The organism is Kitasatospora sp. NPDC028055, assembly GCF_040637885.1.
Classification (GTDB): domain Bacteria; phylum Actinomycetota; class Actinomycetes; order Streptomycetales; family Streptomycetaceae; genus Kitasatospora.
In genome coordinates this window covers 1-54420 of sequence record NZ_JBEZXE010000038.1, presented here as the reverse complement: position 1 = coordinate 54420, position 54420 = coordinate 1, and the positions used below count along the sequence as shown (strand labels likewise).

Below are 54420 nucleotides of genomic sequence, written 5' to 3'. Positions count from 1 at the left end.
CCTGCGCGGCCGTCCTGCTCGCGCTCACCGGCGGCCCCGAGCCGGGCGGCCAGAGCGGCCAGGTCGAGCCGGGCGCCCACCGGGCCGCGCCGCTGCCCGGGGCGATCCCGCCCGGCTCCGACGTCCCGGTCGCCTACCGGGGCATGGTCGAGGACGCCGCCCGGCGCTGCCCGGAGCCGGAGGTCACCCCCGTCCTGCTGGCCGCCATGCTCAAGGCGGAGAGCGGCTTCGACCCGAACGCGGCCCGCCCGGAGACCGGCGAGTACGGCATCGCGATGTGGACGCCCGCGGTCTTCGAGGCCTGGGCCAAGGCCGCCAGCCACCCCGGGCCGAAGTCCTACCTGGACCCGGGCGACGCGATCGCCGCGATGGGCAACTACGTCTGCTGGCTCGACCAGCAGCTCAAGCGGCAGGGCTTCACCCGCGAGCTGCCCGCGCTGGTCGCCGCCGCGTACCGGACCAGCGACAAGACCGTGACGGCCGCCGGGGGCGTCCCGGAGCGGGTCCGGCCGCACGTCGACAAGGTGCTCCGGTACCTCGCCGACTACGGCGGGTGAGCGCGCAGTTCGGGACAAGTCGGGCCACATCCACCCACATCCCGGCGCGGGCACCCGGGCGACCGGCCTCCGGTCTGGGATCCTCGGGCGCATGATCACGAAGCTCCGCGCGGCCTCCGCGCAATGGACCGTCGTCGTCCCGGTGGCGGCGTTCGTCGTCCTCGCCCTCACCTGGCACGAGGACCTGCCCGGCTGGGTGGTCGGCGTCGTCGCCGTGTTCCTGGTGGGGGCGGTGCTGGCCGCCGTGCACCACGCCGAGGTGATCGCGCACTGGACCGGGGAGCCGTTCGGATCGCTGGTGCTCGCGGTCGCCGTCACGGTGATCGAGGTCGCGCTGATCGTGACGCTGATGGCCGACGGCGGGGACAAGTCCTCGACCCTCGCCCGGGACACCGTGTTCGCCGCCGTGATGATCACCTGCAACGGGATCATGGGCCTGTCCATCATCGTGGCCGCGGTCAGGTACCGCACCGCCGTCTTCAACCCCGAGGGCACCGGCACGGCGCTCGCCTGCATCGCCACCCTGGCCACGCTCAGCATGGTGCTGCCGACCTTCACCACCAGCACCCCGGGCCCGCGGTTCTCCACCACCCAGCTGACCTACGCGGCCATCGCCTCGCTGGTGGTGTACGGGCTGTTCGTGACCACCCAGACCCTGCGGCACCGGGACTACTTCCTGCCCGTCACCGCCGAGGGCGAGGTCCGCCGGGAGGAGGACGAGGACGACCACGCGGCGCCGCCCACCGTCCGCGCCGCCGGGACGAGCCTGCTGCTGCTCGCCGTGGCGCTGGTCTCGGTGGTCGGCCTGGCCAAGGGCGTCTCGCCGACCATCGAGTCCGCGGTGGACAGCGCCGGACTGCCGCACGCCGTGGTCGGCGTGGTGATCGCCATGATGGTGCTGCTGCCGGAGACCATCGCGGCACTGCGCTCGGCCGTGCGCAACCGCTTGCAGACCAGCCTCAACCTGGCCCTCGGCTCGGCGCTCGCCAGCATCGGCCTGACCATCCCGGCGGTCGCGATCGCCTCGGTCTGGCTCTCCGGCCCGCTGGTGCTCGGCCTCGAACCCTCGCACCTGGTGCTGCTGACCCTGACGGTCGTGCTCGGCACCCTGACCGTCATCCCGCGCCGGGCGACGCTGCTCCAGGGGGCGCTGCACCTGGGGGTGCTGGCGGAGTTCGTGGTGCTGGCGGTGAATCCGTGACAGGAGTGAACCACTGAGGCCCCGGTGGCCGTGGAGATGAACGGAAGCCCCTGGCACGTCCCCCCGTGCGGTCAGGGGCTTCCGTCGTCCCCGCCCCTGATCTGACGGGATCAGGGACGAACCCGGCCCGCCGACGGACGTCGACGGGCCGGGCGCTTCGGCGCCGCGGCTCAGACGCGGCACCGCGGCCCCCGGAGGGCTCAGACCCCCGGGGACCGGCGTACCGGGGTGCCTCAGGCGGAGGTGCGGCGACGGCGGGTGTAGACCACCGCGCCCGCACCGGCGACCAGCAGGGCGGTACCGGCGCCCGCGTACAGCAGGGTGCCGTCGCTACCGGTGGTGGCCAGCTTCTTGCCGTCGGAGGCCGCGCCCGGGATCGGGGTCGGGACGCTGACCTTGGCCGGCACGACCAGCGGCTGGCTCGGGCTGACCTTGGTGCCGTTCCCGGGGTGCACCGGGACGGTGGCGGTCGGCTGGGTGGACGGGCCGGTGCTCGGCACGGTGCTCGGGGCGCCGGTCGGGACCTCGGCGGCCGGGGTGGTGGGCGCGGCGGTGGCCGGGGCGGTGGGCGCGGGGGTCTTCGCGGGCTCGGTGGCCGGGGCGGTCGGCGCGGGGGTGGTCGGCACCGGCGGCAGCGGGGTGGTGGACGGCGTGGCCGAGTGCGAGGGCGCGGGGGTGTGGGTGGGGGCCGGGGTCTGCGACGGAGTGGGGGTGTGCGACGGCGCCGGGGTGTGCGACGGGCTGGTGCTCGGCACCGCGGTCGGCTTGCCGGTCGGGGCCGGGGTGCGCCCGCCGCAGTCGACCTTGAAGACCTTCTGCTTGGGGTTGCTGACGTCCGGGTTCTCCGGCAGCTCGCCGTCGACCAGCGGAACGGTCGCCCAGAACAGCTTGTAGTGGCCGTCCGGGAGGTCGATGTCCTCGGTACGGACGTGGCCCTGGCCGTCGACCGGGAGGTCGCCGTACACGAGCGGCTCGGTCATGTCGCCGTTCATGTCGAAGATCGCCCAGAGCACGTCCTGGTTCGGGTCGAAGCCGAAGGAGTCCAGGTAGAAGGTGCAGACCTTGGGCTCGTTGCGCACGTCCTCCTGGCCGGTGGTGGCGTCGTGGATCTTCACGGTGCCGTTGTTGCCGGGGGCGCCCTTGCCGTTGCCACCGGCGGCGGCGTGCGCGGCGGGGGAGAGCAGCAGCAGGGCGGCGGCGGTGGGGACGGCCACCAGGGAGCGGGCGGCGGTGGAGCGGAGGTGCATGGCGTTCCATCGGGTACGGCGGGCCGGGACGAGTCCGCGCGGTGGGTGGGGGCCTTCGGTCGCCCGCCGGACGGGGGCCGGCCGGGTACGACGTGAGGGGCACAAAAGTTCCCGCAGTACGAAAGGTGGCGCAAGGGGGATTTGGCCGGAATGCAGCGCTGAGAGCGATTGGTCCGACTAGTTCCCCGCAACGATCCGATCACCCGATTGTGGTGAATTCATGTGCACCACAGGCTTCTGACGTGGCGATTCGCCGATCGGGGCCTGGCTCGGCGGGCCGCGACGGCGACGGGCGGGGTGGCGGCGGGGTGATCGGCGGGTGGCCGGAAATGGCCGGTCTGCGACCCGGGTCCGCGTGTCATGGCGGCGGGGGGTGGGCCTGGTTCTCTATCGTCCGTCTGGAACCGCCCAGCCCGCCGATTCCGTTGTGCGTGCGGCCGATCGCGTCAGCCACCGGTCGAGCAAGCAGCCGATCCGACCCCAGGGGGAGTGCTCGATGCCCGGCCCAGAGCAGCAGCTGCGAGCGGAGCGGCAGCGGCCCGCCCCGACCGAGGACAGTGCCGACGTCATCGTGGTCGGCGCCGGACCGGCCGGCTCCACCGCCGCCTACCACCTCGCCCGCACCGGCCTGGACGTCCTGCTGCTGGAGAAGTCCGCCTTCCCGCGCGAGAAGGTCTGCGGCGACGGCCTCACTCCGCGCGCCGTCAAACAGCTGGTCGACATGGGCATCGACGTCTCCGAGGAGGCCGGCTGGCTGCACAACAAGGGCCTGCGGCTGATCTCCGGGCACCGCGCGCTGGAGTTCGACTGGCCCGAGCTCTCCGCCTTCCCCTCCCACGGACTCGTGCGCCGCCGCGCCGACTTCGACGAACTGCTCGCCCGCCGGGCCGCCGCGGCCGGCGCCCGGCTGGTAGAACGGGCCAATGTGGCGGGGCCGTTGACGGACGAGCGGTCCGGCCGGATCACCGGTGTCACCGCCAAGCTCGGCGAGGAGCGCAAGCCCGTCGAGTACCGCGCCCCGCTCGTGATCGCCGCCGACGGAAACTCCACCCGGCTGTCCGTCGCGATGAAGCGCTACCGGCGCACCGACCGCGCGATGGGCGTCGCCTACCGCACCTACTTCACCACCCCGCGCCACCAGGACCGTTACCTGGAGGCCTGGCTCGACCTGCGCCACCCCGACGACCCGGCCCGCCGACTGCTGCCCGGCTACGCCTGGGTGTTCGGCATGGGCGACGGCACCGCCAACGTCGGCCTCGGCGTCCTCGACACCGCGAAGACCGACCTGGACTGGCGCGAGCTGCTGCGGCGCTGGTGCGCCGACCTGCCGCCTGGCTACGGCTACCACCCCGAGGCCGTCACCGAGCCGATCCGCGGCTCCGCCCTGCCGATGGGCCTCAACCGCCAACCCCACTACGCCGACGGCCTGTTGCTGATCGGCGACGCCGGCGGCACGGTCAGCCCCGGCACCGGGGAGGGCATCGCCTACGCGATGGAGTCCGGCCGCTACGCCGCCGAGACCGTGGTCCAGGCGCACGCCCGCCGTACCGACCGCGGCCGCGAACTCGCCCTGCGCGCCTACCCGCAGAAGCTCCGCTCCGCCTACGCGGGCTACTTCGCAGTCGGCCGCCTGGCCGCCGACCTGCTCGGGCGGCCCCGGCTGCTCGGCGCGGCCGGGGCCGCCGGGCTGGGCCACCCCGCGCTGTTGAAGGTGGCGTTCCGGCTGATGGTCAACCTGACCGAGCCGGACTCCAAGGACGCCCTGGACCGGCTGCTCCACCTGATCGGGCGGGTCGCCCCTGGGCGGTGAGGCCGGCGACCGGGCCGCTCATCCTTCCGGGTGAGCGGCCCGGTGTCCCGGGCTTGGCCGAAACCGGGGAAACAGGTCGGCCTTCGGCCAAGTCGTGTTGACGAATGATCAGTGAATCCGCTTGCCTGGTGCCGAACCGGCCACGGAGGGTGAGCAGAACGCCCTCCGCGGCCCCTCTGCCACCGATCCTCGTTCGACGGAGACACCGTGCGCCTTCGCCTGTTCGTCGCGCCCCTCGCCGCGGCCGCCGCCCTGACCGCCGTGAGCATTCCCGCCGCCGCCGACAGCAGGGCGGCCACCCCGTCCGACCAGTGCTCCGCGGCGTTCTTCGACGGCGACCCGCGCCTCGGCCCCGAGGACCTCCCGACCACCGGCCCGGTCGGCCGCCAACTCCTCGGCTACCAGCGCACCGGCGGCGCCGCCGAGCAGGACTTCCTGGCCAAGTACTACGACCCGACCGCCAACGGCGGCAAGGGCGGCTGGATCTACCCGCCGTCCGACGGTTACGTCACCCTCCCCGACGGCAGCCCGGTCGAGTTCGACCTCACCCTCTACCCGAACCAGAACATCGACCGCTACGGCAGCGAGTACGGCTCCTTCCTCGCCCCCGAGGGCCTGCCCTACGCCAACCGCGCGATCCCCCCGCAGAGCCTCGACGGCACCCCGGCGGCCGGCTGCAACTACCACGACTACAAGGTGGTCAAGCCGTTCAAGGTGCACGCCGGCCCGATCGCCCCGTGGTTCAACCAGCCCGGCTGGGGCCTCCAGTACCAGCTCGACGCGACCCTCGTCCCGAGCGGCCCGGCGAAGCTGAACGTGCTCTGGCTCGTGGAGAACGGCTACCTCGCCCGGATCTGACCCCACGACCGTGCACCCGGCCCGGGCCAGGCCGGGTGCACGGTCGTCCGCTTGCCCGGGCTGGACCGGTCACCGCCGGATTAATCACTGGCGGGCGCGGCGCGGCCGGGGATAGGAAGACGGGATGACCACCAGCGACGCGGCGACCGACCGGCGCCCCTTCCGACCCGAGGTCCTCGACGTGGGAACCTTCCTGCTGCGCCCCTGGGGCCGCGCCCTCGACCTGCCCGGCGGCACCGTCGCCGCCGTGACGGCGGCCGCCGTCGACGCGGAGATCGTCCGCTGGAACCCGCTGCACGACGCCACCCACCCGGCCGGCGCCGAGGCCTTCCTCGACCGCGCCGACCAGCGCTGGGCCGACGGCAGCACCGCCTGCTTCGCCGTCACCGACCGCGCCGACGGCCGGCTGTGCGGCAACGTCGCGCTGCGCTGGACGGACCGGGGCGAGGGCGTCGCCATGGTCGGTTACTGGCTGCTCGCCGCCGCCCGCGGCCGCGGCTTGGCCACCCTCGCCACTGTCGCCGTCACCGACTGGGGCGTGCGCACGGCCGGAGTGCGCCGCATCGAGCTCTACCACGCCGTCGGCAACGAGTCCTCCTGCCGGGTCGCCGCCCGCGCCGGCTTCCCGTACGAGGGCACCCTGCGGGGCTCCTACCGCTACGGCGACGGCCCGTACAACGACGAGCACCTGCACGCCCGGCTGGCGACGGACCCGGCGGTCGCCCTCGGCCGCTGAGGGCTGCTGTGCGGTGGGTGTCCAGAAACGGTGGGTGTCCGGAAAACCGGGTGACGGCCCCGGCCGGCCCGGCGATCCTGGGCCGATGAACGGCACCGACCGTCCCGGACGGGACTTCCACGAATCCGTCGCCCGCTGGGGCGCTGGCCTGGAGGAGGCCTGGCGGCTCGGCGCCCACCCGGAGCTCGGCCCCCGGCGGCGCCGGGTGACCACGGCCGCCGAGCTGGTGGCGGACTATCTGGCCGAACTCACCGCGATCCTGCACGAGTTGACCCGGCACGACCCGCCCGCCGAGGACCTGGTCGAGTGGCTGGCCCTCGCCCGGCTGGTTCGTGCTGGCCCGCACGTCACGTCCTAGCCGTGGAACTGGGCGAGCTGGATGAGGTTGCCGCAGGTGTCGTCCAGAACTGCGACGGTGACCGGGCCCATCGCCGTGGGCTCCTGGGTGAACCGCACCCCGAGCCGGTGCAGGCGGTCGTACTCGGCGTGCACGTTGTCCACCGCGAACTGGGCGGCCGGGATGCCGTCCTCGACCAGCGCGGTCTTGTACGGCCCGACGGCGCGGTGGCTGTCGGGCTCCAGCAGCAGCTGGGTGCCGTCCGGCTGCTCGGGGGAGACCACGGTGAGCCAGCGGTAGGCGCCGAGCGGGACCTCCGCCTTCTTCACGAAGCCCAGCACCTGGGTGTAGAAGCGCAGCGCCTTGTCCTGGTCGTCGACGAACACGGTGGTCAGGTTGATCCTCATGGGGTGTGGCCTCCTATGCGCCCGGGTGGTGGCGGCGGTCGCCGAGCTGATCGTAGATCGCCCGCAGCCAGGGCTCGCGGACTGAGGGCAACCGGGCGAGGCGGTGGCGCAGCAGGTCGCGGTCGGGTTCGAACAGGCGGATGGGGCGCAGCGGCAGCGGATCGTCGCGCTCCTCCCCGGCGGGCAGCCTGGTGGCGAGGCGGGGCGGTGGGAACGCCAGGTACGTCCACACCCCGGCGTCCAGCGGGACGGCCACGGTGCCGGGCGGCGTCGGCCAGGCGGCGCCGGTCCACGGGTGGCGGGGGACGAGGGCGATGTCCGGTGCCGGGACGGCGGCGAGGCCGGGCCCGGCCGGGCGCAGGGCGCGGGCCGGGGGAGCACCGGGGAGCAGCCGGTGCAGGGTGCGGCCGAAGGTCTCGGTCAGCAGGCCGGGGGCCGTGGCCACCGGCTCGCCGCCGGAGGCCGCCAGCACCTCGGCCAGGGCCGTCCCCACGGCGGCGCTCCAGCGGTCGCTCCACCAGCCGCCCGGCTCGACCGGGGGCGCCGGTGGGACCGTCCAGCCGTCCCCGGCCGGCCGGGCCGGGCCCTCGATCGGGAGGCGCCGGACGGCCCGGGGGTGGAGCCACACCGCCTGCCAGCGGTAGCAGTCGTCGATCCGGGCGCCCACCGTGCGCCCGCACCCCGCGCACGCCAGGTTTGGTTCGCCGCCCGCCCCACAGCACCCGTCGCACGTCTCCGGCACCAGCACGGTCCGGAGGCTGTCGCCCGGGGCCAGCAGCACCGCGCCGCCGGGGCCGCTCCACAGGCCGTCGACCGGTGCGTACAGGCCGCGTTCGGCGGCCTCCGCCGCCGTGATCGCGGACCAAGGTCGCCAGGGCTGTTCGCTCGGCTCCGGGTCGACGGCGAAGGTGCCCGGCTCCAGCAGCGGCGGCAGGTACCGGTCCCCGCCCTCCCGGTGGGCGTGCGGCGGCAGCGCCACTTCCGTCACCGGCACCGTCAGCTCGGTACCGCACCCGGCGCACGCGAACACCGCCACCCGCTCTCCTCCCCGTCGACGGACCTCCGGAGTATTCCGGCCCGCGCGGTGCCCGCCAAGCGGTTTTCCGGTGCCCGGGACGGCCGTTCCAGGCAGGCTGCGCGCCGGGCCGGGGAGCGTCCTAACCTGGAAGGGCGCGCGGTGCGTGACCTGCGCGGGGCACGCCCCGACGCAGGGCCCGGAGCACGGGAGAGGTGGCCATGACGGTGATCTCGGCGGCCCTGATCGGCACCGACTGGCGGCCCCGGCTGCCCGGCGGCGCCGAGCTGTTGCACGAGTGCGCCGCGCGGGGCTGGACGGTGGTGCTGACCGGCCCCGGTCCGGCCGGGGTGCGGGCGCTGACCGTGACCGCCCCCGGTGGCGATGCCGTGCGGGCCGCGCTGGCGCTGGTGGGCGGCGCGCCCTCGCACGCGGTGGCCGTCGCCGGGAGCGTACGCGAGGTGTTGGCGGCGCGGCGGGCCGGGGTGCCCTGCGTCGCCCTGGAGACCGGCGGGGACGCCGGTCCGGAGCTGCGGGCGGCCGGCGCGGTCGAGGTCCACCGCGACGCCACCGCCCTGCTGCGCGTCCTGGACGACAGCCTGCTCGCCCGTCCCCGGGCCTTCGGGCGTGTGGCCGCCGGAACCGGCGGTCCCCGGAACGGTTAACGCCGGCCCGTACCGGGCAACCGCCGGGTGCGAGCACGTCACCGGAAGTGTCGGAGGTGACCGAGATGGACGGACCCGCGTTGAGCGGATGGGAGCGGCGGCTCCTCGAGGAGATCGAGTCCGATCTGCGCCAGGACACGCGCCTCGACCGGAAGTTGAGCACGATGGGGGCCAAGCGCCCGAACCGGGTCCTGGACGCCCTGCGCGGCGTCGGGCGCCGGATCTCGGTCGGGGTGCTGCTGACCGTACTGGTGATGACGTCGATCTGCGTGGGCATCGGCGTGCGCACCCCGACCACCGCCGTGCTGACCGCGCTCGGGGTGGTCTGGGCCGCCTCGGTGGCGGCCTCGATGGCCGCCACGGCGCTGCTGCGACGGCGAAGGGCGCCGGACCGGGGCGACGACGTCGTCGGCGGTACCGGCCCGGACCGGGAGGACGGGCGGGAGCGCCGGGAGCGCGGGGAGGGCCGGGACGGACGTGAACGAAGGCCCTGGGACCGCCCGGAGGCGTGACGCGGCGGGGGCCGAACCATCGGGAAGAGGTGCGCATGAGTACCGACCTGTGGGAGTACCGCCCGGGCTCCCACCCCGCCGCCGACCTCAGCCTGGTCGGGTACGAGGTGCAGGCCACCGACGGAGCGGTCGGCCGGGTCGACCAGGACGCCGGCGACCACCTGGCCGTCGACGCCGGGCCCTGGGTGCCGGGTGCCAGGGTGCTCGTCCCGGTCGGCCTGGTCGCCCGGATCGACCACCTGGACCGCGCCGTCCACCTGGACTGCCCGCGCGCCCGGCTGGGCACCGTCCCGTCGCCCGAAGAGCACCTCACCACCGCCCGCCGGCGCTGACCCATGGGCTGGCCCGCCACCACCCTGACCGGCCGGACGGTCGCCTTCCTGGTCGCCCCGTACGGCGCCGAGCAGGACGGACTGACCTCGCCCTGGCAGGCGGTGCTCGAGGCCGGCGGCCGTCCGCGCCTGCTCTCCACCGCGCCCGGCCGGGTCCAGGCCGTGCGGCACCGCGCGCCCGGGGACACCTTCGCGGTGGACGCCCTGGTGGCGGAGGCGGACCCGGCCGACTACGCCGGGCTGGTGCTGCCCGGCGGCGTCGCCAACCCGGACGCGCTGCGGCTCGACCCGGCGGCGGTCGCCTTCGTCCGGGGCTGCTGCGCGGCCGGCCGCCCGGTCGCGGCGATCTGCCACGCCGCCTGGACCCTGATCGAGGCCGACGCCGTCCGTGGCCGCACCCTCACCTCCTGGCCCAGCCTGCGGACGGACCTGGTCAACGCGGGTGCCCACTGGGTCGACCAGGAGGTGCAGGTCTGCCGGGAGGGCCCGGGCCCGCTGGTGACCAGCCGGGCGCCGGGCGACCTGCCGGTGTTCGAGGACACCTTCGTCACCGAGTTCGCCCACGCGGCGGCCGGGCAGCGGAAGTGACGCGGGTTCAGGGGCGTATCGGCGTTCAGACGCGGGCGTTCAGGGGCGTACGGGCGTTCAGGGGCGGACGAGCGAACTCGTAGCGTCCGTGGCGCCCGGGCCGGGGGTCAGTCCCCGCGGAGGCGGACGAAGGTCGCGGTGGGTGGGCGGCCGGTGAGGGTGACCTCGGCGCGCAGCGGGGCGGTGAGCGGGTGCACCCGGCCGTGGTCGGGGTCGGCGGCGGGCGGGCCGAGCAGCGGCCCGGCCGCCCGGGCGACCTCCCGGGCCTGCACGGGGGTGAGCCGTGGGGTGGTCAACAGCACGCGGCCGTCGTCGAGTTCGAGCACCAGGGCGTGCGGCCGGTCGGCCGGGCCGGTCAGGGCACGGACGGTGGCGTCCTCGGTGTCGCTGCGCCGGTACTTGACCCAGGCCCGGCCCGCGCCGCGCGCCCGGTACGGGGAGGCGGCGGCCTTGCACACCAGGCCCTCCACGCCGGTGTCCGCCAGCTGGGTCATCCACGCCACGGCCTCCGTCCGGTCGGTGGTGGCCAGCACCGGCTGGATCGGCGGCGGGACGTCGGCCAGCGCGGCCAGCAGCAGTCGGCGCCGGTCGGTGAGCGGCAGTCGCCGGACGTCCCGGCCGGGCAGGGCGAGCAGGTCGAAGGCGATCAGCCCGAGCGCGACGTCCGGGGCGGCGGCCCGGGCCTGCCGGGTGTGCAGCAGCTCCTCGAAGGCGAACCGCCCGGCCCGCCAGGCGACCAGTTCGGCGTCCAGCACCAGCCCCTCGGGCAGCCGGGCGACGGCGGCGGCGATCGGCGGGAACTCGGGGGCCAGGTCGCGGCCGCTGCGGGACTGCAGGAAGGCCGGCCGCTCGCCACGCGCGAAGGCGACGCAGCGGAAGCCGTCCAGTTTCAGCTCGTACTGCACGCCGCCCCCGCCCAGCCCGTCGGCGGGCGGCACGGCGGTGACGGCGGCGGGGCGCATCACCTCGACGGGCGGGTGCAGCACCTGCCGGGGCTGGGAGGGCTGCGCGGCCCGCGCGGGTGCCTGGGGCGTGGCACGGCCGGTGGGTGCCTGGGGCGTGGCACGGCCGGTGGGCGCCTGGGGCGCGGCACGGCCGGTGGGCGCCTGGGGCGTGGCACGGGCGGTGGGTGCCTGGGGCAGTGGCCGGGCCTGCTCCGGGTCCAGCAGCGGCGCGAACAGGTCGCCGTGCGTCGCCAGCCGGTCCGGCAGCTCGGCGAGGGTGAACACCAGCTCCGCCTCCCCGCGGGCCCGCTCCAGCTCGTCCCAGGCCAGCGGCGCGGAGACGGTCGGCAGCGGCCGGGCGCGCAGGGTGTACGGGGCGGCGGTGGTCTTCTTCGCGTTGTTCTGCGACCAGTCGACCAGCACCCGGCCGCGCCGTCGGGCCTTGGCCATGGTGTGCACCACCAGCTCCGGGTGCTCCGCCTCCAGGGCGGCGGCCAGCGCCTTGGCGTACCCGGAGACCTCGGCGCTGGGCGTGGGCTCGATCGGCACCAGCAGGTGCAGGCCCTTGGAACCGGAGGTCTTCACCCAGGCCGACAGGCCGTCCGCGGCGAGCCGCTCGCGCAGCAGCAGCGCGACCGCCCGGCAGGTGAGCACGTCGGCGCCCTCGCCCGGGTCGAGGTCCAGCACCAGCCGGTCGGCCAGCCCGGGCGCGGCGGCGTGCCACTGCGGGACGTGCAGTTCCAGGCAGCCCAGGTTGGCGACCGCCAGCAGCGCCGCGCCGTTCTCCAGCACCACCTGGCGCAGCTCGCCGCCGGTGCTCGGCACGTCCACCGTGCGCACCCAGTCGGGGGTGCCCGGCGGCGGGTTCTTGGCGACGAACACCTCCGCCTCGACACCGTCCGGGCAGCGCAGGAAGGAGACCGGGCGGTCCCGCAGGTGGGGCAGCAGGGCGGTGTGCACCGCGGCGTAGTAGCGCAGCACCTCGCCCTTGGGGGTCCCGATGCTCGGGTAGTACACCTTGTCGAGGTGGGACAGGGCGAGGGTGTGCCCGTCGACCGTCATCTGCGGCATCGGCGCTCTCCGGGGAGTGCTGCGGTGGCCCCCCAGCCAGTCTGCCCCGCCCCCGCCGCCACCGCCCCCGCCCGGGACGGTGGCCGCTGTTCCTAGCCGCCGGGGCCGACCAGGGCGTGGGCGTCCGCGACCAGGTCCTCGATCCGCGGCCAGTCCGGGGCCGGAACGTCCAGGTAGACGCCCAGCCACCCCCGGTGCCCCACGTACGGCGGCCGGAAGTAGCGGGCCGGGTCCTGCCCGACCAGCCGCTCCTGGGCGCCGCCGGGGGCCGCGCACCAGAAGGCGAGCCGGTCGTCGTGGTGGTGGTCGGCGAGCATCACGAACATCCGGGCCCGGCGGCCGGAACCCGCGAACCAGGTCGGCTCCCCGTGGCTGACCCGCTCCTCCGTGTCCGGCAGCGCCAGGCACAGCGCCCGCAGCCGCTCCACCGGGGCGGAGCCCACGGAGGCCGCTTCACGCACCGCACGCGCGGCACGCACGGCACGCACGGAGCTCACGGCGCTCACGCCGCCGGGACGGGCCGGGGCGCGCCCGGGTAGGTGCCGAAGTACCAGTGGTTGCCCTCCGGGTCGGCGGCGGCGAAGTCGCGCGAGCCGTAGTCGGTCTCGGTCAGGCCGGTGGTGATCCGGGCCCCGGCGGCCACGGCCCGGGCGTGCACGCCGTCCGGGTCGGCCGTGACCACGTACGCGCTGAACGTGCCCGGCTCGCCCCGCCACTGGCCCGGCGCGGTCTCCCGCACCGAGCCGAGCATCACGCCGCCGCCCTCCGGCCAGGCCAGTTCGGCGTGCGCCACGAAGTCGCCCTCGCCGTAACTGACCACCTCCTGGAAGCCGAAGGCCTCCGTCAGGAAGCGGATCAGGGCGCGGGCGTCGGTCGCGCGCAGGGTGGGCCAGACCTGCGGGGCAGGGGTCTTGGTGTCCATGACTCTCACTCCTCGGGTGGGGTGGTTACGCCTCCCACTCTGCGGCGGCCGCCGCCGCCCCGCCTTGGACGTTTCGGAACTTGCCCTCCTCCGGCCCCTCGGCCGCCAGCCAGGCGCTCGGCGCCGCCCCCGCCAGCGCGCGGAACTCCCGGGCCAGGTGCGCCTGGTCGAAGTAGCCGCAGCTCACCGCCAGTTCCGCCAACCGGGGCGGCGGCGCACCGGTCGCCAGCAGGTGCCGGGCCCGGTCGAAGCGGATCACCCGGGCGGCGGCCTTCGGGGTGAGCCCGGTCTCCCGGCGGAACCGCTCCTGGAGGTGCCGGGCGCTCCACCCGGTCTCCCGGGCCAGCTCGGCCACCGGCAGCGCCCCGCCGCTGCGCCGCAGCGCCCGCCAGGCCCAGCCCACCTCCGGCGGCACCCGCCCGGACGGCCGAGCGGCCCGCAGCAGCGCCCCGTCCAGTGCGGCGAACCGTTCCGCCCAGCCCTCGGCGGCCCTGATCCGCTCCTGCAACTGCGGGCCGAGCCGCCCGAGCACCTCCTCCGCCGGGACGTCGATCCCGGCCAACTCCCCGGCGGGCAGCCCGAACAGGGCACGTGCGGCGAGCGGGTGCACGGCGATCTGCACCCCGGACTGGGCGCCCTCGTGGGTGATCAGCGCGGGGGAGGTGTGCAGCCCGCCGAGCAGCGTCGGGTAGCTGCCGGGCGGTTGGGCCGGATCGGGGTGGCCGGCGATCACCAGCGGCTCGTCCAGGGTGAGGATGAAGGTCAGGTACGGGGAGGGCAGGCCGCGGTGCACCGCCGGGGCCAGGCCGCGCTGGCGGTAGCCCGAGTACCAGGCCACGTACGGGCGCAGCGCCGTCGAGGGACGGGCGCGGACGGCCTCGTCGACCGTCCCAGTGGCTTGCGTGGTCACGGCTTCCAGTATCGGCGCCCGCGGTCGCGGGCGGGAGCGCGGTCGCCTACGGTGAGGGCACGGTCACCCTGTGAGGGCGCGGTGCGCCGCCGGGGGATGGCCGCCGGGGGGTAAACACCGACGAAGGAGTCCCCGTGACCACTGCCCGAGACATCATGCACACCGGCGCCCAGTGCATCGGCGCCCACCAGACGCTGGACGAGGCCGCGAAGATGATGCGCGACAAGAACGTCGGCGCGCTGCCGATCTGCGGCGACGACCAGAAGCTCCACGGCATCATCACCGACCGCGACATCGTGGTGCGCTGTCTCGCCGAGGGCAAGGACCCGGCGAGCATGACGGCCATCGAACTGGCCGGGCACCTGCACTGCGTGCGGGCAGACGACAGCATGGATGTGGTGCTCAAGAAGATGGAGCAGCACCAGATCCGGCGCATCCCGGTGATCGACGGCGAACGGCTGGTCGGCATGATCAGCGAGGCCGACCTGGCGATGGGTCACCGCGACGGCCAGCGGCTGACGGACCAGCAGATCATCGAGTTCATGGACAGCGTCTACATGAAGCACTGACGCGCCCGCCCGCACTGGGCGACTGCCCCGGCCGGGCCCCGCGGACCGAGTGCCGTCGCGGGCCCGGCCGGGCCGCTTGCCGTCTCATGGGATGGATTTTCCTTTCTCGGAGAGCGAGATGCGGGCACAATCGCGCACATGGGAAAGCAGTACGAAAGCATCGACGGCCGACTGCGGCAGTTCATCGAACGCCAGCCCGTCTACTTCGTCGCGACGGCGCCACTGGCCGGCGACGGGCACGTCAACCTCTCGCCCAAGGGCCGCTCCGGGACCCTCGCGATCATCGACGAACTCACCCTCGCCTACCTGGACTTCGGCGGATCACAGGCCGAGACCATCGCCCACCTGAGGGAGAACGGCCGGATCACCCTGATGTGGTGCGCCTTCGACGGCCCGCCCACCGTGGTGCGGGTGCACGGCCGCGGCGAGCCGGTCTTCCGGGACGACCCGCGCTTCGCCGAGCTGCTCGCCCGCTTCGAACCCGGGGTGGACGGCTCGGGCCTGCGGGCGATCGTGCTGGTCCGGGCCGAACGGGTCAGCGACTCCTGCGGGTACGCCGTGCCGTTCATGGACTACCGCGCCGACCGCGACCTGCACGCGCAGTACTTCGACCGCAAGGACGAGGAGGAGTTCGGCGCCTACTGCGAGCGCAAGCCGCTGGTCGGCACCAGCCTCGACGGCCTGCCCGCCCTCCCGCTGCCGCTCCCCGACCGCCCGGCCCGCAACGTCGGCGCTTAGGGCGTGTCTGACGATTCGCGTCGGATCAGCGCGCGGCGTTGGGGTGCGTGCGTCGCAAGGCGGAGGAGGGAGTCCATGCGGAGCATCGGCGACTGACGACAACGCGGCGAGGTGCGTGCCCCGGCGTCGCGCGCCCGGCGGGAATTGTCAGACACGCCCTAGGCCTCCCCGCCGAGGATCATCAGCTTCTGCGGGTCCGGGAACGGCACGAACCCGGCCTTCGCGTACAGCCCGTGGGCGTCCACGGTGGAGAGCAGCAGCCGCTTGAGTGCGTACGGCCGCAGCTCCTCCACCACCGCCTCGGCCAGCCAGCCGCCCAGCCCGCGGCCCCGCTGCGCCTCGTCCACGTAGACGTCGCAGAGCCAGCCGAAGGTGGCGTAGTCGGTCACCACCCGGGCGAACGCCACCTGTCCCCCGTCCGGCGCGTACACCCCGAACACCAGCGACCCGCGCACCGACCGCTCCACGACCTCCCGGCTGCGGCCGAGCGCCCAGAAGGCGTCGGTGGAGAGCCAGTGGTGCACGAGGCCGAGGTCGATGCGGGCGGGGTCGGTGGAGAGCTCGTAGCCGTCCTCGCGAAGGGTGATCATGGGACGGCATGGTAGCCGGGCGTCCGCTCGGCGCCAGAGGCCCGTCGGGCCCGGGCACGGGCCGGAGCGGGACGGCTCAGTCCGTGGAGGATCGTCCTCGCGGCCGGTGGGCATGAGGCGGCATGGTGGTCATCCGCAGGACGAGAGCCGTCCGGAGTGCACGGAAGCGAGCCGACCATGACCGAACCCGCCCCGCTCGACCCGGTTCCCGTCACTGAGGAGGAACTGGCCGAACTGGTGGCGCTGGCCGCGGCGGCGACGCCCGGGCCCTGGTACGTCCACACCTCGGCCGACGAACGGTCCGAGGGCGAACAGGCCGAGGATGTGGTCGCGGTGAGTGCGGTCCGGCCCACGCAGCGCGGCGGCCCGTGGCCGGAGTCGGACCCGGCGGAGGTCGTGGCCGTGACCCTGGGGCGCGGCCCGCACCGGGCCGACGGCGGTGACGGCCGCTGGAAGGAGAACGCGTTCTTCATCTCGGCGGCCCGGAACGCCGTCCCGCTGCTGGCCGAGGAGGTGCGGCGGCTGCGGGCGCTGCTCGCGGAGCGGGAGCAGCGGGAGCAGCGGGCGCAGTCGGCGGAGCGGAACGGCTCGTGACGCGACGAAGCCGCCGCACCCCTGGGGGTGCGGCGGCTCGTGTGCGTGCGGGTGGCGGCGGGCTTACTTGCCCAGGCCGGCCTTGACGGAGCAGATCGGCCAAGCGCCGGGGCCCTGGGCGGCGAGGACCTTCTCGCCGATCGCGATCTGCTGGTCCTTGGTGGCCAGGTGGGCCTGGGGGGCGTACGCGGTGCCGCCGAAGGCCGCCCAGGTGCTGGAGGTGAACTGCAGGCCGCCGTAGAAGCCGTTGCCGCTGTTGATGGCCCAGTTGCCGGTGGCCTCACAGGAGGCGACCTTGTCCCAGACCGACGCCGGCGCGGCGGAGGCGCTGGTGGCCGTGACGAGGCCGGCCACCGGCAGCGCGGTGAGCGCCCCGGCCATCAGAGCCATCCGGACGCGGTTGCGGCGCTTCGGGGTGGCAGTGGTGGTGGCAGCGGCAGTCTCGTTACGGAAGGTCATGCGTTTCCTTTCGGAGGGGGTGTGCGGGCGTGCGGAACCAGACCCTCGGAAGGCCGTCGGTTGCGGGGACACATCGCTCGCGCGGTCCGGCACCGTTCCTGCCCGGGGGCGGTGAGGCCCGGCCGGAGCGGAATCGCTCGGTGCAACGGGTTCGAAGGTACGGGGGCGGTCGTGGCGGTTTCAAGGAATCGCAGGTTTGAGCACGTCAGAGGCCTGTTACCGCAGGTAGCGATCACGAAAATAAGGTGATTTCGACCGATTTGCAGCTATTTCCAAGATCAAACCGCCCCTGGAAGTGGCCCCCGTCACCCCGGAGCCGGTGTGAGGCCGCGCACACCGTCGACAGCGCGTGACGGCCCGCCCGCCCCCGGTACCGGCCCGGCGCCATCGCGGGCCCGCCTGGGTGGCCCGCGCCACAGCCCTCACCCGGAGTGCCCCCGTCGGCCACCCACGGTGGCGGGCATAGCCTTCCGCCCATGAGCAATGACAGCGATGCGGCCGACACCGGGGCCGTCGAGGGCGCGGGCCGACCGGCCGGCGCCGAGCACGGGGAGCACCAGCCGGCCGTCGCACCGAGCGGCTTCGAACTGGGGACCGACGGGCCCAAGGTGATCCTGGCGGGCCTGGACGGCTCCGACTCCTCATGGCGCGCCACCGCCTACGCCGCCGGACTGGCCCGCCGGCAGGGCGCCCAGCTGGCCATCGCCTACATCCAGCCGATACTCGGCGCCGCCACCGCCCTCGCCGGGGCGGCCGTGGAGGAGACCACCCAGGAGGTCGCCGACGAACTGCTCGCCGCGCTGCGCGAGGCCGAACTGCGGGTGAGCGAGGTCTGGCGGGTGGAGTGGCGCTTCCTCACCATGCGCGGCGACCCCTACACCGGCCTCGCCAAGCTCGCCGACGAGCTGCGCGCCGACGCCGTGGTGGTCGGCGTCTCCGAGCAGGCCGGGCACAAGGTGATCGGCTCGGTCGCGGTCCGGCTGGTCAAGGCCGGACGCTGGCCGGTCACCGTCGTGCCGTAGCCGTCAGGGGGGTGGCTGTCGGGGGCGTGGCCATAAAGGGGCGTGGCCATAAAGGGGTGCGGCCATAAAGGGGTGTGTAGGAAGGGGGTGCGGCCATAAGGGGAGTGGCCGCCCGCCGGGCGGCGCCGGGGCGGCGGGTAGGGTGCGTGACCATGACGGAGACGTCGGGCGCGCACCCCACCGAGCCGGCCCACCCGACCGGTAACGACCTGCACCTGGAGCTACCCGCCACCGGCGGCCGCCGCGCCGCGCTGATGGCCGCGCTGCGCGAGGCGATCCGCAGCGGCAGACTGGCCCCCGGCACCCGGCTGCCGCCCTACCGGGCCCTCGCCACCGACCTCGGCCTGGCCCGCAACACCGCCGCCGAGGCCTACGCCGAACTCGTCGCCGAGGGCTGGCTCACCGCCCGCCAGGGCTCCGGCACCACCGTTGCCGACCGCGCCGCACCCGTCCCGCCCACCCGGGCCCGCCGCCCCGCGCGCCGCCCCGGACCGGTGCACGACCTGCGCCAGGGCCGGCCCGACGCCGCCTCCTTCCCCCGCAGCGCCTGGCTGGCCGCCGCCCGCCGGGCCCTCACCGCCGCCCCGAACGAGGCCTTCGGACCCGGCGACCCCCAGGGCCGGCCCGAACTGCGTGCCGTCCTCGCCGACTACCTCGCCCGCGCCCGCGGCGTGCGCACCGACCCCGACCGGATCGTGGTCTGCTCCGGCTTCGCCCACGCGCTGCGCCTGCTCTTCGACGGCGCCGCGCCCGCCCTGCCGCCCGCTGACCAGGGCCCGCTGGCCGTCGAGGCGTATGGGCTGGGCTTCCACCGTGGGCTGCTGGCCGCCGCCGGCGTCACCGCCGTCCCGCTGCCGATCGACGAACAGGGCGCCCGGGTCGAGGAGTTGGCCCGGCACCCGGAGCTCCGTACGGTCCTGCTCACCCCCGCCCACCAGTTCCCGACCGGCGGCCCGCTGCACGCCGGGCGCCGCGCCGCCGTGATCGACTGGGCGCGCGGACGCGGCGGGCTCGTCCTGGAGGACGACTACGACGGGGAGTTCCGCTACGACCGCCAGCCGGTCGGCGCCGTCCAGGGGCTCGACCCCGACCGGGTCGTCTACCTCGGCAGCACCAGCAAGAGCCTCACCCCGGCGCTGCGCCTCGGCTGGATGGTCCTGCCGGACCACCTGGTCGACCAGGTGCTCGCCGCGAAGGGCGAACGCGAGGCCTGGGTCAGTGCGTTGGACCAGCTGACCCTCGCCGAGTTCATCGACTCCGGCGGCTACGACCGCCACCTGCGGCGAATGCGACGCCGCTACCGGGACCGCCGCGACCAGCTGGTGGCCGCGCTGGCCGCCCACGCCCCGCACATCGAGGTGTCCGGCATCGCGGCCGGCCTGCACGCCGTGCTGCGGCTCGCCCCCGGCACCGAACGGTCCATCCTCAAGGCCGCCGCGTACCGGGGCCTGGCGGTCGAGGGGCTCGCCGACTACCGGCACCCGGCGGCCGATCCGGCGGCGACGCCCGCCGTCGACGGCCTGGTGGTCGGCTACGCCACGCCACCGGACCACGCCTGGCCGGCCGCGCTCCGGGCGCTGTGCGACATCCTGCCGGCGCCGGCCTGAGCGCAATGGCCTGAGCGCAACGGCCTGAGCGCACCGACCCCGGTCGGACCCGCCCGTTCGGGCGCGCGACCCGGGCCTGCGGGGTGCGCGGCGAAGGATAGGGCACCGGCGGTTCCGCCGGGCCGGAACGCGGACGGTCGGCCCCCGGCGTCCGCCCGCCGCTCGTACGCGAGTACGGGTTCGGGCCGAGGAGGGCGGTCCCGACTGCGCCGCCCCCTACGCTCCTTGGACATGCGCAGAACACATCTGAGCCGTGCCGCGCTCGCCGTGGGCCCGGCCCTCGCCGCCGGACTGCTGCTGACTGCGGCACCCGCCCGGGCCGCCGACAACCCGCTGCCCCTGACGGCCGTCTCCGACCACCAGACGACCACCCGGGGAGGTGAGTTCACGCTGACCCTGACGCTCACCAACCCGTACGACACCCCGATCCAGTTCGTCTACCAGAGCGTCCAGGAGACGTACGCCACCAGTCTGGTGCCGGGGCTCAAGTTCACCGCCACGGCCTGCGGCACCCAGACCAACGGCTGCAGCGACAACGTGCACGGCGGCATCGCCCGCTACGACGTCCCGCTCGCCCCCGGCGCCAGCAGCACCTTCACGGTCACCTACACCGTGGCCCCGGACTCGGCCTGCGGCCAGGACGTCCGGATCGACTTCTACTCGTACCTCTACTACGAGTACCAGGGCGGTCTGGCCAACAACTCCGGCATCCTGGGCATCCCGGGCACCCAGGTCGCCTGCTGATCCACCCCCTCCCCCCGGCGCGGCCCTCGCGGCCGCACCCCCCGTACACCCGTCAGGTGCCGGCCACCCCCGTACCGGCACCTGACGGGCCTTCCGCGTGTGTCGGAGCCGGGTGACAGGATCGGACCGTGTCCGACACCCACGCACGAGCGCCCCGCCGCCCCGCCGCCCACGACGACCTGCCGATGCCGGACGGGCTCCACGCCGCCCTGCGGGAGCGCGTGGGCGCGCACCTCGCCGCGGGCCGCTTCGACCGGGTGCGGCAGGGCCTGGAGGTCGCCTGAGCGGTGTGCCGGGTTGACGGCGGGAGGCGCGTGCGGCAGGAGGGCGGGGCGGGGTGGGGCGGGGCGGAGCGGGTGAGGCGCACGGGGTACGGGGTGCGCGTCGGCGAACGGGTGTTCCGGTGACGATCGCGGCCCGTGGGGGCGGATCACCGGAGATTCACCCTATCGGGGGGTAGTGGGCCGCCGTACGGGCTCCGTCGGGTTCTGGTGATCTAGGGTTCCGGATGGGCCGCCGGGCGATGGCGGTCGTCCTCACGAAACTCGCCAACTTCCCCACCAGCTCGCGGATCTGATGATCCGTTGCGGAGCATGCACCGGGACGGCGCGGTACCGGCCCCGGCTGCCTGATCCGACCACACGAATGGAGACCCCTGCCGATGTCCGTGGACACGACGAGCCCGGAGACACAGCAGGACCGGCAGCAGAGCCTCGCGACGGCCGCTGCCCGCAACCTTGCCACCACGACCAAGTCCGCCCCGCAGATGCAGGAGATCACCTCCCGCTGGCTGCTCAAGGTGCTCCCGTGGGTCGAGGCCCACGGTGGCGCGTACCGGGTCAACCGACGGCTCACCTACACCGTCGGCAACGGCGTGGTGGAGTTCATCAAGACCGGCTCCCAGGTCCGCGTCATCCCGGCCGAGCTGGGTGAACTCGCCCTGCTGCGCGGCTACGAGGACGAGGAGGTGCTGACCGCCCTCGCCGACCGCTGCCAGCAGCGCGACTTCGGCCCCGGCGAGGTGCTCACCACCCAGGGCGAGGCGGCCGACCGGATCTTCCTGATCGCGCACGGCAAGATCAACAAGATCGGCACCGGCAAGTACGGCGACGAGACCGTGGTCGGCGTGGCCGCCGACGGCGACCGCTTCGGCGACGACTCGCTGCTCAACCCGGACGCCGTCTGGGAGTACACGGCGAAGACCACCACCTCCGGCGTCGCCCTCACCCTGAGCCGGGACGACTTCGCCCGCATCCGGGACAACGCGCCGAGCCTCCAGGAGCACCTGCAGACCTTCCTGTCCCTGCCGCTGCAGGCCCAGAACGAGCGCGGCGAGGCCGAGATCGCCATGTCGGCGGGCCACCGCGGCGAGTACGAACTCCCCGGCGCCTTCGTGGACTACGAGCTCAAGCCGCGCGAGTACGAGCTCAGCGTCGCCCAGACCATCCTCAAGATCCACACCCGCGTCGCGGACCTGTACAACCAGCCGATGAACCAGACCGAGCACCAGCTCCGGCTGACCATCGAGGCCCTGCGCGAGCGGCAGGAGCACGAGATGATCAACAACCCGGAGTTCGGCCTGCTCCACAACGCCGACTTCGACCAGCGGATCCAGACCCACTCCGGCCCGCCCACCCCGGACGACCTGGACGAGCTGCTCAACCGTCGCCGTGACCCGGACTACCTGCTGGCCCACCCCAAGACCATCGCCGCGATCGGCCGCGAGTTCAACGCCCGGGGCATCTACCCGCACCACGTCGACCTCGGCGGGCAGCAGGTGCCGGCCTGGCGCGGGGTTCCGATCCTGCCGTGCAGCAAGATCCCGATCACCAAGGAGAACACCAGCTCGATCCTGGTGATCCGTACCGGTGAGGACAACCAGGGCGTCATCGGCCTGCACCAGACCGGTCTGCCGGACGAGTACCAGCCCTCGCTCTCGGTCCGCTTCATGGGGATCGACGAGAAGGCGATCATCTCCTACCTGGTCAGCGCCTACTACTCCTGCGCGATCCTGGTGCCGGACGCGGTCGGCGTGCTGGAGAACGTCGAGATCGCGCACCGCCGCCACTGAGCGCGCGGAACGGCGGGCGCGGGCCGTAACCGGTCGGCGCGAAGATCGTTCCACCTGATGACGGACGGCCCGCCCCGGAGGCGGGCCGTCCGCCTGATCACGTCTGAATGCGCATGGTCGCACCCGATCGGCTCTGATCCGGATCCGACCACTGCTGTCCGTTCCCGCCGGCTGATCAGCCAGATCCCTTCCGTCCTCCCCGGACGACCCGAGAGGTGTGTGGAGCCCATGCCGCAGCGCCGGCAGTACCGACGGATACCGCGGCACGGCGGCGGGGGCGCGGCCCCCGGTCGACGGGCGCGGCTGATCGGTGCGGCGGTCGGCGTGGTGGCGATGTGCGCGCTGGTCGGCGGGGCCAGCGCCTCGGGGGCCGAACGCCCCGGCGGGCACCCGGGCGGCGGGGCCGTCGACACCTGCGTGTGCACCGGGACCGACGTGTCCACCACGGTGGGCCCGGGCGGCAGCGTGGACGTCGGCGTGGACGTGGACGTCCAGGTCGGCGTCACCGTCGCGCCCGACGTCGGCCGGCACCACGGACCCCGGCCGCCGCACGACCACCACCACTGCCACCGGCCGCCCACGGCCGGGACGCTGCCCGCGGTGCCCTCGCCCTCCGCCACGGCCGGGCTCCGGCCCGAGCCGGGGCGACCGGCCGACGACCACGGGGGCGGCGACGACGGGCAGGGGGAGCACGGGGGCGGCTGGTGGCACGGGGGGCACCATCATCACCACCACCATCCGCATCCCTGCCCGAGCCCCACGCCGACCCCGACGCGCACGCCGACGCCTACCCCGACGCCCACGCCGACGCCCACGCGCACGCCGACCCCGACCCCGACGCGCACGCCGACGCCTACCCCGACGCCGACGCGGACTCCGAGCCCCACCCCCACGCCGCCGTCCCCGACCGCGGTGCCGTCACCTCCGGACCCCACCCCGCCGCCGTCGCCCCCGGCACCGGCCTCTCCGCCGCCGCCCGCGCCGGCGTCACCGGCCCCGGCGGTTCCCGCCGTGCCCGCGGCCCCGGACCCCGCCCCGCAGCCGCCGCCCGCGGTGGTGCCGGTTCCGGTGGTGCCCGACCCGGCGGCCCCCGCCGTAGTGGTGCCCGGCCCCGCGCTGCCGAGTCCAGCCGGCCCGAGTCCGGCCTGGCCCACACCGTCGGCGGATCCGTCCTTCAAGGTGGTGCGGGCCGCCAAGCCGGCGCCCGTCGCACCGTCGCACCACGGCGCCTCGACCACCACCACGATGCTGCTGATCACCGTCCCCGCGGTGCTGGCGGCGGCCTCGCTGCGCCCCGGCCGCGGCCGCGGTCGCGGTGGTTCCGGGTCCTGAGGGTCCTGACGGCTACCGCCCCGACCTTCCCCCGGCCCCTCCTGCCGAGTGCGCCCGGGGCTCACCTTTCACGTCACGAGCCAAGCCAGAGAAGGGAGTTCCCATGTCCGAGTGGGTGGCGCTGATCATCGCCATGGCGGCGGCCGGTGCCGTCGTGTTGGCCGTGGTGGTGCTGCGGCGCCGCAGTGCGGGCGCCGTCGAGAAGACCGACGAGACGCCGGACGTCATCGAGTACATCACGATGATGATCGGGGTGGTCTACGCGATCGTCGTCGGTCTCGCGATCGCGGGGGTCTGGGAGGCGCGCGGCGCAGCCCAGGACGACCTGTTCCGTGAGGCGCAGTCGCTGCGGGAGGTCAGCGACCGGGCGGTGGTCTACCCGGTCGAGTTCCGCGACCAGGTCCGGGCCGATGTCGACGCCTATGTCACCTACGTGGTGAACGTCGAGTGGGACTACATGGGCAAGAACGGCGAGATCACCGACAAGGGCACCCAGCTGCTGGACAAGATCCAGAACGAGCTGGTCTCCCGGACGCCGGCCTCGGACCTGGAGTCCCAGGCCTACCAGCCGATCACCGACCGGATCAGCCAGGCCTCCGACGCCCGCAACCAGCGCGGCCAGAACGCCGGGCCGACCATGCCGGGCGTGGTGTGGTTCGGGCTGATCGGCGGGGCGGTGGTGACCATCGGCATGATGTTCGCGCTGCAGATCCGGCACACCCCGAGGGAGTTGATGCTGGCGGCCTGTTTCAGTGTGCTGATCGCCTTCCTGCTGTTCATGATCTGGGACTTCGACGATCCGTTCGCCCGGAGCGTCTCGGTCACCACCCAGCCCTTCGAGGACCTCTTCCCCTCGCTCAACCTCAAGAGCTGAACCGGAGCGGACGCCGGTGGTCCCGAGCGGGGCCACCGGCGTCGGCTTGTCACTGATCGGGCGTCAGCGAAGGCTGCTGTCCAGCGAGTTGAGCATGGTCCCGGAGGCGTCGTCGTTCTCCAGGGAGAAGGCGAACAGCCCGCCCAGGCCCTTGCCCTTGGCGTAGGCGCCGCGGGCCCGGACGGCCTGCGGGGTGTCGCCGGTCCAGAAGTTGGTGCCGTCGTAGACCCAGCTGCTCTCCGTCACCGGGTCCCAATGGGTCTGCGCGGCGGTCGGGTTGAGCTCCTTCCAGGCGGCCAGACCGGCCTCCTGGCTGAGCGGCTTGGCGGCCGTCGGGCCGGTCGCGCTCTGGTACAGGCCGTAGTTCGCGCCGGCCGGGACGCCGGTCCAGCCGCGCCAGTAGAACGGGATGCCGAGCACGATCTTGCTCGCCGGGAAGCCGCCGGGGATGCCGTACTCGGGCAGGCCGGTGGTGTACGCGGTGAGCGTGGTGTCGACGTTGTACTTGCGGGTGCCGGGGGTGATCGGCGTGGTCGGGTCCGCCGGGCTGTCGTGCAGCGGGTCCTGGTGGTTGGTCGGCCCCTTGGCGTCCCAGGAGCCGTGCATGTCGTAGGACATCACGTCGGCGTAGTCCAGGTAGGCGCCGATCTTGTCCGTCTCCAGCTGGGCGATCTTGTCCTGGCCGCTGGGCAGCGCGGCGCTCAGCAGGTAGCGCTTGTCCTGGGCGGCGCCGAGGGCGTCCAGCTGGGTGCGGAACTCCTTGAGCAGCAGGGTGTAGTTCTGCTTGTCGGCGGGGGAGTAGTGGTTGCCGGTGTGGCCGCCCGCCGAGCCCGGGTACTCCCAGTCGATGTCGATGCCGTCGAAGATTCCGGCCGCCGAGGCCGCGCCGCCGGAGGCGTCACCGGCGACCCCGGTCGGCAGGTTCCCCTTGAGGAACATGTCGACGCAGGAGGAGACGAAGGCCTTCCGGGAGGCGTCGGTGGCGGCCGCGTCCGAGAAGTACTTGGAGTACGTCCAGCCGCCGATCGAGATGGTGAAGCGCAGGTTGGGGTACTTGGCCTTGAGCTGGCGCAGCTGGTTGAAGTTGCCCTTGAGCGGTTGGTCCCAGCCGTCCGTGCTGCCGTCCACGCTGTTGGCGGAGGTGTAGCCGTCCTGGTAGTCGGCGTAGGCGTCGCCCGCGCCGTCACCGGCGTTGGGGTCGGATTCGTTGGCCGAGTCGGAGGCCTTCACCGCCTGGAAGCAGGTGAACTTCGAGGGGTCGATGTTGGCGAAGGCGTAGTGGATGACGTCCAGCTTGCCGGCGGCGCCGCTGGTGTCGACGTTCTTCGGGTAGTACGCGTTCTCGTAGATGCCCCACTGGTCGAAGTAGGCCGCGCGGACCGGCTGTTGGGCGGGGGCGGCGGCGGTCGTGGTGCTCACCGGGGCGGACTGGGCGGAGGCGTGGCCGCCCGAGTAGCCCTGGACGCTGAACGTGTAGCCCTGCCCGGGCCGCAGCGAGCTGACGGCGACCGAGGTGCCCATCGAGGTGGCGACCAACTGGCCGTTGGACCACACCTTGTAGGCGACCGGGCCGTCGCCGCCGTTCAGGGTGGACGGCTGCCAGCTGAGCACCACGGCGCCCGAGGTGACCTTGCTGACCGTGACGCCGGTCGGGGTGGTGACCTTGCCGTCCCCGGCCGGGCCGCTCGCGGTGGCGGTGGCGGTCGGGCTGCCGGTGGGGCTGCCGGTGGGCGATCCGCTGGGGCTCCCGGTCGGCGAGCCGGTCGCGGTCGGACTGCCGCTGGGCGAACCGGTGGCCGTGGGGCTGCCCGAGGCCGTCGGGCTGGTGGACGCCGTCGGGCTGCCGGTGGCCGTCGGGCTGCCGGTGGCCGTCGGGCTGGTGGAGGAGGTCGGCCCGCCCGGCCCGGTCAGGGTGAGGTCGTCCGCGTAGTACGTGCCGGTGCCGTACCAGCCGTGGGTGAAGACCGTGACGGAGGTGGTGGTGGCGCCGGTGGTGAAGGTGCTGCTGAGCTGGCTCCAGCCCGACCCGCCGGGCGTCCAGTTGGAGGCGTTGACGCCGGTGCCGGTGGCGCCCAGGTACACGTAGCTGCCCTGGACCCAGCCGGCCAGGGTGTAGCTGGTGTTCGGCTGGACGGTGACGGTCTGCTGGCACTGCGCGGTGTCGGAGCCGGAGGCGGCGCCGCTGAGCGCGTAACTCCCGCCGTGCACCGGGGTGGTGACCACCGAGCCGTTGGAGCAGCTCCAGCCGGACAGGGTGCCGGTCTCGAAGCCGCCGTTGGCCAGCAGGTTGACCGGCGAGGCGGCGGCGGAGCCGAGGGTGAGGGCGAGGGCGGCTCCGCTGGTGGTCAGCGTGGCGGCCAGGGCCAGTGCGGTGGCCCGTCTGTGCCGGGCGGCCCGGCGAGCGGCTCGCCCCTGGGCGGGCAGGTCGGGCCGTGCGGGCAGGACGCGGTCGTGCATGCGGGGTGTCCTCCGGATGTGTGGGGGTTCCGGCGGTGCGTGGCCCGGACGGGCCGTGGGGAGCCGGCCCGGACGCGGTGGGGGCGGCCGGGCGGGGTGACAGGTGCTTGACGTTGACGGGTGCTCGACTGAACAGATTGGACTGGACCAATCTTCGCCGTCAAGGGTGTCCACCCGCTGGACCGACCCGGGCCGCGAACAGCGGCCTGCCGGTAGGTTGACCGGGACGGAACAGGCCCGCCGAACGGAGGAGCGCATGGACAGTCAGGGCTGGGACGACCGCTACGCCGCGAGTGAACTGGTCTGGGGCACCGCGCCCAACCGGTGGGTGGTGCGCGAACTGACCGGCCGCACCCCCGGCCACGCCCTCGACCTGGCCACCGGCGAGGGCCGCAACGCCATCTGGCTCGCCACCCAGGGCTGGGAGGTCACCGGCGTCGACTTCTCCGCCGTCGCCCTCGAACGCGCCGAACGCCTCACCGCCGAACTGCCCGACGAGGTCGCCGACCGCCTCACCTGGCGCCACGGCGACGCCCGTACCCACGAGGCCCCCACCGTCGGCTACGACCTCGTCCTGGTCGCCTACCTCCAACTGCCCGCCGCCGACCGCCGCGCCGCACTGCGCCGCGCCGCCGAGGCACTCGCCCCCGGCGGCACCCTGCTGGTGATCGGACACGACCTGAGCAACCTCACCGAGGGCGTCGGCGGCCCGCAGGACCCGGCCGTGCTCCTCACCCCGGAGGACGTCCTCGCCGACCTCGCCCCGTACGGCCTGCACGTCGTGCGGGCCGAACGCGTCCGGCGCGAGGTCGACACCGAACCCGGCCACCGGGGCGGTGCGAAGGGCGTCGCGATCGACACCCTCGTACGACTGGAACGGGGTGCCGTGTGACCGCGCGTCCCCCTCGCCGGCTGCTCCTCGCAGGCCTGGCCGCCGCCCCCTTGGTGCTCGCCGGCTGCTCCTCCGGAAAGAAGGACAAGGCCGACAAGTCCGGCCCGGTGGCCAGGGCCAGTGACCCGGGCGGCGCCGCCTTCGTGATGATCATCCGGCACGGCGAGAAGCCCGACGGCAACCAGCCAGGCGTGGACGAGAACGGCAAGCACGACGGCAAGTCCCTCACCCAGCGCGGCTGGGACCGGGCCAAGGCGCTGCCCACTCTGTTCGCCCCGCCCGCGACCGGCCTGCGCACCCCCGTCCGGATCTACGCCGCCACCGACCAGGGCCCGCTGGCCGGAGCCCACCGGATGCGGCAGACCGTCACCCCGCTGGCCGGCAAGCTCGGGCTGACCGTGGACACCGGCTACGCCGAGTCCCAGGAGTCCCAGCTGGCCGGCGCCGCGCTCGCCGGAACGCAGCCGGTGCTGATCTGCTGGGAGCACTCCCGGATCCCGCGGATCGTCGAGGCGCTCGGTGCGGCCGGCAGCGGGGCGCCGGGTACCTGGCCGGACCGGTTCGACCTGGTCTGGGTGTTCTCCCGGCCGGCCGGCGGGGCCTGGACCTTCCAGGAGGTGCGTCAGCACCTGCTGGAAGGCGACGCCTGATCCGCCCGGTCGCCCCGGCCCCGGCCCGCGCGCGGGCGGAACCGGTGGGGCTGCTGGGTGGGAGTGTCGCCGCCTGGGTAGGGGACCTGGACGGACGCCGTCCGATGATCATAGTTTCTCTGTGCACGATAGGTTCACGGCACGGACGGCGGCAGGAACGAGGAGGGCACGATGGCCGTTTCGCTGGCCAAGGGGCAGAAGATCAGCCTGGAGAAGCCGGGCGGTGGGCAGTTGAGCGTGGTCCGGATGGGCCTGGGCTGGCGGGCGGTGCAGCGCAAGGGCTTCCTGGCCAAACTGCTGTCCGTCGGGCAGGAGATCGACCTGGACGCCTCCGCGGTGCTCTTCGCCCACGGCAAGCCGCTGGACGTGGTCTTCTTCCAGCACCTCACCAGCAACGACGGCTCGGTCCGGCACAGCGGGGACAACCTGGTCGGCGGCGCCGGCGACGCGACCGACGACGAGTCGATCACCGTCGACCTGACCAGGGTGTCCGCCGAGGTCGACCAGATCCTCTTCACGGTGAACTCCTTCACCGGGCAGACCTTCCAGGAGGTCGAGGCCGCCTTCTGCCGCCTGGTGGACGAGACCACCGGTGTCGAGCTGGCCCGCTACACCCTCACCGGCGGCGGCCCCTACACCGCCCAGATCATGGCCAAGGTGCAGCGCACACCGGGCGGTTGGCAGCTGGCCGCGATCGGCCAGCCCGCCAGCGGGCGTACCTTCCAGGACCTCATGCCGGAGCTGGTCAAGCACCTGTGACCCGACCCGGGTTCCGGCCGGGGCCGAGTCGGCGACGGCGGCAGTCCGGCCGGTCGGGCCGTCCTGCCGCCGTCGGCGGTTCGGTGCGTGCGCGGGTGCTACTTCTTGGCGCTCGCCGAGGGGGAAGGCGAGAGCGAGGCGCTCGGCGAACCGCTCGGCGTGGCGGAGGAGGTGGCGCCGGGGGTCGCGGTGGCGCTCGGGCTGCCGCTGGGCGTCGGCGTCGGGCAGTTCGGGGCGGTGGTCGGGGTGGCCGACGGGGTGCCGGTGGGGGTGGCCGTCGGGCTGGCGGTGGGCGAGGGCGAACCGGTGGGCGTGGCCGTTCCGGTGGGTGTCGCGGTCGCGGTCGGGCTCGGGCAGGACGTCGGCGTGCCGGTCGGAGTGCCAGTGGGGGTGCTGGTGGGGGTCGCCGTCGGGGACGCGCTGCCGGACGGCGTGGTGGTCGGAGTCGTCGTCGGCGTGCCGGTGGGGGTGGCCGTCGCACTGGCGGAGGGCGAGGGCGAACCGCTCGGCGTCGGCGTGCCGGTGGGCTGCGCGGACGGCGTCGGAGTCGGCGTCACCGCAGGCTCCGTCGGCCGGCCGCCCGGCGTCGGGCCGGTGCCGCTGCCGCCGGTCGGGGTGGTGCCCGGGGTGCCGGTGGTGCCGGACGGCCGGAGGAAGGGGGAGGGCGTCGAGCCGGGCACGGTCGGGATGCCCGGGCGGTCCGCGACCGTGGTCACCTGGCCGCTGCCGAAGTGCGCCATCCAGTTGCGGACGGTGCGCAGGTACTCGGTGGAGTTGTTGTAGCTGAGGATCGCCCGGTCCAGCTGGGTGGGGTCGGAGAGGTCCCGGCCGCCCGCGCACAGGTAGCGCCCGGCGGTCTCGGCCGCGTCGAAGATGTTGTTCGGGTCGGCCGTGCCCTTGCCGGTGGCGTCCACGCCCCAGGAGGCCCAGGTGGAGGGGATGAACTGCATCGGGCCGACCGCGCGGTCCCAACGGGAGTCGCCGTCGTAGCGACCGCCGTCGGTGTCGGGTATCGCGGCGAAGCCGTTGCCGTCCAGTACCGGGCCGAGGATCGGGGTGAGCGTGGTGCCGGCGGTGTCCACCTTGCCGCCGTTCGCCTGGCCGGACTCGACCTCGCCGATCGCCGCCAGCAGCTGCCAGGGCAGGTGGCAGCCCGGCGAACGCTGCGCCAGGGAGGCCTCGGCCTTCTGGTAGGCGGCGAAGACGGTGGCGGGCAGCGAGGGCCCGTTGGCGGTGAACGGGCCGGCCGCGGGCAGACCGGGCTGGGTGCCGGGCGGCTGCGGCAACTGGACGGCGCTGCCGCCGTCGGCCGCGGTGCCGGGGACCCCGGCGGCCGGGCCGCCGAAGGGGGTGGCGGAGCCGCCCGGGGCCTGCGCGGCGGCGTCCTGTGCCTGCCCGGCGTCGGCGGCGGCGGCCGGGGCGAGCCCGAGGCCCGACACCTGAGAGCCGGTCAGCGCGGCCAGCGCGGCGAACGCCGCCGCCGTGCCGGTGACCCGCTTGCCGATTCGTACCTTTCGCCCGCCCTTGGTACTGCCGATCCTCGCCGCCATCTGCTGCCCCTCCCCATCGCCGTCCGGACCCTCCCGGAACGGTTGAGCCTTCGTCATCGTGCCCGTCCGCCGATCGGCGGCGCCCGCCGCCGCAACGATTAGTATCACGACGATCTGACAGGGACAGGATGGACGGGAGGCGGCCGCGAACCCGACGACGGGTGAACGCGGCGCCCCGGCCGCGGGCCGCCCGTCCGACCGCCGTGGCGCGGTGTCCGTGGCCCGCTCCATCTTCGCCGCCGCTAACGGGAGTTGACCGTAGGGCCAACGCCGGTCGGCCGGGTCCCCCGGCGGTCGGACGGGCGGTTCGAAGCGCGGGGGTGGTGCGTGGGCGTCGTTTCGGGCTCCCCGGCGGCGCCCGTCGCCGACCCCCTGACCTGGCCCGATGTCCGTCGCCGTGTGCGGCCTCCACTAGCAGGACGGACGGTCCGGCGCCAGAGGGCCTCCCCAACTCGGCCCTGGACGGATGACGTTCAGGTGAAAGTGGGCATGCCAGGAATCCCGGTCCGGCATGCTGTGCCGCGTGACCCTGTGGATGGAGGCTGAAACCGTGAGCGCGAACCTGCCGGAGACCGTCGCCGAGGGGGCGGTGGTCCTGCCGGCACCTCCTCGGGTGGTGAGCGACCTGGCCCGTGACCTGACCCAGGCCGCCGCCGCCGTCCGGGCGGTGTCGCGGAGCGGCCGTGCCGCCGGCGGGGACGTCGCGGTCGCCGCCTACACCGCCGTGGTGTGCACCGGGCGTTCGGCCGCGCACGCGCTGGAGGAGGCCGCCGCCTGGTGCCGGCAGGCCCCGGAGGCCGAGGTGCACTCGCTCGCCTGGGCGCGGGTGCCGGGGCACCGGCACGACGTCTTCGAGTACCGCGTCACCATGGCCGTGAGCTTCCCCGACGACGAGACCGGGGAGCACCTCGGGGACACCCACCACTCCCGCCGGTGAGGCCGTATCATCACCTGCATGGGTGATCGGGGTACGAACGAGACGGCCGGCGCGGCCGGGGGCGACGCCGCCAACAGGGCTGCGGCAGAGGCGACTTCGGATGCCGGCGAGCACGTCGACGAGCACCGCGCCGAGCACGGTGACGACGGCCCGCGCGAACTGTCGCGGGCCGCCGCCGTCGGTGCCACCGTGCTGGCGATCGTCTGCGGCTGCGCGGCGATGCTGGCCGCCCTCCACTGGTTGGGCTGGACCGTCCCGGGCATCGGCTGGATCGTCGCCAAGGTCGGGATCAAGCTGTCCGTGGGCGGCTTCCTCGCCCTGGCCGTGGCCGCCGAGCACCTGCGCGGCAAGCTCCGGCCGAAGTCCCGCTCCTGACCGGTCCGGTCAGGCCGGTCGGGCCGGCCGGGCCGACCGGACCCAGTGCCCCGGGGCTCAACCGGCCTGTGGCGCCGGGCAGGTGAGGTCGTGCTCGGGCGCCCGGCCGTCCAGCAGGTAGCGCTCGACGGTGGCCGTGACGCAGGGGTCGGAGCCCGGGTACTGGCCGTGGTTGCCGTTGCTGGTGACCGTCACCAGCCTGGAGCCGCGCAGCGCCCGGTGCGCGCCGAGCGCCGCCTCGTAGTACGTCGCCGGGTCGTGCAGGGAGTTGAGCATCAGCACCGGCGGCAGGTGGGCGCCGGTGACCTTGACCTCGGGCGCCGGGGCGGTCGGCCAGAGCGCGCAGACCGAGCTGAACGCGAGCGTGCGGGCACCGATCAGCGGGTAGCGCGCGGTGTTCTCCGCCCCGCGCTCGATCCAGGTGTCCAGGTCCTTCGTCCACGGGGTGTCGCCGCAGGTCACCGAGAAGTACTCGGCGAGGAACTCCGGGCTGAGGTACTGGCCGAACAGTCGGCGGGCGGTCTCCTTGGCGGCCGGATCGGCCTGCTGCCAGTCGTCCAGCGCGGTCAGCCCGCTCGCCAGGAGCGGAAAGGCCTTCTCGCTGTAGATCGCGTTGATCGTGCCGTTGTCCAGCTGGTTGGGGCCGAGCGTCAACGACCCGTCGGTGATCGGTCGGTCGTGCAGGGCGGCGCGCCGCTGCTCCCAGTGCGCGCCGACCTCCGCCGGGGTCGAGCCCCAGTGGTAGGTGGCGTCCCGGGCGGCCATCCAGGGCAGGAAGTCCTCCTCGAAGCGGCGCTGGAAGCTCATCGGCTGGCCCAGTTCGAACTGCTCCCAGGTGCCGTCGAAGCCGATGTTGCTGTCCAGCACCATCCGCTCGACCCGGTGCGGGAAGAGCGTTCCGTAGTAGGCGCCGATCATGGTGGCGTAGGAGGCACCGTAGTAGCTGATCTTCTTCTCGCCGAGCAGCGAGCGGTAGAGGTCCATGTCGTGGGCGGTCTGCTCGGTGGTCAGGTAGGGCAGCAGGTCGCCGCTGTTCTTCTCGCAACCCTCGACCAGCTTGCGGGAGTTGGCGACGACCCGGTCGACCGCCTCCGGGGACCGGTCGCGGTAGTCCCCGGCCAGGAACTCCTGGAACTCCTCCGGGGTCTGGCACGCGACGCGGGTGCTGCGGCCGACGCCGCGCTGGTCGAAGCTGACGATGTCGTACGCGGCGGCCACCGCGGGGGCGCCCTGGGCGAGGTCCATCGGCCGCAGCAGGCCCTGTCCGCCCGGGCCGCCGGCCGTCTCCATCAGTGCGCCCTTGCGGTGGGCCGGGTCGGTGGCGCGGTGCCGGGAGACGGCGATGCTCAGGTCGGCGCCGACACCGGGGTGGTGCCAGTCGCGCGGGACGGCCATGGTGGCGCATTCCAGGGCCGGTTGCCCCGCGCAGGGCTGCCAGTCGAGTGCCTGCCGGGCGTAGCGGGCGGGGGCGCGGTCGGCGTCCCCCGGGTTGCGGCCGGAGTCGGCGTTCGCGGTGGCGGGCAGGGCGAGGCCGGCGAGGAGCGCGGCAGCGAGGGCGGCGGCCGCGCGGCGGCCGTGGGATGCGGTGGTGTTCACGGGAACGATCATGTCCCGCCGGGTGGCTGACGCACGATGAAGCAGGACACCGTCCTCGGGGTGGTGCTGGATACACCCCTGGGCGGGCGTATCCAGCACCACGAACCCCGACGAGGCTTTCTTTGGCGGGCGGTTTCAGTAGGCGGCGGTGAACCGGGCGCGCCGGTGCACCGGCTGCTCGGCCTCGTCCAGCAGCGCGACGGCGAGGTCCTCCATGGAGATCGCCGAGTTGCCGTCGGCGTCGACCAGCAGCTCGTCCCGGCCGAGCCGGAACCGGCCGGTGCGCACCCCGGGTTCGAGCAGGGCGGCCGGGCTCAGGTACGTCCAGTCGACCTCCCCGTCCGCTCGGTAGAGCTCCAGCTGCTCGCTGCAGGCCAGGGCGATCGGCCGGATCTCCGCCGGGAAGCCGGGCGACTCCACCAGGATCGTGCCGTCGGTGCCCGGCACGGTGAGGCTGCCGGCCCCGCCGACGGCGAGCAGGCGCACGCCGGTTCCGGCCAGGCCGGCCAGCAGGCCCCGGGTGGTGGCGGCCAGTTCGTGCTCGCGGCCGGGCGCCGGGCGGGTGGCGGCGACCACCAGGTCCTGGCCGGCGGCGATCCGGGCGACGTCGGCGGGTTCGTCGGCGTCGCCGACGGCGAGCGTGACGGTGGCCGGCAGGCCGTGCGGCTTGGCGGGGTTGCGGACGACGGCCGTCACCTCGTGGCCGCGGGCGAGCGCCTCGGCCACGACCCGTCGGCCGACGTTGCCGGTGGCGCCGAACACGGTGATGCGCATGAAGGTCTCTCCTCGGTTCCTCTGAACGGGACTGCGATGGGGCACGGGTGGTGCGGGGTGTGCGCTGTGGGGTGTGGGGTGTGGGGTGCGGGGTGCGGGGTGCGGGGGGTGCGGGGTACGGGTTGCGGCGTGTGTGCTGTGGGGGTCAGGCCTTCTCGGGCACCGGGTCCGGCCGGAGGTCCGTCCCGGATCCGGCGGCCGTCGGGGTGGCCCGGCGGGGCCGCTGGGTCTGGGCGACGATCAGCGAGCCGAGGACGACCAGCGCCCCGAGCGCCTGCAGCGGGCTCAGGTCCTGTCCGAGCGCCAGCCAGCCGGCCAGGGTGGCGACCACCGGGCTGAGCAGGGAGAGGAAGGACAGCGAGGTCGGCGGCAGCGAGCGCAGCCCGCGGAACCAGACCGCGTAGGTGAGGGCCGCGCCGATCAGGCAGAGGTAGGCGTAGCCGAGCAGGTTGTCGGCGGTGTAGTGGGTGGGCGGGGCGCCCTCGCTCAGCAGGGTGGCCGGCACCAACAGCAGGCCGCCGGCGGTGAGTTGCCAGCCGGTCGTGGCGAGCAGCGGCGCGGGGGAGACCCAGCGCTTGGAGAGCACGACGCCGAAGGCCATCACCACCGCACCGCCGAGCGCGGCGGCCACCCCGGCCGCGTCCAGCCGGGCGCCGGCGCGCAGCACCAGCAGGCTGACGCCCGCCACGCCGGCGATGCCGGAGAGCACCGTGCGCAGGGTGAGCCGGTCGCCGAGCAGGGCCGCCGAGAGCCCGGCGGTGACCAGCGGCTGGACGGCGCCGACGGTGGCCGCGATCCCGCCCGGGAGGCGGTAGGCGGCGATGAACAGCAGGGCCTGGAAGGCGCCGATGTTGAGGGCGCCGAGGACGAGTGCGCGCCACCACCAGCCGCCCTTCGGCAGGGTGCGGGTGAGGGCGACCAGCAGCAGTCCGGCGGGCAGGCAGCGGATGACGGCGGCGAGGAGCGGGCGGTGCGGCGGGAGCAGTTCGGTGGTGACGAGGTAGGTCGTCCCCCAGACCGCGGGGGCGAGGGCCGTCGTCAGCAGGACGGCGAGGCGATTGCTTAGCACTAAGCCAATATATCTCAGCGCTAAGGCATTCTTCGGCGGATCCCACCGGTGATGTGGCTCACAGTTACCTCATCGCTAAGGGATCTGGTGGGCATCTACCCTGGACCCGTGGCAGATCATCTCGACCGCGTCGTCGCGCAGTGGGGCGCCGAGCGCCCCGACCTGGACGTCTCCCCGATGGAGGTGTTCGGCCGGCTCAAGCGGCTCTACCGCCTGGTCGACGCCGAACTCAACCGCACCTTCGCGGAACACGGCCTGGACGCGCCCTCCTTCGACGTCCTCGCCACCCTCAAACGCAGCGGCCCGCCCTACCGCCTCACCCCCACCGGCCTGATGCAGTCCGCCATGGTCACCTCCGGCGCCATCACCCAGCGCCTCGACCGCCTGGAAGCCCGGGGCCTGGTCACCCGCACCCGCAGCGACCACGACCGCCGCAGCCGCGACGTCGAACTCACCCCCGAGGGCCACGCCCTGATCGACCGCGCCCTCCCCGACCACATCGCCAACGAGCACCGCATGCTGGCCGGGCTCGACGAGGCCCGCAGGGCCGCGCTCGTCGACGCCATGCGCGCGCTGCTCGCCGACCTCGGGGACGACCCGGCCGGCTGACCGGCGGTTGGCCGGCAGTGCGACCGGTCGTTAATCGATTGCCGGGGCCGGCCGTCCCCGCCTTGGATGGCGGCCATGGACCACCCCCTCTGGACCGCACTCCCCGCCGACGTCCGTCGCACGGTCGACGAACACCTCGCCGTGCGGCGCCACGTCCACGCGATCAAGGCGATCCGCGACGCGTCGCCGGAGCCCGTGCCCGGCATCCGCGAGTGCAACGACCTGATCGCCGACCGGATGACGGAACTCGGTCTGCCGCTGTACGGGCCGACCTCCTCGGCGAGCCCGGTGCCGGGCCCTCCGGCGACCACACCGGCAGCGGACCTTCGGGCGGCGGACCTTCCGCCGGGCCCTTCGGCGACGGGTGCTACGAGTCGAACCACACCGTGAGCCGCACGTTGTCCGGCCCGTGCAGGTCCTCGGGCAGGCCCCGGTCCGGGGCGAGCGGTCGGAAGCCCGCGAGGTTGCGGACCCCGAAGAGGCAGCCGAACTCGTCGTAGTTCCGGCCGCAGTACAGCGCGTAGAGGTCCATCGCCACGCTCCACGCGGTGTCCTCGTCGCCCTCGTCCACAGGTGCGCCGTGCGTGCGGCGGTACTCGATGAAGCCGTGGATGTCCGTTCCCATTCCCCGGATCCTCGCAGTGCGCCGGGCCCCGGGGCGAGGCGTTTTCCCGGCGTGGGGCGGTGGTCGGGGGGTTACTCCGGCCTGACCGCGACCGCCTTGAAGAAGGTGTAGTGGAAGGTCCCGCCCGGTTCGGCCGCCCGGCGCAGGTCGGCGATGCCGCGGTCGAAGGCCTCCGGGGTGGTCAGCCCGGCGGCCAGGGCCTCCGCCCGGACGGCCTCGACCATCGGGACGAAGGTCCGCCGGGTGAAGCCCTCCACCAGGGCCGGGCGGCTGTCGTCCGCGTAGACCGTCCGCGGGCGGACCGTCACGTCCGCGAACCCGGCCGCCGTCAGCAGCGGGTGCAGCCGGCGACCCACCAGGGCGTCGCCGCCCGCCCCGGCCTGGAGCCGGACCAGGTGGTCGACGGTGCGGCGGGCCGCCGGGGTCTCCGGGTGGAAGAAGGCCGAGCCGTGGTCGCCCTCGATCACCGTGATCGTCCCGCCCGGCCGCAGCACCCGCCGCAGCGCGGCCAGTCCGGCCGTCGGTTCGGCCAGGTGCTCCAGCACGAAGCACAGGAAGACGTGGTCGAACGCGCCGTCCGGGAAGGGCAGTCGGTGCAGGTCGCCGTGGTGCCAGGTGACCTGGGCCGCCGGCGCCACGGTGGCGATCCGGGCCCGGGCCTGGGCCAGCGACCGGGCCGAGATGTCCGCCGCCGTCAGCAGCACGCCCGGGTTGGCGGCGAGCAGGTGCGCCGTCTGCGCACCCACCCCGCAGCCCGCCTCCAGCACCCGGCTGCCCACCGGGTAGGCGGTGCCCGAGTGCAGCAACTCGGCGAGGGTGTCGGCCTGGTCGCCGAGGCGCTGTGCCTCGGTGTCGGAGTAGCCGTGGACGTACGGGGCGGCGGGGAACAGGGTCGTTTCGGTGGTCATGGCTCAACCCTCGCGTCAGTATGGACCGGTGAACAGGTCCAAAGCCGCCGGGAACGACAGGTCCAAAGAGGCCGGCCCGGCCGGGGAGGCCGGGGAGACCGGGGAGACCGGGGAGACCGGGGAGACCGGTGTCGACTTCCTCCAGCTCGATGCCGCCGAGGCCCCGCCCGGCGGCCTCACCGACTGGCTGGCCCGCCGGTTGCGCGAGGCCGTCGCCGACGGGCGGCTGCCCGCCGGCACCCGACTGCCCGCCAGCCGGGTGCTCGCGGCGGAACTCGGGGTCTCCCGGGGCGTGGTGACGGACGCCTACCGGCGGCTCGCCGAGGCGGGGCAGGTCGCCGGGCGGGGCCGGGGCGGTACGGTCGTGGTCGCCCTCGCGCCCGCCGCGGTCCCCGCCGCTGCGCCGGCCCGCCCGGCACCCGCGCTGTTCCGCGACGATCCCGACCCCGAGGTCTTCGACCAGCTGCGCGCCACCCCCGCCCGGATCGACCTCACCCCCGGCGTGCCCGACCTCGCCGCCTTCCCCCGCGCCGCCTGGCTGCGGGGCGAACGGGCCGTCCTCGACGGCCTCGCCGCAGCCGACCTCGGCTACGGGGACGTCCGCGGCACCCCCGCCCTGCGCCAGGCCGTCGCCCACTGGCTCGCCCGCAACCGGGGCATCCGCGCCGACCCGGAGGAGGTGCTCGTGGTCGCCGGGACGGCCCAGGCGCTCGCGCTGCTCGGCCGGGCCCTCGGTCGGGCGGGCATCACCGAGGTCGCCGTGGAGGATCCGGGCTCGCTCGGGGCCCGCCAGCACCTCGCCCACTGGCTCGCCGCCACCCCGCCCGTCCCGGTCGACGCCGAGGGCATCCGGGTGGACGCGCTGCGCGCCACCGGCGCCCCCGCCGTACTGCTCACCCCGGCCCACCAGTACCCGACCGGCGTCGTCCTCGGCGGCGACCGGCGCCGCGAACTCCTGCGCTGGGCGGACGAGGGCGGCCTGGTCATCGAGGACGACTACGACGCCGAGCACCGTTACGACCGCCCGCCCGTCCCCGCGCTGCGGGCCGAACTGCCCGGCCGGGTCTGCTACGCGGGCAGCACCTCCAAACTGCTCGCCCCGGCGCTGCGCACCGGCTGGCTGCTGGTGCCGCCGCCGCTGCGCGCGGCCGTGCTCGACGCCAAGCGCTTCGCCGACCTCGGCAACCCGGTGCTGCCCCAGCTGGTGCTCGCCCGGCTGATGGAGTCCGGTGAACTGGAGCGACACCTCCGGCTGTTGCGCCGCCGCCACCGCCGCCGCCGGGACGCGATGATCGCCGCCATCCGCACCCACCTCCCCACCGCGACCGTGCACGGCGCAGCCGCCGGGCTGCACCTGATGCTCACCCTGCCGGAGCATCTCGGGTGCAGTGACGTGGAGTTGGCCACCGCCGCGCTCGCCCGCGGCGTCAAGGTGCAGCCCCTGTCCTGGCACGCCCGCCTGCCGTACCCGCCCGGCCTGGTCCTCGGATACGCGGCCGTCCCGCCGGGCGACCTCGCCGAAGGCATCGCCGTCCTGGGGGAGTTGGTCCGCCGGGCCGGAACCGGCGGCGGCGCTCCAGGTGCCCGCCCGGCTCCCGCATGAGCGAAGCAACCACCATGGGCGCGACAGAACCCACTGCTCCGGACCAAGGCGACATCCTGGCCAGGACGGCACGGAACCTGGCCGCGCACGCCTGTCACCTGCACCGCCACACCGCGGGTAGGACCGTCGCCGACGCGGCGGGCCCGACGGTCGCCGACAGCGGCCTCGCCGACGACGCCTTCGACATCGTCGTCCCGGCCCGCTTTCATGACTGCGGCCAGTTCGTCGAGCACGCCGTCCGAGGCCCCCCGCTCGCGGCCGGGGGCCGGTTCAGCCGCTCACCCGCCACCAGGGGTCGGCCTCGGCGCGGTCCACCTCGGCCTCGTACCGAGCGGCCTCGAAGGTGAACTCCGGCGGGCGGCCCGCGTCGGTCGGCAGTTCCCAGGCCGACCAGACCACGACGTCGCCGATCCGCTGCACGACGGCGGACAGGTACCCGCAGCAGCCGCCGGTGCAGTCCGGCTCGCCCAGCCTCACCCGGCGGGGCCAGGCGCTCGCCCGCAGCGGGCTCGGTCGGCTCCCGGGGAAGAGGACCGGGAGCCGCAGGCCGCGGCCCCAGGGGCCGATCGACCCGGCGACGAGGTCCTCCGCGTTGACCAGGAACCGCGCCTGGTCGCCGAGGCCGTGCTGCCGCGCCGACAGGATCTCCAGGTGATCGAACATGCGAGCACCCGAGGTGTTGTCCCACAGTGATCGACACGTCCTGGACGGTCGCGCTGGGTGCGGGGTTGTACGGGCTGCCGGCGGGCGGGTTCCTGGATACGCTGGCGGACCGGATGCCGTTGCTGACTCTGGAGGGACGGATGGCCCCGTTACGGCGGATCGCCCGGTGGACGTCAGTGCTGCTGGTGGTGGCGGCCGCGCTCGGCCCGGTTCCGGCCGGGTCGGTGACGCGCGGTGGTGGGCTTCCCGGTGAGAGGAACCTGGCGATGACCGAACCGCAGCAGGACTCGCGGCAGCTCGCGGGCCGGCGCATCGTGCTCTCCTACCCCGGGCCGACCCCGCCGCCCGGGGTGCTGCGGGCGATCCGGGAGGGCCGGGCGGCCGGGGTGATCCTGTTCGGGGAGAACGTCACCGGTCCGGCGCAACTGGCCGAGGCGGTGGCCGCGTTGAAGCAGGCCGCGGCCGAGGCCCCGGGGACGCGCCCGCTGCTGCTGATGACCGACCAGGAGGGCGGCAGGGTGCGCCGGCTGCCCGGGGCGCCGGAGCTCTCCGCCCGCCGCACCGGGACGGCCCCGGATCCGCTCGCCGCTGCCGTGGACTCCGGCGTCGGCGCCGCCGGAACGCTCGGCGACGCCGGGTTGAACGTCAACCTCGCCCCGGTGCTCGACGTCTACGACACCCCGGGCAACTTCATCGACCGCCACGAGCGCTCCTACGGCCAGGACCCGGCCGCGGTGGGCGAGTTGGGCAGTGCCTTCCTCGCCGCCCAGCAGAGCCGGGGCGTGGCGGCCACCGCCAAGCACTTCCCCGGCCTGGGTGCGGCGGCCAGCGACGAGAACACCGACGCCCGCCCCGTCACCCTCCCCGTCTCGCTGGACCGGCTGCGCTCCCGCGACGAGGCCCCGTACCGGGCCGCCATCGCTGCGGGGGTGCGCCTGGTGATGGCCTCCTGGGCGGTCTACCCGGCGCTGGACCCGGACCGTCCGGCGGGGTTGTCGCCCGCCGTGGTCCAGGGCGAACTCCGCGAGCGCCTGGGTTTCGACGGCGTCACCGTCACCGACGCTCTGGAGGCCGGCGCCCTCACCCCGTACGGTCCGACCGGCCCGCGGGCCGTCGCCGCCGCGGCGGCCGGGATGGACCTGATCCTCTGCTCCGCCCGCGACCCCCAGCAGGGCGAGGACGCCACCACCGCCCTGGCGGCGGCCCTGGACTCCGGTGGCCTCGACCGTGCCGCCTTCACGGAGGCCGTCGCCCGGGTGGACGCGCTGCGGGAGGGCCTCGGCTGAGGGCGGCCCGGGCGGCGGGGCCGAGCAGGAGGGCCAACGGTTCATCCCTGGTTCAACGGGCCGATGCCCGGCGAGGTGCTGGGGTTCGCCCTGCCGCATGGGAACACGCCATCGTAGGCGTGCTTTCGGCCGGAGGCATCGGTTCGAAGGGGAAGTGGCGCTTGGGGGTTTGAATCGCATGGCAGAGTTGCCGTCAAGGCACACATGAAATGTTACATGTGCCATGACGCATTGCTCGATCCCCGTCCCACGAGTTCATTCCTCACACCCTCCGAAGGAGGAGCCATGAACCGCATCACCCGCGTCACCCGGATCGCGGCGGGCGCGGCCGGTGTCGTCGCGCTGCTGGGCGCGCCGCTGCCGGCGGTTGCCGCCGGGCAGGAGTCCGCCACCGTCACCACCTGCGGGCGCTCCGGCCTGCAGGCCGGACTGTCCACCAGGGTCTGCGCGGACGTCACCGGTGACGCCGTCGTGCTGTACGGCCTGATCGGGCTGGCCGGGCCGCCCTCGCCGGGAACGCCGTGGCCGCCGGCGCCGCAGGAACTGGTCACCAAGCTGTCGGCCGACCTGGCCGGCGTCGGCCCGCTCGGCGCGGTGGCCGGGCGTACCGAGTTCAAGGTCAGCACGGTCAGGGTGGACGGAGTCGGCGCCACCGTGTCCTGCGGGTCGCTCGTGCACGCCTCCTTCTCGGTGGAGGGGAGCTTGCGCGGACCGGCCCCGGTCACCCTGGAACTGCCTGTAGTCTGCTGACGGCTCGTCACTCGGACTGCCGGGCCCGGGAGTTGGCAGCCTCCCGGGCCCGGCTCTGCGCCGTCCCGGCCCGGCCGTCGATGTGGGAGCGGTCACCTTCCACTGTGACGACTTGAAGAAATCTTCATCCGTAGCGATGATGCCTACCGGCCGCGGTACGGACCCCGCCCGGCCGTGGCGACCGGCCGACCGGACGACCACCGAGCCGGATCCGAGGAAGGGAACGGGCCATGCCGGTCCCGCTGTACCAGGCCAAGGCGGAGTTCTTCCGCACCCTCGGCCACCCCGTCCGGATCCGGGTCCTGGAACTGCTCCAGGACGGCCCCCGGCCGGTGCGCGAGCTGCTGGCGGAGATCGAGATCGAACCGTCCAACCTCTCCCAGCAGCTCGCGGTGCTGCGCCGCACCCAGCTGGTCACGGCCACCCGCGAGGGCAACACGGTGGTGTACGCGCTCAGCACCCCGGACGTCGCCGAGCTGCTGAGCGCGGCGCGGCGGATCCTGACCGAGCTGATCACCGACCAGGGGGCGCTGCTCACCGAACTGCGCGCCGCCGGAAGCCGGTCGCCCCGCTGAGCCGGTAGCAGTGCGCAGCCCGTGCACACCCCCGTAGCCGGGGCTTCGCGCCCACGCCGGGCGACCGTGACCGTGACCGACCCGAGGAGAGCAGCCCCATGGGCGACAGTGCCGACAGCACCAGCGAGGAGAAGCGCCGCCGCAAGGCGATGCTGATCCGCGCCGGCATCTACATCTTCGCCACCCACCTGTTCGCAGGCTTCGTCCTGCTGCTGTTCGCGCTCGGCGACCGCAAGTAGCGGCCGGGCCGCCCGCGACGCCCGTCAGCGAGCCCGGTCGCCCGGCACCAGGTAGCGGTCGCTGGTGCTGGTCCAGGCCTGGACACCGGCGACCAGTTCCCGGGTGCCGTCCAGGTACCAGCGCCCCGCCGGGTGGCGGCGGGCCAGGTCGCGGCGCAGCCGCTCGTTCTCCCGGTGCAGGGCGCTGACCCGGCTGCGCACCGCCCGGACGGCCCGGCTGCGGGTGCAGCCGCGGACCCGCTGGAGGGTGAGGACGGTGTTGAACGCGGCGGCGCTCTGCCGTTCCTCCCGCTCCAGCGAGTAGAGGTCGTTGATCAGCGTCGCGGCGTCGGCGGTGTTGGCGCGCAGGCGGTGCAGTGCGGGTTCCGCGTGCAGGGCGGCGGGGGCGTCGGCGCCGTGGACCCGTTCCAGTATGTTCATGAACGGGTAGACGCAGCTGCCGTGGCGGCGCAGCCGCATGGTGTCGGCCAGGCCGAGGGCGGGGACGGTGCCGCGGGCGCGGTGCTCGGCCTCGGCGGGGAAGGTGGCCAGGCAGGCGCGCCACTCGCGGGCCGCCCGGGCGCGCCAGGCGGGCGAGGTGGACCGGCGCTGGCGTTCCCACAGTTCCTGCCAGGCGGTGAGGAGCAGGTCGCCCGGTGCCGCGGGGCGGGCGTCGCCGTCGAGGGCGGAGATCAGCGGGTCGACCAGCGCGTGGGCCTCGGCGGGCCGGCGCCCGGGCGGGCCGTCGAAGCGGTCGTCCAGGACGGTGAACCAGCCCAGCATGTCCACCAGCAGGTCCAGTTCGGTGCCCCGGGCGCGGGGGAAGGCGTGGCCGATCAGCTCGTGCAGGGCGTAGGCCCGGTAGTCGGGGAGTTCGGTGGGGGCGAGCAGGCCGTGGCGGACCGCCCAGTCGGCGTGCCGGTCGGCGGCGGCGCGCAGTTCGGCGGGCGGCCGGGGGAGGGGTACGGCGGCGGGCGCGCCGGGGCGGGGTGTGGTGCCGGTGAGCGGACAGCCGCCGGAGTGCGGTCGGTCGGGGCCGGTCCCGGCCGGTGCGGGGCCTGCGGTGAGGGCGGCGCCCGCAGGCACGGCCCGCCCTGTCGGCGCGGAGGCGGTGGCGGAGGCGGAGGCGGCCGCACTCGGCGCGGCGGAGCCGCGCGGCGCCAGCCGGACCCGCAGGCCGTGGGCCTGGACGGTGGTCCACACCACCTCCCGGGCCCGCGCCCCCGGCACCGCCACCGGCCGCCAGCGGCGCAGGATCGCGGCGGCCGCGACGGTCAGCTCGGCCCAGGCGAAGGCCTCGCCGATGCACTTGTGCTTGCCCGCCCCGAAGGGCAGGAAGGACGGCCGTCCGAGCCCGCCGCCGTCCTGCCAGCGCTCGGGCCGGAAGCTCGACGGATCGTCGTAGCGCAGCGGGTCGCGGTGCAGCGCGGTGAGGCTGTACAGCAGCTCCGTCCCGGCCGGGATCCGGTACGGGCCGAGGTCGACGGGCACCCGGGCGGTGCGCATCAGGAAGGCGTTGGGGGCGTGCAGCCGCACCACCTCCTGGGTGACACTGCGGGTGTACGTGAGCCGGGCGAGCGCCTCGGGGGTGGGGGTGGTCCCGGCGGGCAGGTGCTCGTCCAGTTCGGCCAGCACCCGGGCCTCGACCTCGGGGTGGCGCAGGAGTTCGTCGAGCAGCCAGGTGAGCGTGGTGGAGACCGTCTCGGTGCCGGCCCCGAACATGGTGATGGCCTCGGAGCGGACGTCGGCCTCGGTGAGCGGGCGGCCGGTGGCCGGGTCGGTGGCGGCGCGCAGCAGGGCCGGCAGGGTGCCGCGCTGGTCCGGACGGGCCGTTCCGGGGCGGCCGTTGACGGCCTGGTCGACCACCCGGTTGAGCACCCGGACGGCGGCGTCGAAGCGCCGGTTGACGGGCAGCGGGAGCCGGGCGAGCGCCGGGTGGGGGTAGAGGGACTGGACGATCTGCCCCTTCACCAGGTCGGGCAGCGCCCGGTGGAAGGCGAGGGTGGCGTCCTCGCTGAGCCGGGCGTCGAACAGTGAGCGGGTCACGATCTCCAGCGCGAGGTGGTTCATCTCCTTGGCCACGTCGAGGACTTGGCCGGGGCGCCAGCGGCCGGCCCGCTCCTCGGTGACCTGGTGCATCACCGCCAGGTAGCCGGCCATCCGGTCGGGGCCGAAGGCGGGCTGGATGATCCGGCGGCGGTCGCGGTGCGCCTGCCCCTCGGACATCAGCAGGCCGTCGCCGAAGGCGGTCTTGAGGGTGTCCTGGACGGCGCCGCGCGGGCAGTCGTGGGCGAGGGCGACGAGCAGGGTGTGGACCAGCCGGGCGTCGGTCACCACGCAGACGGTGCGGGGCCCGAGCCGGATGCGGACCACGCCGCCGTGGCGGGCCAGCGAGCCGAGGAAGCCGAGCGGGTCGCGCAGCAGGGCGGCCGCGTGGCCGAGTCCGGGCAGGGCGCCGGGGGCGAGCGGGGGGACGGCGGCTCGGGGTGCGGGTGCGGGGGGCGGCGTGGTTCTCGGGGGGACGATCCGTTTCCGTGTCTCTGCCAGCAGGGCGTTGGTCGGCAGGGTCATGACACTTCCTCTCACCAGAGAGGCCGGTGCGGGCGGTACCGGGGGAGGGCACCGGCCGGCCGGCCGGGTGGCGGGGGCCGTCGAGCGCGGACCCCGCGTGCGCCCGGGGCAGAGGGCGCACGCCATGGGAAACGCGCCGGTCCGACGGGCGTTGCGCCGAACGCGCCCGGATCACTCCAACGGACGAGCATCGTGCCGGCCCCGCGCCCGTGCCTCCGTCAGGCCCGCCGCCCGGCCCGCCCGCCGACCCCGGGCCGGCCCGCTCCCGCTGCCCTGACCTGCGCCGATGTCCTCTTCCCGGCGGCCGTACGGGTCCCGACGGGAGGGTCTTTGGACCCTCGCCGCACGGCCACGCGAGGGCCAGCATGGTGGGCGGAGAAGGAGGAATCCGATGACCCGTCTGCGCCACCGGCCCGCCGGCTGTCCGGGTGCCCGTTCGTCTGCCACACCGCCCCCGAGGGCGGCCGAGCTCTCCCGGCCCGCCGCCCCCGGGTGCTCCACCGCCGCTACGGCGGGCGGCACTACGGCCTGATAACGCCGGTAGCGGACGGCGGTCGCGGGGCAGGAATGCCCCGTACCGCACTGCCCGCCCGTACCGCACTGCCCGCCTGTACCGCACTGCCCCGTCGGACCGCACCGCCCGCCGGGCTCCACGACCCTCCAGATTCCACCAATTCCACGACAGGGGAACGGGACCATGGACTGCGATGACGAGGTCATGCTGACTGTCCGGATTACGGCCGCCGAGCGGGCGCTGCTGCGGGACCTCGCGCGCGGCCACGGCGGCGACGTCTCCGGCGTCGCGGTCGACGGGCTGCTGGAGGTCATCCCCTCGCTGCACGACGACGGTTCGGTGCTGCCGCTGCTGCGGGTCCTGGCCCGGCCGGCGCCCTGTGCGGTCACCCTCTGGCTGCCCGCGCCGGTCGCGGACCTGCTGCCGCTGCTCGGCGAGCGGCTGGTGCGCACCGGCGGACCGTCGGCGGGCCCGGCCAGTGCCGCGCTCTCCGCCGCGCTGCGGGTGTGGCTCGCCGGGGACCGGGCGTTGCTCGCCGCCGGGCTGGCCCGGTTGCACGGCGGCCGCGGTGCGGCGGGGGCGGTGAGTGGTCCGGTGGTCGCTGGTCCGGTGCTCGGCGGCCCGGCAGCCGGTGGCCCGGCAGCTGGTGGCCCGGCCCGGGTGGAGGTCGCGGCCTGACGGCCGGCCGGGGGCCGGGGCGAGGGCTGGAGTGAGCCAAGTGACGGATCGTCATGTCACGGATGGCGATGGCATGTCCGAGGCGGAAACTTCGCTGTCCGGGGCGCTGGTCGACTCCCGGCGGGAGGTCTAGCATTCGACACGGCCGCCGGGGCGCAGGCCCCGGGGGTTCCGGCCGGGTGGCCGCCACCACCCCTGTGCCGGGGAGCGCGTACCCCCCGAGTGCGCTCCCCGGCACTTCGCCGTCCGGGCGGCTGGGCTCCGCTCCGCCTGGCCCCGCCCCGCCCTGCCGGGTCTCGCCTCGCCTCGTCTCGCCGCGTCTCGAACGGGCCCGGGAATTTCGCAAGAGGTTTCTGTTATTCCCCGCCGCCCCACCCGCTCTCCCTCGTGTCGGAAGGTTCGGACCCCTCACCACGGGGCCCGGACCGTCGCACGAGGAAAGGAACGCGATGGGACACCGGAGCAGCGAACTCCGTCGGCGCAGGCGCCGCAGGCTCACCCGCAGGAGCGCCCTGGTCGCCGTGGCGGTCGCGGTCGCACTGGTCGTGGGCACCCTGGGCCTGCGCACCGCGCTGGAGCCCGGGGCGATGCGCAGCGCCGCCACGGCGGCGGACGCGCCGCTCGACGCGGTCGCGGACGACGGTGGCCCGGGGGAGACCGGCACGGCCGAGGGTGCCACCAGGGCGCCCGCTCCGAAGCGGGACGAGAAGGCCGCTCCGCCCAAGGCGATACCCAAGGACCAGCCCGACCGCGGGCTGGTCTACACGGGGTTGAACCTGCCGACCGGTGACCGCTGCGGCAACATGCTGGAGGTCACCGGCAGCGCCCAGTGCAGCCACGGCCCGGACGCGCCGCCCAAGGACGTGGACATCCACAAGGACGTTCCGCCGGTCGCCGCCCCGGCCGCCCGGGTGCCCGAGCTCACCCCGCCCACCGGATCCCAACCCCCCTCCGCCGCCGACCTGTTGAAGGGCGGTGCCCCCGTCCTCGACGCCGCCCGGAAGGCGCTGCTCAGCGAGGCCGGCCAGGGCTCCGCAGGGCAGGACGCAGCTGCCCCGCCCGCCGCCGCCCCGGCCGCCGGATCGGGCCTGGTCTGCGAGGGTGACGGCAGCAGCGGCAACCGCGTCCAGGTGGTGTACGTGCACACCCCCGGCAACGACCGGTTCGCCCAGTACCTGTCCTCCTTCAAGAAGTGGGCCGCGGACGTCGACGTCATCTACAACGCCAGCGCCGCCGAGACCGGCGGTGTGCGGCACGTCCGCTTCGTCACCGAACCGGACTGCACGGCCTCGGTGTTGAACGTGCAGATCGCCGACTCCGAGATCCAGGACTTCAACGCGAGCAACCGTGCGCTGGCTGCGCAGGGGTTCAACCGCAAGGACCGCAAGTACATGATGTTCACCGACGCCAAGGTGTACTGCGGGATCGGCACCTTCGCCGGTGACGAGCGCCCGGGCCAGGACAACCTCAGCAACTTCGGCCCCTCGTACGGCCGGACCGACTCCGGCTGCTGGAGCGGGAGCACCGCCGCGCACGAGCTCGGCCACAACCTGGGCGCGGTGAACAACAGTGCACCCAACTCCAGCAAGGCCGGTCACTGCACGGACGAGTGGGACATCATGTGCTATTCGGACGCCCCGTACTACCCGCAGATGCGGATCGCCTGCGCGGACCGCGCGCATGACGACCGGCTCGACTGCAACCACGACGACTACTACAACACCGCCCCGGCGCCCGGCAGTTACCTGGCCACGCACTGGAACGTCGCGAACAACCGCTTCCTCATCGCGGGCAACGGCGGCGGGACCGGTCCGAACCCCACCCCGACTCCGACACCGACCCAGACCGCTGGCCCGACCCCCACGGGAACGCCCACCCGCACGCCCTCGCCGTCCCCCACGCCCACCGGCGGCCCCACCGCCACGCCCACCGGCTCCCCGTCGCCGACCAGGACCCCGGCCCCGGGCGGCACCGGCCCCGATGTGACGACGAGTCAGATCACCCAGAACTCGGTCGTGCTGAGCTGGAACGCGGTTCCCGCCGCCGCCGGTTACGACGTCCAGCTGAACGGCGAGACCATCGGCACCGTCCGCTCGACCGTGGTCGGCGTGGTCCGGCTGGCGCCCGGCACCGGCTACACCGTGGCCGTCGCCGTCCGCGACGCCGCCGGAACGGTCGGCAAGCCCGGCCGCGCGGCGAACTTCCGCACCCTCGCCGACGCCGGCCGCCCGCAGCCCGGCACCCGCTACAGCATGGTCAACGGCCTCACCGGCCAGGCAGCCGACCTGTGGGGCAGCTCGATGAACGACGGCACCGTGGCGATCGGCTACCAGCGCACCGGCTACGCCAACCAGAAGTGGCAGTTCGAGGACGCCGGCAACGGCGCACTGCGGATCAAGTCCGCGCGCTCGGGCAAGTGCCTGCAGCTCGGCGGTACCCCGGTGGCCGGGCAGTACGTGGCGCAGCAGCCGTGCTCCGACGCCGCTTCGCAGAAGTGGCAACTCGCCGCCACCGATGGCGGGTTCACCCTCACCGCCGACGGGACCGGCCTGGTGCTCGGGCTCAGCGACCGTTGGTACTACGGTGGTTGGCTGCTGGAGTTGCAGCAGCCGAACGGCCGGCCGTACCAGGACTGGTCGCTGCTGAAGACCTCGTAGCTCGGTACGACCGCGCGATCCCGCACCGTCCCGCACCACCACCCCGCACCACTGTGTACGACCCCGCACCACGGGTGCGGCCGCCACCACCGGATGGCGGTCGCACCCGGCGCCGCCGCTCCACGAACCCTCACCCCACCCGCCGAGGACCGCCCGCCATGCGAACCCGCACCCGCCCGCTGCTCGCCTCCCTAGCCCTCGCCGCCGTCACCGTCCTGCCCACCGCCACGCCCGCTGCCGCCCACGGTGACACCGTCCACCTGGACGTGACCGGTCAGCAGGACGGCCGGATCAGCACCGTCGCCACCTGGGAGAACGACCACGACCCGGTCACCGAGGAGTTCGCCGGTACGCTCTCCGCGACCGCCGCCGACGGCCGGACCGTCGGCCCCTGGCGACTGGTCGCCGTGCCGGGCCGCCCGGGCACCTACACCACCCGGGAGCTGCTGCCCGCCGGGCACTGGAAGATCTCCGTCGACTGCGCCTTCCCCTCGCTGGGCCACGGCGAGCGCGAACTCGACGTCGAGCCGGCGGCGATCAGCGACCCGGCACTGCTGGATGCGGCCGCCTCCTCCTCGGCCTCCGCCTCCGCCTCGGCCGCCACGTCTGCCAACGCCTCGGCCTCCGCCTCCGCCAGCTCCTCCGCCTCCGCCGCGTCCGGCGCCACGCCAACCGCAGGCCCGACCGTGCTGGCCGCCGCGGCCACCACCGCCGCGCCCGCCCACGAGAGCACCGACGACGCCACCACCTGGGCCGCCATCGGCACCGCCGCCGCGGCCGTGCTGCTGGTCGGCACCGGCTTCTGGCTGCGCGGACGCGCCCGCCGCTGACGGACCGGAGCGCGGCGCCGCCCCGGCCGGCCGTCGGCGACCCGTGATCCATGCCGCACGGCAAACCGGGAACCTTGTGGCGCAGGAGGCACGTCTGAGCGATCACCGGGCGTCACCGGACGCCCGGCCGATCGCAAGGGAGCATCCGCGTATGAGGAAGGTCCTGATCACCGGCGGTGCCGGCTTCATCGGCAGCACGGTGGCCTCGGTCCTGCTGGACCGGGGCATCACCCCGGTCGTCCTGGACGACCTGTCCAAGGGCCGCGCCGAGTTCGTGGAGAACCGCGTCTTCTACCAGGGCGACATCGCCGACGCCGCCCTGCTGGACCGGATCTTCACCGAACACCCGGACATCGACGCGACCGTGCACTGCGCGGCCAGGATCGTCGTCCCGGAGTCGGTGGCCAAGCCGCTGTTCTACTACCGGGAGAACGTCGCCAAGACCGTCGAACTGCTCGACGCCCTCCAGCGCCACGGCTGCACCCGGGTGGTGTTCAGCAGCTCCGCCTCGATCTACGCGCCCACCCCGGACGGCCGGGTCGACGAGGACTCCGCGCTGGAGGCGAACAGCCCGTACGCCCGCACCAAGCTGATGATGGAGCAGGTGCTCCAGGACTGGACCCGGGGCGAGGGCGCCGAGCGGCAGCGGGTCATCACCCTGCGGTACTTCAACCCGGTCGGCGCCGACTCCCGGCTGCGCACCGGTCTGCAGAACCTCAACCCCAGCCACGCCCTGGGCAAGCTGATCGAGGCCCACACCGAGGGCACCCCGTTCACCGTCACCGGCGTCGACTGGCCGACCCGGGACGGCTCCGGCATCCGCGACTACGTCCACGTCCAGGACCTGGCGGAGGCCCACGTCGCGGCACTGCTCCGGTTCGACGAGGTGATCGCCCCCGACGCGGCCGACCGCTTCCGGGCGATCAACGTCGGGACGGGCGAGGGCACCACCGTCCGCGAGCTGGTCGCCGCCTTCGAACAGGCCGTCGGCACCGAGCTGGACGTCCGCGAGGCCGGCCCGCGCCCGGGCGACGTGATCGGCTGCTACGCCTCCGTCGACGCCGCCCGCGAACTGCTCGACTGGACGCCGCGGCGCACCCTCGCCGAGGGCGTCGCCGACGCGCTCGCCTGGCGCGCCAAGTGGGCCGCCCAGCTCGGCGCGAGCTGACCGGCCGTCACCGCTGCTTCACGGCCTCGCCGGACTTCGCCCAGTTGTCGTGCAGGCGGTCCAGGTAGGACTGCGCCTGCGGGCCGATCTTGACGCCCCGGGCGAAGGCGAGCATGTTGCCCGCCCCGGCGTTGTAGCCGAGGGCGAGCAGCTCGTCCTGGTTCAGCGGGGCGCCCACTTTGGCGGGGAGCTGTTCGGCGAGGTCGTGGAGGTGCCAGGCGGCTGCCTGGACGGCCAGGTTGCGGTCGTCCGGCAGCTCCTCCCAGCGGCGGGAGGCGAACGGGCGGCCCGGCTTGGTGTCGTCGAAGGCGGCCCGGTGCATGTTGGCGATGCCGAAGGCGGCGTCCGGCTTGTTGCGCTGCCAGGCCCGCTCGAAGTCGGGGTCGTGCGGCTTGTACGCCTCGTTGTAGAGGATCGCCATCAGCAGCTGGGGGTTGACCCCGGCCTCGGCCGCGTACTGGCGCACCGGCGCCGCGTAGTCGGCGGGCTCGTAGGGGCCGGAGGGCTTCGACGGGGCCGCCGACGGCCCGCCGGATCCGGCCGACGACGGGGCGGCGGCGGACGACGAGGACGTGGACGAGGGCGTCGCCGAAGCGGCCCCGGGCTCGTGGCCGCCGCTGCGGACGATGCCCCACCCGGCCGCGGCCAGCACGCCGATCACGATCCAGCGCCCCCAGCGCGGACCCTTCTGCTCCTCGCTCACCGCCGTCGACCCTCCCCGTTCGCCCGTCATCCAGTTCGACCGCCGTACGGTCGCTCGCGCCCCGCGGGAGGCCCGGCCGGTGCTACTCGGCGGACTTCGCGTCGCCGTCGAGGTTGCGCAGGAAGTCCTTCGCCTTCTCGACACCGGTGTCGATCTGCCCGCTGTACTTGCCGTCCGTGCGGTCGTCGATCACGTCGCCGACCTTCTCCAGACCCTGCCCGAGCACGTCGCTGTGCTCGCGGGCGAGGTCGGTGGCCTTGTCCGCGATGTTCTTAAGACTTTCAAACATGGTGACGCTCTACTCCTCTTGTGCGTTCCTGTTGGTGTGCCGACGTGGCGGGGATCATGGTCATCCTAACGAGGGGCGGCCGGGCGGCCCGCCGCTGCGGAACGGCGGCGAGTGACTTTGCCGAAATGGGTTTGTATGCTCCAGACCAGCCTCTACAGGCCTGTAGACAGCGGGAATTGCCGGCGGACGGATGGCGTCCCGGCACGACGGGCGGCGTGGTCGCGCCGCCGCAGCCGAAACGATCGAGGGAAGTGCGCATGGCCGGCCAGCGGGCGAGAACGCCGTACCAGGACGCGGGACCTCGCACCGAGGACCCCGCCGTGCCTGCCCAGCGCTCCCGCGCGGCCGGCGGTGACCCCGACCCGTCGCGGGAGACCCGCACCCAGCGCGCCGGGGCCTCGCGCCGCAGGCACCAGGCCCGTCGGCGCGGCGGAGCGGTCGCCGCGCTCGCCGCGGTCGGGCTGCCGCTGCTGGGCGGGATCGGCGACGAACTGGGCGGCCCCGGCGTCGGCATCCTGTTCGCGGTCGGCGCGGTGCTCGGCACCGGCGTCGCGGCGGTGCTGTGCAGCCGGAGCGGCCGCTGGTGGGTGCTGACCGCGACCCCCGTGGTGGTGCTGCTGACGGCCTCGGGCGTCGAGTACGCGGCCGATCCCGCCAAGTACCAGGGCAAGGGGCTGGGCACCGGCGCGGTGCGCTGGGTGGTCGGGGCGTTCCCGGTGATGGCGACGGCGCTGGCGGTCGCACTGCTGGTGATCGTGGTGCGCACGGTGCTGGACCGCCGCCGGCCCCCCAGGGCCGGGGCCCCGAGCGGAAGGGGCCGCCGTGGCTGAGCGCACCAACCGCACCAACCACACCAATCGCGCCAAGCGCCCGCGCGGCCGGTCCCCGCGCCGAGGCTCCGCCCCGCTGACCGTGGCCGGCCGCACCCTGGCCTGCACCGTCTCGGCCGCCGTGCTCGGCGCCAGCGGCTTCACCTGGTACGAGTACCGCAGCCTGGACGACGGCATGATCAAGTCCGGTGCGCTGAACGAGGCGAAGAAGAACGCCCCGCCGCACCTGGACAAGTCCGTCAACCTGCTGCTGATCGGCCTCGACAGCCGCAAGGACATGGACGGCAACGACCTGCCCAAGCAGTTCGTCGAGGACGAACTGCACGCCGGCTCCAGCGAGATCGGCGGCTACAACACCAACGCCCTGATCGTGCTGCACATCCCGGCCAACGGCGGGAAGGTGACCGCGCTGTCCGTGCCACGCGACGACTACGTGCAGACCGCCGGCGCCGACGGCAAGATGCACAAGATCAAGGAGGCCTACGGCATCGCCAAGGAGGCCGCCGAGTCGAAGCTCGCGGGCAAGGGCCTCTCCAAGGCGGATCTGGAACGGCAGAGCCGGGAGGCCGGCCGCTCGGCCACGATCCAGACCGTGCAGAGCTTCCTGGACGTCCCGATCGACCACTTCGCCGAGGTCAACCTGATCGGCTTCTACGACATCGCCAAGGCCGTGGAACCGATCCAGGTCTGCCTCAACCACCCGGTCGACGATCCGATCATCGCCCGGACCGCCGCGCACGAGGGCGGCGGCACCGGCCTCAAACTGCCCGCCGGGATCAGCTCCTTGGACGCCGCCCAGGCACTGTCCTTCGTCCGCCAGCGCCACCACCTCACCAACGGCGACCTCGACCGCACCCACCGGCAGCAGGCGTTCATCTCCTCGGTCGAGTACAAGCTCAAGCAGCAGGGCATCCTCAACGACTTCGGACAGATGCAGAAGCTGTTCGGGGTGGTGAAGAAGGACGTCGTGATCGACAACGAGTGGAACATCCTCGACTTCGCCCAGCAGGCGCCCAACCTCACCGGCGGCAACGTCGAGTTCAACACCCTGCCCATCACCGGGTTCAAGACCATCGTTCGAAGTCCTGGACGCCAGTGGCGGGTTGATGGTCGCGATCGCCCGGGTCGCCCCGCCGCAGGCCCGCGCGTACCACCCCTGGGGGCTCGCCGAC

At 74.4% G+C, this 54420-nt stretch carries 57 protein-coding genes and 3 pseudogenes (1 of these 60 only partly in view); 39 read left to right on the top strand and 21 right to left on the bottom strand.

Annotated features, from left to right (window positions below; genetic code table 11):
• On the top strand, window positions 1-557 hold the final stretch of the coding sequence (locus AB0F71_RS29740) for a serine/threonine-protein kinase (protein WP_360240547.1). Its footprint begins 925 nt before the window's first position; the window shows 557 of its 1482 coding nt (coding positions 926-1482); its start codon lies off the left edge, out of view; its stop codon occupies window positions 555-557.
• 91 nt (window positions 558-648) lie between these two features.
• The gene (locus AB0F71_RS29735; RefSeq protein WP_360240544.1) at window positions 649-1758 is read left to right on the top strand and encodes an ionic transporter y4hA; all 1110 of its coding nucleotides are present in this window, start codon (window positions 649-651) and stop codon (window positions 1756-1758) included.
• A 233-nt stretch (window positions 1759-1991) separates the two neighbouring features.
• On the opposite strand, the gene AB0F71_RS29730 is transcribed toward AB0F71_RS29735, so the two are convergent.
• Window positions 1992-3005 (bottom strand): LPXTG cell wall anchor domain-containing protein, encoded by a 1014-nt coding sequence (locus tag AB0F71_RS29730; protein WP_360240541.1) that lies wholly within the window; start codon window positions 3003-3005, stop codon window positions 1992-1994.
• A gap of 496 nt (window positions 3006-3501) precedes the next feature.
• Here AB0F71_RS29730 and AB0F71_RS29725 point away from each other — a divergent pair, with 496 nt between their 5' ends.
• From AB0F71_RS29725 to AB0F71_RS29710, 4 genes are all read left to right on the top strand, one after another.
• Window positions 3502-4815, top strand: coding sequence for a geranylgeranyl reductase family protein (locus tag AB0F71_RS29725; protein WP_360240538.1), 1314 nt, complete (start codon window positions 3502-3504; stop codon window positions 4813-4815).
• Between the two features lie 207 nt (window positions 4816-5022).
• Window positions 5023-5673 (top strand): TNT domain-containing protein, encoded by a 651-nt coding sequence (locus tag AB0F71_RS29720; RefSeq protein ID WP_360240535.1) that lies wholly within the window; start codon window positions 5023-5025, stop codon window positions 5671-5673.
• 124 nt (window positions 5674-5797) lie between these two features.
• A complete protein-coding gene (locus AB0F71_RS29715) occupies window positions 5798-6409 on the top strand; it encodes a GNAT family N-acetyltransferase (protein WP_360240532.1) in 612 nt (203 codons plus the stop codon).
• Window positions 6410-6494: 85 nt separating this feature from the next.
• Window positions 6495-6767 carry a hypothetical protein gene (locus AB0F71_RS29710; protein ID WP_360240529.1) on the top strand — a complete coding sequence of 91 codons (273 nt, stop codon included), beginning with the start codon at window positions 6495-6497 and terminating at the stop codon, window positions 6765-6767.
• On the opposite strand, the gene AB0F71_RS29705 is transcribed toward AB0F71_RS29710, so the two are convergent.
• Together AB0F71_RS29705 and AB0F71_RS29700 are read right to left on the bottom strand one after the other, a co-directional pair.
• Window positions 6764-7153 (bottom strand): VOC family protein, encoded by a 390-nt coding sequence (locus AB0F71_RS29705; protein ID WP_360240526.1) that lies wholly within the window; start codon window positions 7151-7153, stop codon window positions 6764-6766. The genes AB0F71_RS29710 and AB0F71_RS29705 overlap by 4 nt on opposite strands.
• A 13-nt stretch (window positions 7154-7166) precedes the next feature.
• Window positions 7167-8189 carry a hypothetical protein gene (locus AB0F71_RS29700; RefSeq protein WP_360240523.1) on the bottom strand — a complete coding sequence of 341 codons (1023 nt, stop codon included), beginning with the start codon at window positions 8187-8189 and terminating at the stop codon, window positions 7167-7169.
• Window positions 8190-8389: 200 nt separating this feature from the next.
• On the opposite strand from AB0F71_RS29700, the gene AB0F71_RS29695 reads away from it, so the two are divergent.
• The 4 genes from AB0F71_RS29695 to AB0F71_RS29680 all read left to right on the top strand — a co-directional run bounded on the left by AB0F71_RS29695 (window position 8390) and on the right by AB0F71_RS29680 (window position 10265).
• Window positions 8390-8833, top strand: coding sequence for a hypothetical protein (locus AB0F71_RS29695; RefSeq protein WP_360240520.1), 444 nt, complete (start codon window positions 8390-8392; stop codon window positions 8831-8833).
• A 65-nt stretch (window positions 8834-8898) separates the two neighbouring features.
• Window positions 8899-9345: a hypothetical protein gene (locus tag AB0F71_RS29690; RefSeq protein WP_360240517.1), complete on the top strand. Its 447-nt coding sequence runs from the start codon at window positions 8899-8901 to the stop codon at window positions 9343-9345.
• Between the two features lie 35 nt (window positions 9346-9380).
• Window positions 9381-9677: a PRC-barrel domain containing protein gene (locus AB0F71_RS29685; RefSeq protein WP_360240514.1), complete on the top strand. Its 297-nt coding sequence runs from the start codon at window positions 9381-9383 to the stop codon at window positions 9675-9677.
• A 3-nt stretch (window positions 9678-9680) separates the two neighbouring features.
• On the top strand, window positions 9681-10265 hold the full coding sequence (locus AB0F71_RS29680) for a type 1 glutamine amidotransferase domain-containing protein (RefSeq protein WP_360240511.1): 585 nt from the start codon (window positions 9681-9683) through the stop codon (window positions 10263-10265).
• Window positions 10266-10372: 107 nt separating this feature from the next.
• Here the strand turns inward: AB0F71_RS29680 and AB0F71_RS29675 are convergent, their stop codons facing one another.
• The 5 genes and pseudogenes from AB0F71_RS29675 to AB0F71_RS29655 all read right to left on the bottom strand — a co-directional run bounded on the left by AB0F71_RS29675 (window position 10373) and on the right by AB0F71_RS29655 (window position 14112).
• Window positions 10373-11227, bottom strand: coding sequence for a DNA ligase (locus AB0F71_RS29675; RefSeq protein ID WP_360240642.1), 855 nt, complete (start codon window positions 11225-11227; stop codon window positions 10373-10375).
• Window positions 11228-11401: 174 nt separating this feature from the next.
• Window positions 11402-12280: pseudogene (ligD, locus tag AB0F71_RS29670) on the bottom strand (non-homologous end-joining DNA ligase); the annotation flags it as partial.
• A 92-nt stretch (window positions 12281-12372) separates the two neighbouring features.
• Complete coding sequence (locus AB0F71_RS29665) at window positions 12373-12723, bottom strand: MmcQ/YjbR family DNA-binding protein (RefSeq protein ID WP_360240509.1); 351 nt, start codon at window positions 12721-12723, stop codon at window positions 12373-12375.
• A gap of 59 nt (window positions 12724-12782) precedes the next feature.
• A complete protein-coding gene (locus AB0F71_RS29660) occupies window positions 12783-13202 on the bottom strand; it encodes a VOC family protein (RefSeq protein WP_360240506.1) in 420 nt (139 codons plus the stop codon).
• A gap of 25 nt (window positions 13203-13227) precedes the next feature.
• Window positions 13228-14112, bottom strand: a complete 885-nt coding sequence (locus AB0F71_RS29655) for a helix-turn-helix domain-containing protein (RefSeq protein ID WP_360240503.1) — start codon at window positions 14110-14112, stop codon at window positions 13228-13230.
• A gap of 134 nt (window positions 14113-14246) precedes the next feature.
• On the opposite strand from AB0F71_RS29655, the gene AB0F71_RS29650 reads away from it, so the two are divergent.
• On the top strand, window positions 14247-14681 hold the full coding sequence (locus AB0F71_RS29650) for a CBS domain-containing protein (RefSeq protein WP_360240500.1): 435 nt from the start codon (window positions 14247-14249) through the stop codon (window positions 14679-14681).
• A 138-nt stretch (window positions 14682-14819) separates the two neighbouring features.
• Window positions 14820-15419 carry a pyridoxamine 5'-phosphate oxidase family protein gene (locus tag AB0F71_RS29645; RefSeq protein WP_360240497.1) on the top strand — a complete coding sequence of 200 codons (600 nt, stop codon included), beginning with the start codon at window positions 14820-14822 and terminating at the stop codon, window positions 15417-15419.
• A 158-nt stretch (window positions 15420-15577) separates the two neighbouring features.
• Here the strand turns inward: AB0F71_RS29645 and AB0F71_RS29640 are convergent, their stop codons facing one another.
• On the bottom strand, window positions 15578-16009 hold the full coding sequence (locus AB0F71_RS29640; protein WP_360240494.1) for a GNAT family N-acetyltransferase: 432 nt from the start codon (window positions 16007-16009) through the stop codon (window positions 15578-15580).
• Between the two features lie 177 nt (window positions 16010-16186).
• Between AB0F71_RS29640 and AB0F71_RS29635 the strand changes: the two genes are divergently transcribed.
• Window positions 16187-16603 (top strand): hypothetical protein, encoded by a 417-nt coding sequence (locus AB0F71_RS29635; protein WP_360240491.1) that lies wholly within the window; start codon window positions 16187-16189, stop codon window positions 16601-16603.
• A gap of 72 nt (window positions 16604-16675) precedes the next feature.
• Here AB0F71_RS29635 and AB0F71_RS29630 read toward each other — a convergent pair.
• Window positions 16676-17062: pseudogene (locus AB0F71_RS29630) on the bottom strand (transglycosylase family protein); the annotation flags it as partial.
• A gap of 476 nt (window positions 17063-17538) precedes the next feature.
• Here AB0F71_RS29630 and AB0F71_RS29625 point away from each other — a divergent pair.
• The 7 genes from AB0F71_RS29625 to AB0F71_RS29595 all read left to right on the top strand — a co-directional run bounded on the left by AB0F71_RS29625 (window position 17539) and on the right by AB0F71_RS29595 (window position 24712).
• Window positions 17539-18084, top strand: a complete 546-nt coding sequence (locus AB0F71_RS29625) for a universal stress protein (protein ID WP_360240488.1) — start codon at window positions 17539-17541, stop codon at window positions 18082-18084.
• Window positions 18085-18236: 152 nt separating this feature from the next.
• Window positions 18237-19691 (top strand): PLP-dependent aminotransferase family protein, encoded by a 1455-nt coding sequence (locus AB0F71_RS29620; protein WP_360240485.1) that lies wholly within the window; start codon window positions 18237-18239, stop codon window positions 19689-19691.
• Window positions 19692-19922: 231 nt separating this feature from the next.
• On the top strand, window positions 19923-20435 hold the full coding sequence (locus AB0F71_RS29615; protein WP_360240482.1) for a hypothetical protein: 513 nt from the start codon (window positions 19923-19925) through the stop codon (window positions 20433-20435).
• Between the two features lie 128 nt (window positions 20436-20563).
• On the top strand, window positions 20564-20719 hold the full coding sequence (locus tag AB0F71_RS29610; RefSeq protein WP_360240479.1) for a hypothetical protein: 156 nt from the start codon (window positions 20564-20566) through the stop codon (window positions 20717-20719).
• Between the two features lie 377 nt (window positions 20720-21096).
• Window positions 21097-22506: a family 2B encapsulin nanocompartment shell protein gene (locus AB0F71_RS29605; RefSeq protein WP_360240476.1), complete on the top strand. Its 1410-nt coding sequence runs from the start codon at window positions 21097-21099 to the stop codon at window positions 22504-22506.
• Window positions 22507-23517: 1011 nt separating this feature from the next.
• The gene (locus tag AB0F71_RS29600; RefSeq protein WP_360240473.1) at window positions 23518-23838 is read left to right on the top strand and encodes a hypothetical protein; all 321 of its coding nucleotides are present in this window, start codon (window positions 23518-23520) and stop codon (window positions 23836-23838) included.
• A gap of 103 nt (window positions 23839-23941) precedes the next feature.
• Window positions 23942-24712 (top strand): hypothetical protein, encoded by a 771-nt coding sequence (locus AB0F71_RS29595; protein ID WP_360240470.1) that lies wholly within the window; start codon window positions 23942-23944, stop codon window positions 24710-24712.
• 63 nt (window positions 24713-24775) lie between these two features.
• Here AB0F71_RS29595 and AB0F71_RS29590 read toward each other — a convergent pair whose 3' ends face one another.
• Window positions 24776-27169, bottom strand: coding sequence for a glycosyl hydrolase family 18 protein (locus AB0F71_RS29590; protein WP_360240467.1), 2394 nt, complete (start codon window positions 27167-27169; stop codon window positions 24776-24778).
• Between the two features lie 256 nt (window positions 27170-27425).
• On the opposite strand from AB0F71_RS29590, the gene AB0F71_RS29585 reads away from it, so the two are divergent.
• From AB0F71_RS29585 to AB0F71_RS29575, 3 genes are all read left to right on the top strand, one after another.
• Window positions 27426-28061 carry a class I SAM-dependent methyltransferase gene (locus tag AB0F71_RS29585; RefSeq protein ID WP_360240464.1) on the top strand — a complete coding sequence of 212 codons (636 nt, stop codon included), beginning with the start codon at window positions 27426-27428 and terminating at the stop codon, window positions 28059-28061.
• Window positions 28058-28711 carry a hypothetical protein gene (locus tag AB0F71_RS29580; RefSeq protein WP_360240461.1) on the top strand — a complete coding sequence of 218 codons (654 nt, stop codon included), beginning with the start codon at window positions 28058-28060 and terminating at the stop codon, window positions 28709-28711. The genes AB0F71_RS29585 and AB0F71_RS29580 overlap by 4 nt, the downstream gene beginning before the upstream one ends.
• 171 nt (window positions 28712-28882) lie before the next feature.
• Window positions 28883-29470 (top strand): TerD family protein, encoded by a 588-nt coding sequence (locus AB0F71_RS29575; protein ID WP_360240458.1) that lies wholly within the window; start codon window positions 28883-28885, stop codon window positions 29468-29470.
• A gap of 98 nt (window positions 29471-29568) precedes the next feature.
• On the opposite strand, the gene AB0F71_RS29570 is transcribed toward AB0F71_RS29575, so the two are convergent.
• Window positions 29569-31020 carry a lytic transglycosylase domain-containing protein gene (locus AB0F71_RS29570; RefSeq protein WP_360240455.1) on the bottom strand — a complete coding sequence of 484 codons (1452 nt, stop codon included), beginning with the start codon at window positions 31018-31020 and terminating at the stop codon, window positions 29569-29571.
• Window positions 31021-31570: 550 nt separating this feature from the next.
• Here AB0F71_RS29570 and AB0F71_RS29565 point away from each other — a divergent pair.
• Both AB0F71_RS29565 and AB0F71_RS29560 read left to right on the top strand, forming a co-directional pair.
• Window positions 31571-31957, top strand: coding sequence for a hypothetical protein (locus tag AB0F71_RS29565; protein WP_360240452.1), 387 nt, complete (start codon window positions 31571-31573; stop codon window positions 31955-31957).
• 18 nt (window positions 31958-31975) lie between these two features.
• Window positions 31976-32332 carry a hypothetical protein gene (locus AB0F71_RS29560; RefSeq protein WP_360240449.1) on the top strand — a complete coding sequence of 119 codons (357 nt, stop codon included), beginning with the start codon at window positions 31976-31978 and terminating at the stop codon, window positions 32330-32332.
• 57 nt (window positions 32333-32389) lie between these two features.
• Here AB0F71_RS29560 and AB0F71_RS29555 read toward each other — a convergent pair whose 3' ends face one another.
• From AB0F71_RS29555 to AB0F71_RS29545, 3 genes are all read right to left on the bottom strand, one after another.
• Window positions 32390-33928 (bottom strand): alpha/beta hydrolase, encoded by a 1539-nt coding sequence (locus tag AB0F71_RS29555; RefSeq protein WP_360240446.1) that lies wholly within the window; start codon window positions 33926-33928, stop codon window positions 32390-32392.
• 135 nt (window positions 33929-34063) lie between these two features.
• Window positions 34064-34702, bottom strand: coding sequence for an NAD(P)H-binding protein (locus AB0F71_RS29550; protein ID WP_360240443.1), 639 nt, complete (start codon window positions 34700-34702; stop codon window positions 34064-34066).
• Window positions 34703-34847: 145 nt separating this feature from the next.
• Window positions 34848-35771 carry an EamA family transporter gene (locus AB0F71_RS29545; protein WP_360240440.1) on the bottom strand — a complete coding sequence of 308 codons (924 nt, stop codon included), beginning with the start codon at window positions 35769-35771 and terminating at the stop codon, window positions 34848-34850.
• A gap of 108 nt (window positions 35772-35879) precedes the next feature.
• On the opposite strand from AB0F71_RS29545, the gene AB0F71_RS29540 reads away from it, so the two are divergent.
• On the top strand, window positions 35880-36380 hold the full coding sequence (locus AB0F71_RS29540) for a MarR family transcriptional regulator (protein ID WP_360240437.1): 501 nt from the start codon (window positions 35880-35882) through the stop codon (window positions 36378-36380).
• A gap of 75 nt (window positions 36381-36455) precedes the next feature.
• A complete protein-coding gene (locus tag AB0F71_RS29535) occupies window positions 36456-36770 on the top strand; it encodes a hypothetical protein (RefSeq protein ID WP_360240434.1) in 315 nt (104 codons plus the stop codon).
• On the opposite strand, the gene AB0F71_RS29530 is transcribed toward AB0F71_RS29535, so the two are convergent.
• Window positions 36748-37005 carry a hypothetical protein gene (locus tag AB0F71_RS29530; protein WP_360240431.1) on the bottom strand — a complete coding sequence of 86 codons (258 nt, stop codon included), beginning with the start codon at window positions 37003-37005 and terminating at the stop codon, window positions 36748-36750. The two genes, AB0F71_RS29535 and AB0F71_RS29530, sit on opposite strands and share 23 nt — an antisense overlap.
• Window positions 37006-37076: 71 nt before the next feature.
• Entirely contained in the window at window positions 37077-37913 is an 837-nt protein-coding gene (locus AB0F71_RS29525) for a methyltransferase domain-containing protein (RefSeq protein ID WP_360240428.1), read from the bottom strand.
• 187 nt (window positions 37914-38100) lie between these two features.
• Here AB0F71_RS29525 and AB0F71_RS29520 point away from each other — a divergent pair, with 187 nt between their 5' ends.
• Both AB0F71_RS29520 and AB0F71_RS29515 read left to right on the top strand, forming a co-directional pair.
• Window positions 38101-39516, top strand: a complete 1416-nt coding sequence (locus AB0F71_RS29520) for a PLP-dependent aminotransferase family protein (RefSeq protein WP_360240639.1) — start codon at window positions 38101-38103, stop codon at window positions 39514-39516.
• A 14-nt stretch (window positions 39517-39530) separates the two neighbouring features.
• A pseudogene (locus AB0F71_RS29515) lies at window positions 39531-39722 on the top strand (GNAT family N-acetyltransferase); the annotation flags it as partial.
• A 64-nt stretch (window positions 39723-39786) separates the two neighbouring features.
• On the opposite strand, the gene AB0F71_RS29510 reads toward AB0F71_RS29515, so the two are convergent.
• On the bottom strand, window positions 39787-40179 hold the full coding sequence (locus AB0F71_RS29510; protein ID WP_360240425.1) for a hypothetical protein: 393 nt from the start codon (window positions 40177-40179) through the stop codon (window positions 39787-39789).
• A gap of 26 nt (window positions 40180-40205) precedes the next feature.
• Here AB0F71_RS29510 and AB0F71_RS29505 point away from each other — a divergent pair, with 26 nt between their 5' ends.
• The 4 genes from AB0F71_RS29505 to AB0F71_RS29490 all read left to right on the top strand — a co-directional run bounded on the left by AB0F71_RS29505 (window position 40206) and on the right by AB0F71_RS29490 (window position 43029).
• Window positions 40206-41465: a glycoside hydrolase family 3 N-terminal domain-containing protein gene (locus tag AB0F71_RS29505; protein WP_360240422.1), complete on the top strand. Its 1260-nt coding sequence runs from the start codon at window positions 40206-40208 to the stop codon at window positions 41463-41465.
• Between the two features lie 285 nt (window positions 41466-41750).
• Window positions 41751-42215, top strand: coding sequence for a hypothetical protein (locus AB0F71_RS29500; RefSeq protein ID WP_360240419.1), 465 nt, complete (start codon window positions 41751-41753; stop codon window positions 42213-42215).
• A 230-nt stretch (window positions 42216-42445) separates the two neighbouring features.
• Complete coding sequence (locus AB0F71_RS29495) at window positions 42446-42790, top strand: metalloregulator ArsR/SmtB family transcription factor (RefSeq protein ID WP_360240416.1); 345 nt, start codon at window positions 42446-42448, stop codon at window positions 42788-42790.
• A 98-nt stretch (window positions 42791-42888) separates the two neighbouring features.
• Window positions 42889-43029: a DUF6126 family protein gene (locus AB0F71_RS29490; RefSeq protein WP_360240413.1), complete on the top strand. Its 141-nt coding sequence runs from the start codon at window positions 42889-42891 to the stop codon at window positions 43027-43029.
• A 24-nt stretch (window positions 43030-43053) separates the two neighbouring features.
• On the opposite strand, the gene AB0F71_RS29485 is transcribed toward AB0F71_RS29490, so the two are convergent.
• Window positions 43054-45579, bottom strand: a complete 2526-nt coding sequence (locus AB0F71_RS29485; RefSeq protein WP_360240410.1) for a cytochrome P450 — start codon at window positions 45577-45579, stop codon at window positions 43054-43056.
• 697 nt (window positions 45580-46276) lie between these two features.
• Between AB0F71_RS29485 and AB0F71_RS29480 the strand changes: the two genes are divergently transcribed.
• The 4 genes from AB0F71_RS29480 to galE all read left to right on the top strand — a co-directional run bounded on the left by AB0F71_RS29480 (window position 46277) and on the right by galE (window position 51426).
• Window positions 46277-46771: a hypothetical protein gene (locus AB0F71_RS29480; protein ID WP_360240407.1), complete on the top strand. Its 495-nt coding sequence runs from the start codon at window positions 46277-46279 to the stop codon at window positions 46769-46771.
• A gap of 449 nt (window positions 46772-47220) precedes the next feature.
• Window positions 47221-49428, top strand: coding sequence for an RICIN domain-containing protein (locus tag AB0F71_RS29475; RefSeq protein WP_360240404.1), 2208 nt, complete (start codon window positions 47221-47223; stop codon window positions 49426-49428).
• Between the two features lie 158 nt (window positions 49429-49586).
• Window positions 49587-50258, top strand: coding sequence for a hypothetical protein (locus AB0F71_RS29470; RefSeq protein WP_360240401.1), 672 nt, complete (start codon window positions 49587-49589; stop codon window positions 50256-50258).
• A 151-nt stretch (window positions 50259-50409) separates the two neighbouring features.
• Window positions 50410-51426, top strand: a complete 1017-nt coding sequence (gene galE, locus AB0F71_RS29465; RefSeq protein ID WP_360240398.1) for a UDP-glucose 4-epimerase GalE — start codon at window positions 50410-50412, stop codon at window positions 51424-51426.
• 7 nt (window positions 51427-51433) lie between these two features.
• On the opposite strand, the gene AB0F71_RS29460 is transcribed toward galE, so the two are convergent.
• Together AB0F71_RS29460 and AB0F71_RS29455 are read right to left on the bottom strand one after the other, a co-directional pair.
• Window positions 51434-52129 carry a lytic transglycosylase domain-containing protein gene (locus tag AB0F71_RS29460; RefSeq protein ID WP_360240395.1) on the bottom strand — a complete coding sequence of 232 codons (696 nt, stop codon included), beginning with the start codon at window positions 52127-52129 and terminating at the stop codon, window positions 51434-51436.
• 82 nt (window positions 52130-52211) lie between these two features.
• Entirely contained in the window at window positions 52212-52418 is a 207-nt protein-coding gene (locus tag AB0F71_RS29455; RefSeq protein ID WP_360240392.1) for an antitoxin, read from the bottom strand.
• A gap of 320 nt (window positions 52419-52738) precedes the next feature.
• Here AB0F71_RS29455 and AB0F71_RS29450 point away from each other — a divergent pair, with 320 nt between their 5' ends.
• Both AB0F71_RS29450 and AB0F71_RS29445 read left to right on the top strand, forming a co-directional pair.
• A complete protein-coding gene (locus tag AB0F71_RS29450; RefSeq protein ID WP_360240389.1) occupies window positions 52739-53248 on the top strand; it encodes a DUF6542 domain-containing protein in 510 nt (169 codons plus the stop codon).
• Window positions 53241-54420: LCP family protein (locus tag AB0F71_RS29445; protein ID WP_360240386.1), on the top strand; the 1180-nt coding region annotated here is incomplete at its 3' end. The genes AB0F71_RS29450 and AB0F71_RS29445, both read left to right, overlap by 8 nt.

Excerpts from the sequence above, each read along its gene's own strand:
- AB0F71_RS29735 (WP_360240544.1), top strand. The coding sequence starts at position 649 with ATGATCACGAAGCTCCGCGCGGCCTCCGCGCAATGGACCGTCGTCGTC.
- AB0F71_RS29730 (WP_360240541.1), bottom strand. The coding sequence starts at position 3,005 with ATGCACCTCCGCTCCACCGCCGCCCGCTCCCTGGTGGCCGTCCCCACC.
- AB0F71_RS29725 (WP_360240538.1), top strand. The coding sequence starts at position 3,502 with ATGCCCGGCCCAGAGCAGCAGCTGCGAGCGGAGCGGCAGCGGCCCGCC.
- AB0F71_RS29715 (WP_360240532.1), top strand. The coding sequence starts at position 5,798 with ATGACCACCAGCGACGCGGCGACCGACCGGCGCCCCTTCCGACCCGAG.
- AB0F71_RS29710 (WP_360240529.1), top strand. The coding sequence starts at position 6,495 with ATGAACGGCACCGACCGTCCCGGACGGGACTTCCACGAATCCGTCGCC.
- AB0F71_RS29705 (WP_360240526.1), bottom strand. The coding sequence starts at position 7,153 with ATGAGGATCAACCTGACCACCGTGTTCGTCGACGACCAGGACAAGGCG.
- AB0F71_RS29695 (WP_360240520.1), top strand. The coding sequence starts at position 8,390 with ATGACGGTGATCTCGGCGGCCCTGATCGGCACCGACTGGCGGCCCCGG.
- AB0F71_RS29690 (WP_360240517.1), top strand. The coding sequence starts at position 8,899 with ATGGACGGACCCGCGTTGAGCGGATGGGAGCGGCGGCTCCTCGAGGAG.
- AB0F71_RS29685 (WP_360240514.1), top strand. The coding sequence starts at position 9,381 with ATGAGTACCGACCTGTGGGAGTACCGCCCGGGCTCCCACCCCGCCGCC.
- AB0F71_RS29680 (WP_360240511.1), top strand. The coding sequence starts at position 9,681 with ATGGGCTGGCCCGCCACCACCCTGACCGGCCGGACGGTCGCCTTCCTG.
- AB0F71_RS29675 (WP_360240642.1), bottom strand. The coding sequence starts at position 11,227 with ATGCGCCCCGCCGCCGTCACCGCCGTGCCGCCCGCCGACGGGCTGGGC.
- AB0F71_RS29660 (WP_360240506.1), bottom strand. The coding sequence starts at position 13,202 with ATGGACACCAAGACCCCTGCCCCGCAGGTCTGGCCCACCCTGCGCGCG.
- AB0F71_RS29645 (WP_360240497.1), top strand. The coding sequence starts at position 14,820 with ATGGGAAAGCAGTACGAAAGCATCGACGGCCGACTGCGGCAGTTCATC.
- AB0F71_RS29640 (WP_360240494.1), bottom strand. The coding sequence starts at position 16,009 with ATGATCACCCTTCGCGAGGACGGCTACGAGCTCTCCACCGACCCCGCC.
- AB0F71_RS29635 (WP_360240491.1), top strand. The coding sequence starts at position 16,187 with ATGACCGAACCCGCCCCGCTCGACCCGGTTCCCGTCACTGAGGAGGAA.
- AB0F71_RS29625 (WP_360240488.1), top strand. The coding sequence starts at position 17,539 with ATGAGCAATGACAGCGATGCGGCCGACACCGGGGCCGTCGAGGGCGCG.
- AB0F71_RS29620 (WP_360240485.1), top strand. The coding sequence starts at position 18,237 with ATGACGGAGACGTCGGGCGCGCACCCCACCGAGCCGGCCCACCCGACC.
- AB0F71_RS29615 (WP_360240482.1), top strand. The coding sequence starts at position 19,923 with ATGCGCAGAACACATCTGAGCCGTGCCGCGCTCGCCGTGGGCCCGGCC.
- AB0F71_RS29605 (WP_360240476.1), top strand. The coding sequence starts at position 21,097 with ATGTCCGTGGACACGACGAGCCCGGAGACACAGCAGGACCGGCAGCAG.
- AB0F71_RS29595 (WP_360240470.1), top strand. The coding sequence starts at position 23,942 with ATGTCCGAGTGGGTGGCGCTGATCATCGCCATGGCGGCGGCCGGTGCC.
- AB0F71_RS29590 (WP_360240467.1), bottom strand. The coding sequence starts at position 27,169 with ATGCACGACCGCGTCCTGCCCGCACGGCCCGACCTGCCCGCCCAGGGG.
- AB0F71_RS29585 (WP_360240464.1), top strand. The coding sequence starts at position 27,426 with ATGGACAGTCAGGGCTGGGACGACCGCTACGCCGCGAGTGAACTGGTC.
- AB0F71_RS29575 (WP_360240458.1), top strand. The coding sequence starts at position 28,883 with ATGGCCGTTTCGCTGGCCAAGGGGCAGAAGATCAGCCTGGAGAAGCCG.
- AB0F71_RS29570 (WP_360240455.1), bottom strand. The coding sequence starts at position 31,020 with ATGGCGGCGAGGATCGGCAGTACCAAGGGCGGGCGAAAGGTACGAATC.
- AB0F71_RS29560 (WP_360240449.1), top strand. The coding sequence starts at position 31,976 with ATGGGTGATCGGGGTACGAACGAGACGGCCGGCGCGGCCGGGGGCGAC.
- AB0F71_RS29550 (WP_360240443.1), bottom strand. The coding sequence starts at position 34,702 with ATGCGCATCACCGTGTTCGGCGCCACCGGCAACGTCGGCCGACGGGTC.
- AB0F71_RS29535 (WP_360240434.1), top strand. The coding sequence starts at position 36,456 with ATGGACCACCCCCTCTGGACCGCACTCCCCGCCGACGTCCGTCGCACG.
- AB0F71_RS29530 (WP_360240431.1), bottom strand. The coding sequence starts at position 37,005 with ATGGGAACGGACATCCACGGCTTCATCGAGTACCGCCGCACGCACGGC.
- AB0F71_RS29525 (WP_360240428.1), bottom strand. The coding sequence starts at position 37,913 with ATGACCACCGAAACGACCCTGTTCCCCGCCGCCCCGTACGTCCACGGC.
- AB0F71_RS29510 (WP_360240425.1), bottom strand. The coding sequence starts at position 40,179 with ATGTTCGATCACCTGGAGATCCTGTCGGCGCGGCAGCACGGCCTCGGC.
- AB0F71_RS29500 (WP_360240419.1), top strand. The coding sequence starts at position 41,751 with ATGAACCGCATCACCCGCGTCACCCGGATCGCGGCGGGCGCGGCCGGT.
- AB0F71_RS29495 (WP_360240416.1), top strand. The coding sequence starts at position 42,446 with ATGCCGGTCCCGCTGTACCAGGCCAAGGCGGAGTTCTTCCGCACCCTC.
- AB0F71_RS29490 (WP_360240413.1), top strand. The coding sequence starts at position 42,889 with ATGGGCGACAGTGCCGACAGCACCAGCGAGGAGAAGCGCCGCCGCAAG.
- AB0F71_RS29485 (WP_360240410.1), bottom strand. The coding sequence starts at position 45,579 with ATGACCCTGCCGACCAACGCCCTGCTGGCAGAGACACGGAAACGGATC.
- AB0F71_RS29480 (WP_360240407.1), top strand. The coding sequence starts at position 46,277 with ATGGACTGCGATGACGAGGTCATGCTGACTGTCCGGATTACGGCCGCC.
- AB0F71_RS29475 (WP_360240404.1), top strand. The coding sequence starts at position 47,221 with ATGGGACACCGGAGCAGCGAACTCCGTCGGCGCAGGCGCCGCAGGCTC.
- AB0F71_RS29470 (WP_360240401.1), top strand. The coding sequence starts at position 49,587 with ATGCGAACCCGCACCCGCCCGCTGCTCGCCTCCCTAGCCCTCGCCGCC.
- galE (WP_360240398.1), top strand. The coding sequence starts at position 50,410 with ATGAGGAAGGTCCTGATCACCGGCGGTGCCGGCTTCATCGGCAGCACG.
- AB0F71_RS29455 (WP_360240392.1), bottom strand. The coding sequence starts at position 52,418 with ATGTTTGAAAGTCTTAAGAACATCGCGGACAAGGCCACCGACCTCGCC.